This window comes from Saccharothrix sp. NPDC042600, assembly GCF_040647305.1.
Lineage (GTDB): Bacteria > Actinomycetota > Actinomycetes > Mycobacteriales > Pseudonocardiaceae > Actinosynnema > Actinosynnema mutabilis.
This window is the reverse complement of the sequence record NZ_JBEZBW010000012.1, coordinates 1-55682: the sequence shown is the minus strand read 5'-3', so window position 1 is coordinate 55682 and position 55682 is coordinate 1. Positions and strand designations below refer to the sequence as shown.

Sequence of the window (55682 nt, the reverse complement as noted above, 5' to 3'; positions counted from 1 at the left end):
GCCGGTGCCCTGCTCGCGGACCTGGGTGGTCTCGCACTGCGACTGGAGACCCTGCCCGCACATGAAGCACGAGCCGCAGGAGACGTTGAACGGGACCACCACCCGGTCGCCCGGTTTTACCGCGGTGACCTGCGCGCCGACCTCCTCGACCACACCCATCGGCTCGTGGCCGAGGATGTCGCCTTCGTCGATGAACGGACCCATCACCTCGTAGAGGTGCAGGTCAGAGCCGCAGATCCCGCTGGACGTGACGCGGACGATGACGTCGGTGGGCTCTTTGAGGATGGGATCGGGGACTTCGTCCACGCGCACGTCCCGCTTGCCGTGCCAGGTGACGGCCTTCATGGTGGGGTTCTCCCTTCGACCTGCCTTGTCCCCTGCTGCGTTCCCGTCACGGTGTGTCGCAAACCCGGGCACGGGTACCCGCCGGACATGGGCACACCACTCCCGCAGGACCGCAGGGGCGCGCCGCTGCGCGCCATCGTCACCGGCTCGGACTCGGGTATCGGCGAGGCGATCGCCGTGGCCCTGGCCGGCGGCGGCGCCGACGTGGGCATCACCTGGCACACCGACGAGCAGGGCGCCTCCGACACCGCCGCGAAGGTCCGCGACCTGGGCGTCCGGGCCGCCGTCCGGCGGCTGGACCTGTCCGACCTGCCGGCCGCCGCGTCGGTGGTGGACGAGCTGGCCGAGGAGCTGGGCGGCGTGGACGTGCTGGTGAACAACGCCGGCACCGGTTCCACGACCAAGGCGATGGACATGGACTTCGCCACCTGGCGGCACGTGCTGTCGGTGGACCTGGACGGCGCGTTCCTGTGCTCGCAGCGCGCGGCGCGGCACATGATCGAGGCCGGCAAGGGTGGGCGGATCATCAACATCACGTCGGTGCACGAGCACGCGCCACGGGTCGGTTCGGCCCCTTATTGCGCGGCGAAGGCCGGTTTGGGCGCGTTGACGAAGGTGCTGGCGATGGAGTTGGCCGAGCACGACATCACGGTGAACTCGGTGGCGCCGGGCGAGATCTCGACCCCGATGACGGGCCAGGAGGACGTGGACCCGCGCACCCAGCCGAGGCCGGGCGTGCCGCTGGGCCGTCCGGGGCACGCGAAGGAGGTCGCGGCGGTGGTGGCGTTCCTGGCGACCCCGGCGGCCTCGTACGTGACCGGGGCGTCGTTCGTGGTGGACGGCGGCATGCTCCTCATGGGCCCCCAGGCGTCGGGCATGCTCACCGACACCAAGTGGCGCGAACCCTGACCCGGCCGGGCCCCCAGGCGGCGGGGCCAGGCGGCGGGGCCAGGCAGCGGGGCCAGGCAGCGGGGCCAGGCGGCGGGGCCAGGCAGCGGGGCCGGGTCAGCGCCGACCCAGCTCCCGCCGACCCAGCTCCCGCCAGCCCAGCTCCCGCCGACCCAGCTCCCGCCAGCCCAGCTCCAGCCAGCCGGCCACCGCCGGCCCGGCCCTCGCTCTCGCCGGCTCCAGCCCTCCGACCGGCCCGGCCGGCCCAGCGCCGCGCCTACCCCGTTCCCGCCGCACCGCCCCCGTCCCGCGCCTCCTCCTCTACACGGGACGCGCGAGGGGGCGGAAAGTGCCGGATCCTGTATGTCACTCGATCGGGACACCCAGAACCCGGCCGGCCCACCGTCAGGAGCGGGCCTTCGCGGTCTTGCGGTTGTTCGCCTTCCGGATGGCTTCCACCAGTTCCTGCTTCGTCATGCTCGACCGGCCGGGCACGTCCAGGCGCTTGGCCACGTCGTACAGGTGCTGCTTGCTCGCGTTCGCGTCGACGCCGCCGGCCGTCTTGCCCTGCCGCGGCGTGCTGCGCGCGGCCTGCTTGTCCGACGGGCCCTTGTGGTCCTTGGGTTCCCAGTGGTCGCCCACCTTCTCGAAGGAGTGCTTCAGCGCCGAGAACGCGGTCCGGTGGGCGCGTTCGCCCTCGCCGTAGGTCTCCACCGCCGAGTCGTGCGCCTTGATCCACGTCCGCTGCGCCTTCTTCGGCGAACGGGCGACCGTGCTGGGCAGTTCCTTGCGTCCGGGCATGGGTCCTCCCTGGGTGTTTCCCCGTGGTCGGTCGGGTACCCGGTCGCCATGACGGACATGCGTGACCTCGACATCCGCAGCCCCCGCGACGGCCGGTCGATCGGCCACCTCCCCACCGCCACCGAGGACGAGGTCGCGGGCGCGGTCCTCACCGCCCGCCAGGCCCAGCCGGGCTGGGCCGCGACGCCGGCCGCCGAGCGCGGGGCCGCCCTGCGCCAGGGCGCGGGGATCCTGCGCACGCACGCGGACGAGCTGGCGAAGGTCCTGGAGCAGGAGACCGGCCGGCCGGTCGAGTCGGCGCGCGAGGGCGTGCTCGCCGGCGTGTCCACGCTGGAGCAGTACGCCGAACTCGGGCCGGTCCACCGTGGACGGTCGCTGCTCGGCTCCTGGGACGCCACCGACTTCATGGTGCCCGAACCGCGCGGCGTCGTCGTGGCGCTCACCCCGTGGAACGACCCGGTCGCCGTCGCCTGCGGACTGCTCGGCGCGGCGCTGGTCACCGGCAACGCCGTGGTCCACAAGCCCAGCGAACGCTGCCCCCACACCGGCCTGCTCATGGGCACCCTGATCGCCGAGGCCTTCCCGGACGGCGTCCTGCAGACCCTGACCGGCGACGGCGCGGTGGGCGCGCGCCTGGCCGCCGACCACCACGTGGACGTCGTCGCCCACGTCGGCGGCACCGCCACCGGCCGGTCGATCCTCGCCGCCACCGCCCGCACCGGCGCCAAGGCGCTGCTGGAGAACGGCGGCAACGACGCGCTCGTCGTGGACGCCGACGTGGACCCCGGGTGGGCGGCGGCGCAGGCCGCGCTCGGCGCGTTCACCAACGCCGGCCAGCTCTGCACGTCCGTCGAACGGATCTTCGTCCACCAGGCGATCGCCGAGGAGTTCCTCCGCGCCCTCGTGGCCGAGGCGCGCAGTTGGGTGGCGCAGCCGCTGGTGGACGTCGAGCACCGCGAGCTCGTGCACGCCCACGTCGCCGAAGCGGTCGCGGACGGGGCCGAGGTGCTGATCGGCGGCGAGGTGCCGGACGGGCCGGGCGCGTACTACCCGGCGACCGTCCTCACCCGCTGCACCCCGAACATGCGCGTCATGCGCCAGGAGACGTTCGGCCCGGTCGCCCCGGTGCGCGTCGTCGGGTCGTTCGAGGAGGGGCTGGCCGAAGCCGTCGTCGACGAGCACGGCCTGGCCGCGACCGTCCTCACCGGCTCGATGGCGCACGCCCAACAGGCCTGGCGGACGCTGCCCGTCGGCACGGTCAAGGTCAACGCGGTGTTCGGCGGCGCACCGGGCGGCGCCGCGCAGCCCCGGCGCATGTCGGGCACCGGCTTCGGTTACGGCCCGGAGCTGCTGGACGAGATGACGTCGATGAAGGTCGTGCACCTCGGCCAGTTCCAGCCCCGCCGCAAGGTGTCAACCGGCTCGTAAATCCGCGTGCGCACGGCCGCCGCGGTGGTGTGTGATCACCGCCGTGGCGATCGTGATGAGCACGCCGGACGTCAACGGCCTGGACGAGGCCGTGGACGCGCTGGGGGAGTGGCAGGTCGAGGGCGCGCCCATGCAGCTGCACCCGGGCGACCTGGGCTGGTACCGGCGGTTCGGCGCGGAGGCGACGGCCGCGGCGGTCCGGACGTGGCGCCGGGACGGGCGCGTCCTCGCCGTCGGCCTGCTCGACGGCCCCGACCTGCTGCGCGTCACCACCGCGCCGGACGTGCGGCGGGATCCGGAACTGGCCGACCGCCTGGTGGAAGACCTCACCGACCCGGGGCGCGGCGTGTTGCCGGACGGCCCGGTGAGCGTCGAAGCGCCGATGGACGCGCTGCTCCAGGACGTGCTGCCCGACCACGGCTGGGGCGCCGGCGAGCCGTGGACGCCCCTGCGCCGCGACCTCTCCGCGCCCGTCGAGGACCCTGGCGTGCGGATCGAGGTGGTCGGGCCCGAGCAGGCCCCGCGGTGGGCCGCCGTCATCCGGGCGTCGTTCGACCGCTCGACCTTCACCGACGAGCGCTGGCACGCGATGGCGCAAGGCTCGCCCTACCGCGATGCCCGGTGCCTGCTGGCCCACGACACCCGGGACAACGCGGTGGCGGCCGTGCTGGTGTGGTCGGCCGGACCCGGCAAACCCGGCCTGCTCGAACCGATGGGCACGCACCGGGACCACCGCGGGCACGGCCACGGGAGGGCGGTCAACCTCGCCGCCGCGGCCGCGCTCCAGCGGATGGGCTCGTCCAGCGCGCTCGTCTGCACCCCCAGCTCCAACGTCGGCGCGGTCGCCACCTACCGGTCGGCCGGCTTCCGACCCCGCCCGGAGGTGCGCGACCTGACCAGGCCCGCCTGACGGCCCGGCGCCGGCGAGCCGGCGCTAGCGGCCCAGCGCGACGAGCTGGAACCCGCTCTCGGTGACCTTGTCCGCGGGCAACAGGTTGCGCGTGTCCACGATGACCGGCCGCGACATGCCGGCGGCCAGCGCGGGCCAGTCCAGCTCGGCGAACTCCGGCCACTCGGTCAGCACCACCAGCGCGGCGGCGTCCCGGGCGGCCGAGAGCGGCGAGTCGGTGACGCGCACCGGCCCGGCGTCGTGGTCCACGCACGGGTCGTAGCCGGTCAGCACCGCGCCCTCCGCCGCGAGCAGCGCGGCCACGGCCAGCGCGGGGGAGTCCCGCAGGTCGTCGGTGCCGGCCTTGAACGTCAAGCCCAGCAACCCGATCCGCGCGCCCCGCAACGGGCCCGCCGCCGCGCGGACCTTCTCCACCACGCGGTGCGCCTGGCGCTCGTTGGTGTCGATCGTCGCGCGCAGCAACGAGAAGTCCACGTGCTTCTGGTCCGAAGTGGACAGCAACGCCTTGGTGTCCTTGGGGAAGCACGAGCCGCCCCACCCCGGTCCGGGTCGCAGGAACGCCGACCCGATCCGCTCGTCCAGCCGCATGCCCTCGGTGACGTCCTCGATGTCCGCGCCCGCCTGCTCGCACAGCTCGGCCAGGCTGTTGACGTAGGACAGCTTCATGGCCAGGAAGCAGTTGCTGGCGTACTTCACCAGCTCGGCGCTGGCCCGGTCGGTGACCAGGGCGGGCGCGTTGGGGTAGAGGGCGACGACGCGGCGCGCCGGTTCCTCCTCGCCGCCCACGACGATGCGTTGGGGGCGCAGGAAGTCGTCCACCGCGTGGCCCTCGCGCAGGAACTCCGGGTTGGACACCACGGGCACCCGCACGTCGGCGGCGATCCGGTCGGCCGTGCCGGGCGGCACGGTGGACTTCACCACCAGCACGCAGTCGCTCAGCTCGGTCTCGGCGAGCACCGCGTCCACCGCGCTCAGGTCGGCCGCGCCGTCCTCGCCGGTGGGCGTGGGCACGCACAGGAACACGAAGTCCACCCCGGTCAGCGCCGGGCCGTTGCCCAGCACGAAGTCCAGGGTCCCGTCCGCCACGCCGTCGGCGACCAGCTCCGCCAGGCGCGGTTCGTGCGCGGTCACCTCGGCGCGCCGCAGCGCCGCCACCTTGCCCGCGTCCACGTCCGCGCACACCACCTCGTGACCGAGGTGGGCGAAGCAGGCGGCGGTGGTCAGACCGACATAGCCCGCGCCGATGACACCGATCCGGGCCACGACACACCTCCCAACGCCGTCAGGACTTCCTCGACGGTGATCTCCAACAGGCCGGGGTCGGGCTCGTCGGCGAAGGTGTCGCCGGTCCGACCGCGCCACAGGACTTTGTGGGGCCCGGACCGCGGGCCCCAGTGCTCGGGCGACACCGGGCCGAACAGCAGGACCGACGGCGTGCCGTAGGCGGTGGCGACGTGCGCGACACCCGTGTCGCCGCACACCACCGCCCGCGCGCCCGCCACCAGGTCCAGCAGCTCGCCCAGCGAACCGATCTGGACGCGCCCCGCGCCGGCCGACGCCACGGCCCGCACCAGCCCGGCCTCGCCGGGGCTGCCGGTGACCACGACGTCGGACCCGATCGCCCGCACCACGGCGGCGAACCGCTCCACCGGCCACCGGCGCGCGCCGTGCGACGCCCCGGGGTGCACGACCACCGGCCCCTTCGCGGGCGCCTGTTCCGGCACGGTCCGCGGGGTCAGGTGCAGGTTCTCCGGGTCGGCGGGGATGCCGTAGCGGGCCAGCAGCCGGCACCAGCGGTCGACTTCGTGCTGGTCGTCGCGCCACGGCACGTGCGTCCCGTGCGTGATGAGCCGCTTGGGCCCGGTCACCCGCAGCAGGTCCACGCTGCGCGGCCCGCGGCCGTGCAGGTTCACCGCCAGGTCGGGCTCGCGGTAGTCGATCGGCACCAGGCCCTCGGTGGGCAGCAGCCGGTCCACCGCCTCGATGCGGTCCACCGCGTCGGACAGCCACGCCGGCGCGGCGAGCGTGATCTCCGCGTCCGGGTACGCCCGCCGCAGCCCGCGCAACGCGGGCACCGCGGTCAACAGGTCGCCCAACCCCAGCGCGCGCAACACCAACACCCTCATGGGCGCACCGCCCGGTGCCGCAGCTCGCCGCGCAACCGGTGGGCGCACGCGGCAGGGGGGATGGCGACGCTGGTCACCACCATGCGCACGACCTCGTCCGGCGTCTTCGGCCCGGGGGTGATGCGTTCCAAGGCGAACTTCGCGGTCAACCCGGCCCACACCGCACCTGTGACCAGCGCCAACCTCGACCGGAACAGTCCCAACAGGACGGTCACGCCGAACGCCGCCGTGGTCACCGCGTGCCGGCGCAACCGGCCGGGGTGCCCGCCGATCCGCGCCCGCCAGCCCTCGCCCAGCAACCGGCGCATCAACGCGTCGTCGGCGTTGCCCCGTTGCTGGCGGAGGCTGGCGAAGAAGTCCGACTCCCGCACCGGGTGGGTGGTCCGCCGCGACCCGCGCACGATCCGGTACCCGTGCTCCTGCACCCGCAGCGCCAGCTCCGCGTCCTCCCGGTACGCGCGGGGGAACCGCTCGTCGAACCCGCCCGCGTGCACCAGCGCCGCCCGCCGGTAGGCCATGTCCGCCGTGATCCACTTGGCGTCGGCCAGGCCCGCGGTGCCGCGTTCCCAGTCCGTCGGCGGCCGGTCCTGCGGCAGCGGCACGGTGATGCGGGCCTGCGAGGCGCCCACGTCAAGGTCCGCCGCCTCCAGGTCCGCGGCGAGCTGCTTCTTCCAGTCGTGCGGCGGGACGACGTCGTCGTCCAGGAACGCGACCCACTCGCAGCACGCCGCCCGCCAGCCGACGTTGCGCGCCGCCGCCGGGCCGCGCCCGCCGCTGCGCAGCACGCGCGCGCCGTGCGTGGGCGGCAGGGGACCGGGGTCGCGCCGGTCGTCCACGACGATCACCTCGCGCGGCGGCGGCCCGGAGCCGTGCTCCAGGGCGTCCAGCACCACGCTCAGGCTCGCCCGGCCGACGGTCGGGATCACCACGGCGTAATCGGGACTCATCGCCGCACCACGAACTTCCCGATCGCCAACAGGTCCACCGGCGAGGAGCCGAAGCACTCCAGCGCGTCGCGCGGGTCGTCCACCATCGGCCGCCCCGCGGTGTTCAGGCTGGTGTTGACGATCACCGGCACGCCCGTGCGCGCGGCGAAACCCTCCAGCACCCGGGCCACCAGCGGTTCGGTGGCCGGGTCCACGGTCTGCACGCGCGCGGTGCCGTCCACGTGGACGACCGCCGGGATGCGGTCCCTCCACTCCGGACGCACGTCGTGCACGAAGAGCATGTACGGACTGGGCAACGGGCCACGCGTGAACAGCTCGGACGCGCGGTCCGCGAGCACCATCGGCGCGATCGGCCGGAACTGCTCACGGCCCTTCACGTCGTTCATGCGCTCCAGGTTCTCGGCGTAGCACGGGTTCGCGAGCAGCGAGCGGCGGCCCAACGCGCGCGGGCCGTACTCGCTGCGGCCCTGGAACCACGCCACGACCCGGTTCTCCGCCAACGCCTGCGCGACCTCCTCGGCCACGTCCGCGGGCTCCTCGTAGGAGATCTTGGCCCGCTTCAGGTACTGCTCGACCTCGTCGTCGGACCAGCCGCGCCCGAGGTCCGCGCCCGGCATCGCGGCGGCGGGCTCGCCGGCCTCCGCCACCACGTGCAGCGCCGCGCCCAACGCGGTGCCCGAGTCACCGGCGGCCGGCTGCACCCACACCTCGTCGAACGGGCCCTCGGCGAAGATCCGCGTGTTCGCCACGCAGTTCAGCGCCACGCCGCCGGCCATCGTCAGCCGCCGCTGCCCGGTGCGGTCGTGCAGCCAGCGCACCAGGTCCAGCAGCACCTCCTCCAGCCGCACCTGCACGCTGGCGGCGAGTTCGGCGTGCTCGCGGGTCATCTCGTCGTCGGCCCCGCGCCGCTTGGCCAGCGTCGCCCAGTCCACCGGGGTGACGTGGAAACCGCCGTCCTCGGTGGCCTTGATGTGCTCGCGCATCAGGTCCAGGTGCACCGGCTTGGCGTAGGAGGCCAGCGCCATCACCTTGTACTCGTCGCTGGAGCGCAGGAATCCCAGGTGCTCGGTCAGGTCCTCGTAGAGCAGGCCCAGCGAGTGCGGCAGCTTCTGCGCGGCCAGCGTCTCCAGCCGGTGCCCGCGGTAGCTGCCCGCCAGGTGCGACCCGCACTCGCCGCGCCCGTCGGACACCAGCACCGCGCAGTCGCCGTCGAACGGCGCGGCCAGGCCCGTGGAACCGGCGTGCGCCGCGTGGTGCGGCACGAACCGCACGATGCCCGGGTCCAGGCCGGGCAGCGCGGTGGCCAGGAACTGGGGCGCGCGGCGGGCGTACTCCGTGCGCAGGTCCTCCCACGGCACGTCGTTCGGCTCGACCAGCGACGGGTCGTACGAGTACGCGACGGCGTCCAGGTCGCCCGGCGACAGGCCCGCGTGCGCGAGGCACCAGCGGGCCGCCTGCTCCGGCAGCTCCCACGCCGAGAACGGCACGGGTCGCTTGCCGTGTTTGCGCCGGGAGAACCGTTCCTCCTCGGCGGCGGCCACGATGCGTCCGTCCACGACGAGCGCCGCGGCGGGGTCGTGGAAGATCGCGTTGATCCCGAGCACGCGCACGGTCGTCCCCTTTCCTGTGGTTGGCTGGCGACTACCCGACGAGATGTCGGTCAAACGAGCGGCGGAGGCCCTCGGCGAGGTCGATCCGGGGTTCCCAGCCCAGGACCTCGCGCGCCAGGGAGATGTCCGGGCGGCGGCGGCGCGGGTCGTCCTCCATGGGCTCGACGTGCCGGATCTCCGACCCGCTGCCGCACACCTCGATCACCCGGCGCGCGACCTCCAGGACGGTGACCTCCTCGGGGTTGCCCAGGTTGACCGGGCCGGGGTGGTCGCTGTGGGCCATGGCGACCAGGCCGCGGACCAGGTCGTCCACGTGGCACAGCGACCTGGTCTGGCTCCCGTCGCCGTGGACGGTGAGCGGTTCGCCGGCCAGGGCCTGGCTGAAGAACGTGGGGATCATCCGACCGTCGTCGGTGCGCATGCGCGGGCCGTAGGTGTTGAAGATCCGCACGATGCCGGTGTCCGTGCCGTACTCCCGGCGGAACGCGCAGGTCAGGGCTTCACCGAAGCGCTTGGCCTCGTCGTAGACGCTGCGCGGGCCGGTGGGGTTGACGTTGCCCCAGTAGGTTTCCCGCTGCGGGTGTTCGAGGGGGTCGCCGTAGACCTCGCTGGTGGAGGCGACGACGATGCGCGCGTTCTTGCGCTTGGCCAGCTCCAGCGCGTGCAACGTGCCCAGGCCGCCGGCTTTCATGGTGCCGACGGGGTCGCGCAGGTAGTCGACGGGCGAGGCCGGGCAGGCCAGGTGCATCACCAGGTCGACCGGTCCGAGCAGGTCCAGCGGCTTCGAGACGTCCGACACCACCAGCCCGACGCCGTCGGGCACGTTGTCCGGCGACCCGGTGCGGAAGTCGTCCACGCAGGTGACCGCCGTGCCGCGCTTGAGCAGCGCCTCGCAGACGTGCGAACCCAGGAACCCGGCGCCACCGGTCACGACCGCTCGTTCGAAGCCCATGTCGAGGAGCTACCCGTGGATCGGGGGTGTAACCACTTGTCGCCCGGGTAGTACCCGGCGGTGGAGGGGACAACGGTGGTGATCGCCACGCGCGACCGCGTGGCGGACTTGACGCGCACCCTGGAGCGGTTGGCCGAGCTGGAGGTGCCGATCGTCGTCGTGGACAACGGCTCATCCGACGACACCGCGCGACAGGCGGCCCGGTTCCCCGGCGTGCGCGTTCTGCCATTGGGTCGCAATTTCGGCGCGATCGCCCGCAACCACGGCGTTCAGGCTGCCCGTACACCGTACGTGGCTTTCTGCGACGACGACTCGTGGTGGTCACCGGACGCTCTCCACGACGCGGAGGAGCTGTTCAAGGCACACCCGCGCCTGGGCTTGGTAGCGGCCCGAACCATCATCGAACCGGAAGGCCGCGAGGACCCCATCTGCTCCGAAATGGCGTCTTCGCCGTTGGGTCGCGCCCCCGACCTGCCCGGCCCCAGCGTGTTCGGCTTCCTGTGCTGCGCGGCGGTGGTCCGGCGCGAGGTTTTCCTGGAGGTGGGCGGCTTCCACCCCCTGCTGTTCTTCCGGGGTGAGGAACGGCTGTTCTCGTGGGACATGGCCGCGGCGGGGTGGGCCTGCGCCTACGTGGACTCGGTCACCGCCCACCACCAGCCGTCCCCGTCACGGGCGTCACCGGCGGCCGGCCGGACCCGGGAACTGCGCAACGACCTGCTGACCACCTGGCTGCGCCGCCCACCCGGCGTGGCCCTGCGGGCGACCCTGTCCCTGTGCCGCCAGGCCCTGACGACCCCGCCCGCCCGCCGGGCCGTCGCGGAAGCCCTGCACCGGCTTCCCGCGGCCCTCCGCGACCGACGCCGCCTGCCCCTCCAGGTGGAACGCCAAGTAGCCCGGATGTCGCAGTGACGGGCTCCCCGGACCGCTTGCCCAGTGCTGGGTCAGCCGGCCAGGGCGTCGTGTTCCACCGAGACCGCGAACGGGTCGTCCACGCGGTACCCGACGCCGCGGACCGTCGTGATCAGCGACGCCGCCTCGCCCAGCTTCCGCCGGATCCGGCGCACGTGCACGTCCACCGTTCGGGTGTCCACGAACGTCGTCGTCCCCCACACGCTGTTCATCAGCGCCGTCCGCCGGTGCACCTGCCGCGGGTGGGTGCACAGGTGGTGCAGCAGGTCGAACTCCAGCCTGGTCAGCTCCACGTCCCGGCCCCGGTGCAGCACCCGGCGCGAATCGGCCAGGATGCGCAGGTCCGCCCGCTGCACGGGCAGGTCCACCACCACCTTCGCGGCGGGCACGTCCAAGGCCTCGCGCAGCGTCTCGGCCAGGTGGGCGGCGGTGTCCACGAGCTGGTCGGGCGGCGCGGTCAGGCGGATGGAGACCGTCACCTCCACGGTCGTCACCTCGGTCACGGCACGATCGGACCAGACCGGCCACGACCGGGTCAACGCCGTCCAGGACGTGGGAGTCGTTGACAGCGGGCATCATGGTGAGAATGACGAACACCATCACCCTCAACAACGGCGTCGCCATGCCGCAACTCGGTTTCGGCGTCTTCCAGGTGTCCACAGAGGACACGGAGGCGGCCGTGCGGGAGGCGCTGCGCACCGGCTACCGCAGCATCGACACCGCCGCCATCTACGGCAACGAGGAACCCGTCGGACGGGCGATCGAGGACCACCCCCGCGACGAGCTGTTCATCACCACCAAGCTGTGGAACTCCGACCAGGGCTACGACGAGGCCCTCCGCGCGTTCGACGCGAGCCTCGCCCGCCTCGGCCTCGACCGGCTCGACCTCTACCTCATCCACTGGCCGGCCCCGGCCCGCGACCGCTACGTCGACAGCTGGCGCGCCCTGGGCAAGCTGCTCGCCGACGGCCGCGTGCGGGCGATCGGCGTCTCCAACTTCCAACCGGCCCACGTCGAACGGGTGGTCGACGCGACCGGCACCGTGCCCGCCGTCAACCAGGTCGAGCTGCACCCCCGCCTCCAGCAGGCCGAGCTGCGCGCCTTCCACGCCGAGCACGGCATCGCCACCGAGGCGTGGAGCCCGCTGGCCCAGGGCGGCGACCTCCTGCGCGACGACGTGGTCACCGCCGTCGCCGCCAAGCACGGCCGCACCCCGGCTCAGGTCGTGCTGCGCTGGCACCTCCAGCTCGGCAACGTCGTGATCCCCAAGTCGGTCACGCCCAGCCGCATCGCGGAGAACTTCGCCGTGTTCGACTTCGAGCTCGACCAGTCCGACCTGGACCGCATCGCCTCCCTCGACCGGGGCGAGCGCATCGGGCCCGACCCCGACCGGTTCAACTGACCTCGACCGGGCCGCCGGAGCGCCAGTACTCGCCGTCGGCCCGGTCCAGCAGGCCCTCGTCGACCAGGTAGCGCCGCACGGCCACGTGGTCGACCTCGCCGCCCTCGCACCGCTCGCGCAGCGTCTCGGTCACCTCGCGCTCGGCGTAGCGGCGACCCGGCTCGAACACCACGACGACCCGTTCCAGCACCTCGCGCCGGCGCCCGCGCTGTGCCGGCAGCTTGAGCAGCCGTCCGTCCCGCAGGAACGGATCCTCCCGCGGGCGCTCCACGCGGGCCGCGTGCGCGAAGACCTCCTCCCGCAGGACCAGCTCCTCGCCGTAGGCTGCCACCAATCCCGCGGTGCGGAGTTTGCGCAGCGCCCGGTCCACCACGCGGTTGTCCAAACGGGTCGCTTCGGTGATCTCCGTAACGTTGCGGGCACCCAGGACCAGTGCGGCCACCACGCGCAACCGGTCTGGACCGGCGAGGAGTCCGATCAGCGCATCAGGGGTCACGCTTAGAGCTAACCGAAGCCGGCGCTCTGGTGCACGCCGTTTTCGGGCGGACCTTAATACCCGTGCGCACTGATCACCTCTTCCCGATGGCGTCCGTGGAGCCGGTTTTCGGCATGCCCACCGAGAACGCCCGCAAGTTCCAGCAGGTGGCCGCGGAGCAGGACCTCGTCATCGACGTGCGGGCCACCAACCCGCACGCCGTGGCGTGGCTGCGCGACGGCGCGTTGCCCAAGCCCGAGGCCGTGAAGGCCAAGACCATCGACGACCTGGACGTCCGCCTGGGCGCCCGGCACCGCTACCGCGGCCTGGTCGGCTTCTTCCGGCCCCGGTTACCCCGCTACGGGGTCACCGACCGCTTGCTGAAGCGCTTCACCCAGCGCAGCGACGAGTTCGACCGCCTCGGCCCCAAGATGGCGTTGCTGGAACAGCTCGGTGAATACCTCGTGCGCGACGGCGTCGTGCACGGCTACGACCGGCGCGGGGTGCTGCGGCCCCTGACCGGCGACCACGACGTGTTCGACATCCACGCCTCCGGCGGCCTGCCGCTGACCGGACGCCGCTACGACCGGGCCGTGGCCACCATGATCGACCTCGACATGGGCGTCACCCACGGCGCCCACATGTACTGGCGGCCCACCACCGCGGCGGACCGCGTGATGTTCGAGTCGATCGCCCACAGCAGCAGCCCGAAGCTGCGCTTCCACCCCGACGGCACGATGACCGCGGGCGACTACCGCCGGGTCACCGCCGGGACCAGCGCGATCACCAGACCCGCCAGCGCGGACCGCCCGTTGGCGGCCGTCTCCAGCGTCGGCAGTTGAAGCCAGGTGGTGGAGGTGTCGACGCCGTCGAGGTAGAGCTTGCCGTAGACCAGGAGCAGGGCGACGCCGTACAGGCGGGCGTACTGGTGCTTCCACGCCAGCGCGATCCCGACCAGCCCCGTGCACACGTGCAGGGCCTGGTGGCCCGCGCTCATCGGCAGGACCGGCACCAGTGCGAACACGAGCTGGAGCGACCCCACCACCAGCGCGAGCAGCTGGGCGCGGGTCATCCACGGGCGCGTGGTGGTGTCGCCCTTCTCGACCTTGTCCTTCACCGGTGCCTCTTTCCGCATGCGACCCGGATACCCCGGTCGTCGCGGGGCGACGCCCGAGACCGGATACCTTGCCCTGCGCCACGCACGGATGTCCCCCCTTTCGGGGGTGTCGTCGGTGAACGGTGGCCGGGTTGGTGTGAACGGCTCGGGGGTCGCGGTTTTCGGCTCCACAGACCGGTTTGCTGCACATGATCTGCAATTTGCCGCTGTCGTCAGCGCAGCAGCGGGTCGAGGCGGGGCTTGGCGTCGGCCGCCGCGTCGGCCGGCGGGCGGCCCTCGTGCAGGACCGCGCGCACCATCGCGGACAGCTCCGCGGAGACCTCCGGGTGGCGCGGCGTGTAAGGGGAGCGGGCGGAGGCGAGCTGGGTGGTGAACGCGCCGAGGTTGGGGTCCCACTGCCACCCGGGGTCCGCGGCGGTGTCCGACCGGTTGGGCACCGCCTGCAGGGCCGCGCCGAACTCGGTGGCGTTGTCGGGCTGCTCGGCCAGCCACCGCAGCACCTCCCACGCCCGGTCGGCGTGGGGGCTGCCGGCGCCCACCACCCACGCCTCGCCGCCGACCAGCGACGCGGTGCCGGCCGGGCCCGCGGGCAGGGGCGCGGCGCCCCAGTCGAGACCGGCGGCGTTCAGCGCGGGCACGGCGCGCGGGCCGTTCACCGTCATGGCGCACCGCCCCTCGGTGAACGCCGTGGTCGCGTCGGTGCTGGACCAGCGCAGGGAATCGGGGTGGGCGCCGGCCATCAATGAGTCCACAAAGGACAGAGCTTCGACCGCCCCGGTGACGTCCCGGACGTCGCCGCCCGCCTGCCACAGGAACGGCAGGAACGTGCCGGTCAGGTCGTCGCCCGCCCCGGCGGCCAGGCACAGGCCCCACCGGCCCGCCCCGGTCAGCGACCGCGCGGTGACCCGCAGGTCCGCCCACGTCGCGGGCGGCCCGGCGACGCCGCCGGCGGCGAACAGGTCCCGGTTGTAGAGCAGGACCGGGGTGTCGGTGCGCAGCGGCACGCCGTAGTAGCGGCCGGCGGAGCGGACGCTGTCCCGCGCGGGCTCCACGAACGGCAGGTCCCACCCCTGGAACCGCCCGCTCAGGTCGGTCAGGGCGGAGGCGGCGGCCAGGCGGGGCAGGGCGGCCACGTCCACGGCGGCGATGTCGGGCCGGGGCCCGCGCGCCAGGCGCTCCTCCAGCTCCGCGCGCGGCACGGCGGTCCGCTTGATCTCCACGTGCGGGTGCGCCGCGTGGTGGCGGGCGATGAGCGCCTCGACGGCCTGGTCGGCGACGGGGGAGTGGTCGAGGTGGTCCCACCAGGTCAGGGTCACCCGCTCGGGAGGCGCGGTCGTGCACGCCGCCAGCAGGAAGACCGCCGTGAGCACCGCCCGCACGCGCATGCCGCTCCACCTTCCCCACAGGCGGCGGCCCTGGTCGCGTCACCAGTCGTACTACCCCCGCGCGCGGCGGGGTGTCAAGATCACGCCTTCGTGCGACCGCGGGGCTGCGGCTCGGCGGGTCCGGCGGGCTCGGGAGCGACGACGGGCTCGGGCCCGGGCCGGTCCAGGGCGCTGAGGTCGAGGTCGGCGAGGTACGTCGCCGCCAGCTCGTCGTAGATCGGTGTTCCGCTCACACCCGGGGATACTGACCGGCGGACCGCCCGCGCGCTGGACATCTCACCTGTGTGGGTTACCCATTTCCAGGTGAAACCCGCAGTTCTGCGGTAACGATCCCCGTCATGCGGGATGCCACGACCCCCGGACGAAGTGGACGGTCGCCGTGTGGTGCGATACGGCGGTCGCGCGTCCCCATTGCCATTCCGAATGGTCCCATGGGGAATTCCCCGGCACCGCGCGTAACGGGGGTGCCGGCGCGCGACGATGATGGCGTAGGCGGCCACAGCCCCCCTGGGCCGCCTGCAAGTCCCGGTCAGGGCTCCCCTCCCCCCGAGGAGCCCTGACCGGGCGTCTTCACCGCTTCAACGGGTCGTGGCCCCAGTTCATCAACGAGTACCGCCACGCCGAGTCCTCGACGTCCTTGGGCCGTTGCGCGAGGTGCCGGTGCACGTACCCGACCACCTTGCGCATGTGGGCGTAGTCGTCCTCGCTGAGGTCGTCGTTCTTGGTGCGCAGCAGCCGCACGATGCGGCGCCCGGAGGCGTGCCCGGTGGACTCGCCGCCGCCGTCCTTCTGCCCCACGGCCCGGGACTCGTCGGTGCCCAGCCAGTCCTCCAGCTCCGCCGCGGTGAGGTTGACCGCCTCGGAGAACTCGTCCCTGATCCGCTTGTGCTCGTCCATGACCCCTCCGTTGGTTCCCCTGGTGGTGCGGGTACCCGTGGGCCACCGGAAGATTCGGCAGAGGAGAAGTCATGGGCGAAACGTTCCGCAAGGGCGACGAAGTCGAGTGGAAGTCGCACGGCAGCACCACCCACGGCAAGGTCGAGGAGAAGATCACCGAGGACACCGAGGCCGCCGGCCGGAAGGTGAAGGCCTCCAAGGACGACCCGCAGTACCGCGTGCGCAGCGCCAAGAGCGGCCGGGACGCGGTGCACAAGCCCTCGGCGCTGCGCCCCCACAAGGGCGACTAGGGCCTGTCCGGTCGCGGTGCGCACGTGGTCCGGGCGGCCGCGCACCCGCTCGGACCGGGCCCGACCGGCGACCGGACAGGCCCTAGGGCCTCGGCTCCCGGCGCACCGGTTCGCGGCCGTGCGGCTGGCTCACCTCCGGCGGCGTGGGCGGCTCGGGGATCGGGAGGGTGAGCGGCGTGCCGGGTTCCACCACGATCGGCTTGCCGTGGTGCTCGGTGCGCAGCGCGCCGCCCGACACGATCCGGTACGTCGCCTCCTCGCGGCCGACCGTCACGCACAACCGCGTGCCCTGGTAGGACATGCGGAACGCCATCCGCGCCAGGCTCGGTGGCAGGCGGGGCGCGAAGGTCAGCCCCGAGTGGTCGCGCATGCCGCCGAACCCGGCGACCACCGCGATCCAGGCGCCCGCCAGCGACGCCATGTGCAGTCCGTTGTGGACGTTGTGGTGCAGGTCGTGCAGGTCGGTGAACGCCGCCTCGGCCAGGTAGTCCCAGGCCAGCTCCAGCGCGCCGACCTCGGCCGCCAGCACCGACTGCGTGCCCGCCGACAGCGACGAGTCCCGCACGGTCCGGGCCTCGTAGTAGGCGAAGTTCGCGGCCTTCTGCTCGGGGGTGAACACGTCGCCGCGCACGTGCATGGCCAGGACCAGGTCCGCCTGCTTGACCACCTGCTTGCGGTACAGGTCGAAGTACGGCTTGGACAGCAGCAGCGGGTACTCGTCCTCGGCGGTGCGCGCGAAGTCCCACTCGGCGTGGGCGGTGAACCCCTCGGCCTGCTCGTGCACGCCCAGCAGCTCGTCGAAGGGCACCAGCGTCTTGTCCGCGGCCAGCCGCCAGGCCCGCACCTCCTCGGGCTTGACGCCCAGGTCACCGGCCTTCTGGGGGTGCCGTTCGGCGGCCAGCGCGGCCTCCCGCAGGTTCTTCTGGGCGATCAGGTTGGTGTAGACGTTGTTGTCCACGATCGCCGAGTACTCGTCCGGGCCGGTCACGCCGTCGATGCGGAACCCGTCGTGCTGGTCGTGGTGGCCCAGCGACATCCACAGCCGCGCGGTCTCCACCAGCAGCTCGGTGCCGCACTCGCGGTCGAACTCGACGTCGCCGGTGGCCGCGGTGTACTGGGCGACCGCGTGGGCCACGTCGCCGGAGACGTGGAACGCCGCCGTGCCCGCGGGCCAGTACGCCGAGCACTCCGCCCCGTTGATGGACCGCCACGGGAACGCCGCCCCGTGCTGGCCCAGCACCACGGCCCGCTCGCGTGCCTTGGGCAGCGTGGAGTGCCGCCAGCGCAGGGCGTCCCGGGCGGCGTCGGGGACCGTGTAGGTCAGCACCGGCAGCACGAACATCTCGGTGTCCCAGAACGCGTGCCCGTCGTAGCCGGGGCCGGTCAGGCCCTTGCCCGCGATCGCCCGGGTCTCGCCGCGGGCGCCGGCCTGGAGGATGTGGAACAGCGCGAACCGCAACGCCTGTTGGATCTCGTCGTCGCCGTCCACCTCGATGTCGGCGACCTCCCAGAAGTCGTCCAGGAACGCGCGCTGCTCGCGCAGCAGGCCCGCCCAGCCGGTCTGCCGCGCGCCCGCCAGCGCCGCGTCGACCTGCGCCCGCAGCGCGGGCACCGACCGCTGCGCGGACCAGCCGTAACCCAGGTACTTGGTCAGCCGCAGCGCGCCGCCCGCCGGGACGTCCACGGCGGCGGTGAACCGGGCCAGGTCGCCCTCGGCGTGGATGCCGGTGCGCACGCCGTCGCTGACGTCCAGCTCGTGGTCCATCGCGGCGGCCATGCGCAGGCCCGAGCGCCGCGTGTGGTGGGCCAGCACGGCCCGCGTGCCCTCGGCCCACGCGAAGTCGGCCACCAGCGGCGCGTCCAGCGCGGCGGCCACGCGCGGGTCGCCGCCCCGGTGCTCGACGGGCTCGTTGGCCAGCAGGTCGGACTGCACCACCAGTTGCAGGTCGTCGTGCGGTTCGACGACGTAGTGGATCGCGGCCACGGCGCGCTGGGTGAACGACACCAGCCGCTCGCTGCGCACGGTGATCCGGCGGCCGGTCGGCGACTCCCACTCGGTGCGCCGGCGCAGCGTGCCGGACCGGAAGTCCAGGACCCGCTCGTGGTCCAGCGCGCGGCCGTAGCGCATGTCCAGCGGCTCGTCCTCGACCAGCAGCCGGACGACCTTGCCGTCGGTGACGTTGACGACGGTCTGCCCGGCCTCGGGGTAGCCGTAGCCGCCCTCGCCGTAGGGCAGCGAGTGCTCCTCGTAGAAGCCGTTGAGGTAGGTGCCGGGCAGGCCGCGCGGCTCGCCCTCGTCCAACGTGCCGCGCATGCCGATGTGCCCGTTGGACAGGGCGAACGTCGACTCCGTCCGCCGCAGGTCGGGCACCGACAGGCCGTGCCAGCGCAACGCCCACGGCTGGATCTCGTAACCGGTCACAGCAGCTCCGCCAAGTCCTCGACCACCACGTCCGCCCCGTTCTCCAGCAGCGCCGGGCGCTGCCCCGCGCGGTCCACGCCCACCACGTACCCGAACCCGCCCGCGCGTCCCGCCGCGACCCCGGCCAACGCGTCCTCGAACACCGCCGCCTGCGCCGGCGCCACGCCGAGCGCCTCGGCGCCGGCCAGGAAGGAGTCCGGCGCGGGCTTGCCGCGCAGCCCGTCCCGGCTGATCACCACGCCGTCCACCAGCGCCTGCACGTACTTCGACAGGCCGGCGGCGTCGAGGACCCGGGTCGCGTTCGCCGAGGACGTCACGACGCCGATCTTCAGGTCGCCGTGGACGGCGTCGAGGTAGCGGACGGTGCCCGGGTAGGGGGTGACGCCCTCCTGGCGGATGATCGCGTCGATCAGCTCGTTCTTGCGGTTGCCGACGCCGTGGACGGTGTCGCGGTCGGGCGGGTCGTCCGGCGACCCCTCGGGCAGCGTGATGCCTCGGGAGGTCAGGAAGGTGCGCACGCCGTCGTAGCGGGGCCGGCCGTCCACGTACTCGACGTAGTCCGATTCGGCGAACGGCGGCTCGCCGCGGGGGCGCAGGAAGTCGTCGAACGTGCGCCGCCACGCGCGGCGGTGCAGCACGGCGGTGCTGGTCAGCACCCCATCGAGGTCGAAGAGGCAGGCGGTGATCCCGTCGGGCAGCCCGATGCTCATGTCCTCGTGTCTACCCCTTCCGGGCGCTGGGTACCCGGCGGGGGAGGGAGGTGGTCGGATCATGGCCAAGCCACGGGTGCTGGTCGTCGGGACGGGGTTCGCGGGCTACCACTGCCTGCGCGCGTTGGAACGGGCGCTGCCGCCGGACGCGGCCGAGCTGGTGGCGGTCAACCCGACCGACTACATGCTGTACGTGCCGCTGCTGCCGGAGGTGGCGGGCGGGACGCTGGACCCGCGCCGGGTGGCCGTGCCGCTGCGGCCCAAGCTGCCGCGGACCCGGCTGGTGCAGGCGCACGCGACCAAGGTGGACCTGGCCGCGCGGACGTGCACGGCGGTGGACGTCGAGGGGCGCGAGCAGGTCCTGGAGTGGGACCGGATCGTGCTGACGTCGGGCAGCGTGACCAGGCTGATGTCCATCCCGGGCGTCGCCGAGCACGCCTACGGGTTCAAGTCGGTGGCCGAGGCGGTGTTCCTGCGCGACCACGTCCTGCGCCAGGTGGAGCTGGCCGAACAGGCCACCGACCCGGCCGAACGCGCCGCCCGCGCCACGATCGTGGTGGTCGGCGCGGGCTACACCGGCACCGAGCTGGTGGCCCAGGGCCAACAACTCACGGCGGCGGCGCTGAAGGGCCGCCCCGCCGCGCCACCCGTGCGCTGGGTCCTGGTGGACATGGCTCCGCGCGTCCTGCCGGGCCTGGACGAACGCCTGTCCGGGCCGGCCCTGGAGGTGCTGCGCTCGCGCGGGGTCGATGTGCGCTTGAAGACCAGCGTGGCCGAGGTGACGGCGTCGTGCGCGAAGCTCACCGACGGCAGCGAGATCCCGTCCAAGACGGTGGTGTGGTGCGTGGGCGTCCGCCCCGATCCCCTGGTCGAATCGGTGGCCCTGCCCACGGAGAAGGGCCGCTTGGTGGTCCAGGAAGACCTGACCGTGCCGGACCACCCGCACGTGTTCGCGGCAGGCGACGTCGCCGCCGTGCCGGATGTCCACAACGACGGCAAACCCACCCCCATGACGGCCCAGCACGCGCAACGCCAGGGCAAACTGGCCGGCCGCAACGTGGCGGCGTCCCTGGGCCACGGCACCCCGGCCCGCTACCGCCACCGGGACCTGGGCTTCGTGGTGGACCTGTCCGGCGGCCAGGCGGTGGCCAACCCGCTGCACGTGCCGCTGACCGGCTGGCCCGCGAAGGTCGTTGCCCGGGGCTACCACCTGCTGGCGATGCCGGGCAACCGCCTGCGCGTGGCGACCGACTGGCTGACCGAACTGCTGACCCGCCGCCAGGTGGTGCAGTTCGGCCTGGTCCCGGCGTCGGGCGTGCGCCTGGGCGACGCGGACCGGGTGGACGCCGGCCCGGTGCTGCACTAGCGAGACGGATTTCCTGTCGGTACCCCGTGCGATCATGGAGACGGGGGCCGGAGGCCGCATCCGGATCAGCATGAGCTTCGGCAACTGGGCGCGCAGGGCGCGCGACGAGACGCTGCCGCTGTCCCACCGCGCCTCCGCGCTGCGCTCCTGCGTCAACCTCTACGCCCCGATCGGGTTCCGCGAGACGCTGAGCCTCCTGCGCGCCCGCGCCGGCCTGTTCGAACACGACGGGACCGCCCTGCTCCGCGCCCTGGACGAACTGGAGACCAGCCGAAACGCGTGGCTGGTCGAATTGGACGCCTACGCGGACCGGCGGCGGGCGGAGAAGCGCCGCGGCAAGCGGGTCCCGAGTGACGGGCGGCCACGGGCCCGGTGGCACGTCGCGCGCCGCGAAGCCGCCCTGCACGCGCTGCGCCTCGCGGTGGCGGGCAGGTGGCCGGACGGTCCCGAGACCGACCACGTCCGGCGGTGTGTCGAAGCCTGCGTCGAGGGCCGGCTTGAAGCGGAGGAGCGACGGCTCCTGGAAGACAGCGCCGCGCGCTTGAAGGAGTGCCGGTACCCGCGCGTCGGCCTCACCGCCTGGGAGGCAGCGGCGCGCCTGCTCTTCTTGGTCGACATGATCGGCGAGGTCGATCCCCCGCGGGAGTAGCCCTGCCCGGAGCCGACCCGGGCAGGACCGCACGACGACGTCTCAGGCCGGCTTGAGCGGGTCGTGGCCGATGGACATCAGGCGGTGGCGCCAGTGGGCCTCGCCGGCGGTCGGTTCCAGGTCCTCGCGGCGCTGTTCGTGGACGCGTTCCACGACCTTGCGCATCACGCGCACGTCTTCGGTGGTCAGGTCGGTGCGCCGCTTGCGCAGCACCCTCAGCACCTCCTGGCCGGTCGGGGTGCCCGCCTGGTCGGGCAGTGCCTCGGAGTTCTCGTCCGCCGAGCGGGTGCGCAGCCAGTCCTCCAGTTCGAGCGAGGTCATGTTCACCACGCGATGGAACTCGTCCCACAGGGTGTCGGTCATGGCGCGGAGGGTTGCCGTTCCGGGTCCGGCTCAAACCCCGTTCTTTGCACAACCCGAACATCCGCCGCACCGGGCGCTCACCGCGTCCCGCGATCGTGGACGCATGAACACATGGATCCGTCGCATCGCCGTCGCGGCCCTCGTCGCCGGGGCCGGCCTGGCCACGACCGGTGTCGCGTCCGCGCAGGACAAGACCTACGCCCCCGTCACGCTCAGCCCGGAGCAGGTGAAGAAGATCTGCGAGCAGCGCCTGCCCCGCGTCGAGGACCGGGTGACGCGCCTCACCACCCGCATCAACGGGGGCGCGGACGTCATCGGCTCCACGGCGTGGCTCAAGGCGCAGGCCCAGAAGGCCCGGGACGCCGGGGACACCGCCCGCGCCGAGCGCCTGGAGAAGCGTGCCGAGCGGCGTGGGGAGCAGCTCACCCGGCTGGGCAAGGTGCAGGAGCGGGTGGACAAGTTCCAGGCCGACCACTGCGGTGTCAAGTGAGGGCCGCGCTGGTCCTGGCGGCCCTCCTCACCGCCCTGGTGGCGTGCCGGGGCGAGGCCGTCCCCGATCCCGGCCTGGACGAGGTCGAGGCGACCTTGAGCAGCATCGAGGCCGAGGTCGACGAGCCGTGACCCCCGGGCGCGGCGGCGTGCTCCAGCGCCGCCGCGCTCCTCCTCCCCGAAGTCCTTCAAAACGCTCTGACCTGCGCATTTACCCTCTATTCCAGGAGAGTCAAGGCTTGGCCCCCCGGAATTGTCGTACCCCTCTGGCACTATCTCGAACAGGTGTTCGGTACGCGTTCGGAAGGGAGCTAGGGATGCGCGTACAACTCGATCCCCGGCAGTGGCCCGGCCGTGTCATCCCCGAGACCGACGACGAGATCGACACGGCCGTCGAGGCGCTGTGCCTGAGAGCGAGCTGGGGTGACGCGGACCGCGCGCTGCTGCGCGAGGTCGTGGAGCCGTGGTTCGCCGAGGGGTGGAGCGTCGACGCCCTGCTGGCGGCCGTGGACTCCAGGCCCGACGGGACCAGGCAGGGCAGACCCAGGAGCCGCGACCAGGCCGCGCACGACTTCCTCCGCGTGCGGCTCTGGTCGTGGTGGCAGGGGGGCGCGCGGCGTGCGCGCCCCCCGGTCGCCGGCATGACGCTGGGGCAGTGGTGGCGGGTCAACCGCCGCAACGCCCGGCTCACCGCGCCACGACCCCGGCGGCCGTTGGGCGAGTCGGGGGAGCAGGCCCGGGAGGAGGTGCGGTCGCGGGCCCGGCTGCGGGACCCGGTGGAGCGGTCGCGGGCCCGGGCGAAGCGGTGGCAGGAGGTGCTCGACTCGTTACTGGTGCCCGGTCAGCGCCCGCCGACGTTCGAGGACTCGCGTCGGTTGCTGGCCGAGGTGGTGGTGCGGGCGCCCGCCCACCCGGTGTGCAGCAAGTGCGGCTGTCGGACGGGGGTGCTGCCTTACGCCGCTTGAAGGTGATGGTCGCGGGTCGGGCTTCGGCTTGACGCGGTGAGGACGGTTCACGCCGGGGCTTGCGGGGCGTGGGCGTGATGACGCATGCCTTGAGGGCGTGCGGAGGTCGAGCGACTCGGCGGTCCGGTTCGAACGGACCCGGTCGAGGCGTCACTCCGTCGTGCCCGACTTCGGTGCGCTCGCGGGGACTTCGCGTCGCGCCGGGACTTCGTGTCGCGCGCCGGCCGGTCTCGCCGCCGAAGATCGGTGCGACTGGGGAACCCTACCCCGTCCGATCCGGACGGTCGCGGCGGGGGTCCCGCGTGTCGCGCCGCCGCCGGATTCCTTGTGCACGCGAATGATCGTCACCTGGACAGGTGAAATGCCGGGCGGTGTCCTGGGCGTACGCCCCGCGCTGGTGGCATCGGCACGGGCACTTCCGGTACGAACGCCCGGTGCTGAAGTCCCCAGCGTGGCGAGCGTGGCTCGTCGGTGCCGTGCTGGTGCCCGCTCTCCTTGCGGCATCAGGGGTTTTCGCCCGAGCGCGGATCGCCGAGCGGGAGGCCGCCGGACGCCTCGCGGTCACCGTGTCCGCGGCCGGGGTGCTGCTGGCCGGTGCCGTCGCCGACGCGGACGAGCGGCGCGCGCTGCTCGACGCGGTCGGGGCCGCAGCCGACTCCCGCCAGGCGGCAGACCCGCGAGCGACGGATCTCCGGCCGACCGATCTCCCGGCACACCTCGCCGTGACTTCCCCGGCGGACCTGGCGGTGACGGACTTCCTGTCGGAGACCGGCATCCGGTCGCCGCTGAGCGCGTCCGCCGCCGCCGACGTGGTCACCGCCGCCTTCGCCGCGTCCGCGCACGACCTCACCGCGGTCGCGACCGGCGACACGCTCGACGTCCGGGCGACCGTGCCCGACGAGCCGCGGGCGGCGGCCCTGCGCGAGGCGCTCACCGCGCTGGGCGCGCGGGACCCGCGGGTGGACGTCGTCGGCGGGGACCTCGACCTCGCCGCGCTGCGGCGGTCGGTGACGGCGATGATCAACGGCAACGGCGGGTTCCGGTTCGAGCCGTCGTCCACGGCGTGGCAGGGCCACGGCCCGGTCCTGGTGGACCGCGTGGGCCGGCTGTTGCTGGTGGCGCCGAAGGCGACCGTCACGCTGACCGGCCACGCCTCCTCGACCGGCCACCCGGACCCGCGCGCGCTCGCGCAGCAGCGGGCGGACGCGGTGCGGGCGTTGTTCGTCGCGCAGGGGGTGCGGCCGGAGCGGATCCGGACGGCGGTCGTCCTCGACGCCGCGCCGGAGAACACGGACCCGGCCACGCGCCAGGTCGACGTCCTGATGAGCTAGGAGCAGCGGTGTTCTGGTTGTTCGCCCAGATGTTCGTCCTGTGCGGGTTCGCGTTCCTGGCGGGCGCGGTCCTGACGTGGCTGCCGCTGCGCGCCACGATCCGCGGCCTGCGCGCCGAACTCACCCACCCGACCACCCCACCGCGCCCGGCCCTGCCCGCGGGCACGCTGACCCTCCCGACCCAACCGAAGCCCGCACCGGAGAACGCGGACGAGCCGGAACCCGCACCGGAAGCCGAGCCCGAACCCGAGCCCGACCACCCGACCGCCGCACTCGCCGCACTCGCCGCACAGCCCACGCCCGAACCCGCCCCGGTGCCCGATGCCGAGCCCGCTCCGGCGGCATCCGCTACGGCGGGAGTCACCTCGGCGAAAGTCGCCCCGGCGGGAGTAACCCCGGCCGCGGTGGTCGAGGTCAAGGGCAGTTCCAAGTCGATGATCTTCCACACGCCCGACTCGCCCTACTTCAAGCGCATGAAGGGCGATGTCACCTTCCGCTCGATCGCCGAGGCCGAGGAAGCGGGCTACACCCAGTGGCGGCCGAGGAGCGCCGCCCAGGTTCGCTGACGGCCGCGAGCCGCGCCCAGGTGGCGCGCCCTGGGGTCTGCCGCGCCCAGGATTCGCCGCGCCTAGGACTCGCCGCGCGCCTAGGACTCGCCGCGGGCAGGTCTGGCGCGCCCGGGGTCTGGCGCGCCCGGAGGCGGCCGGGTCAGTCGCGCTTCGGGGTCGGGGTGGCGTGGCGCTTGCGGTGGTTGCGGGCGATCAGGCGGCGGAGTTCGCTTTCGCCCAGGCCGCCCCACACGCCGTACGTCTCCTCCACCGCCAGCGCGTGCGCCCGGCACTCCGCCACCACCGGGCACCGCGCGCACACCGCCTTCGCCTGCGCCTCCCGGTGCTCCCGCGCGGCACCGCGTTCGTTGTGGGTGTGGAAGAACAGGGCACTGTCCATGCCCCGGCACAGACCTTGGAGTTGCCAGTCCCACGACTCGGCGACCGGCTGGGGAAGACGGGACAGCTCGGGCATGCGGCTCACGTCCTGAGGTCGGAGGGACCTCTCAGAGCCTAAATTCGTTTCAAAATCGGTTCAACTCAAGCACGGCCTCGACGGCCTCGCCCAACGACCCGAGCCGGCGCGCCCCGGGCGGCACGACGGTCCACCCGGGACCCGCGACCAGCACCTCGCAACCGCGTTCCAGCAGGTCGGGGACGGGCGCGAGGGACGCGTACCCGGACGCGTGGGCCCACAGGACCACGACCCGGGGCTCCAACAACTTCACCGCATCGAGTAGTGCCGCGGCGGGCACGCGGGCGCCGAGGTGGCGGGACGCGCAGCCCCGTTCGGCCAGCGCCGCGCCGAGGACGTGCAGCGGCAGGCTGTGCTGCTCGTCGGGCGCGCACGCGAGCAGCGCCGGCAGCCGCCCGGACACCGGCAGCACCGCGCCGCGCACCGCGTCGAGGACGGCCGTGGTCGCGAGGTGCTCGACCTCCACCCCGGACCCCTGCGCGGACACCTTCTCGCCCAACGCCACCAGGAACGGCACCAGCACGCTCTCCCACGCGACCACGACCCCGTGCCGCGCCACCAGCCCGCCGGCCAGGTCGGTCATCAACGGGAGGTCCAGCCGGTACGCCGCACGAGCGAAGCCACGCACCTCCGGAGCCCACCCGTCCCGCTCGACGGGCACCACCCGCGGCCCACCACCCGCCCGCGACCCACGCGCCCCCGACCCACCCGCCCCCGACCCACCCGCCCGCGACCCACCCGCCCGCGACCCACGCACCCCCGAGCCACCCGCCCCCGAGCCACCGTCCCGCGAGCCGCCGTCCCGCGAGCCGCCGTCCCGCGAGCCGCCGTCCTGCGAACCGCCGGCCCGCGACTCGTCGTCGGTGTGCGAGGTGTCGTCGAGCGGCGGGTCGCCGCCGTCCTCGACGGACAGGGTGCGGCCCATCGCGATCGCCGCCGCGGCGGCCGGTGCCACGCCCCGCCCGGTCAGGGCCAGCATGTGCCGCAGCCGGGAGACGTCCTCCTCGCTGTACCGGCGGTGCCTGCCCTCCTCGCGCGTGCTCGGCCCCAACCCGTACCTGCGGTCCCACGTGCGCAGGGTCGTGGGGGAGACGCCCAGCATGCGCGCCACCGCGCCGGCACTCCAGAGCACCACCCCACCGCCGTCCCGTGTCGGACCACCGAAGCGTCCGTGTCGGACCCCGAAGGACCGAATCGTAACGAGTACCCTCCGAACCAGCGGGGTATCCACGACCCGAGGTGCACCCCATGCCATCGAGGGACCTGATAGTCGTCGGCGCGTCCGCGGGGGGCGTCGAGGCGCTCCGGGCGTTCGTCGCCGGCCTGCCCGAAGACCTGGACGCGGCGGTCGCGGTCGTGCTGCACATCCCCGCCCGCGGCACCAGCGCGCTGTCCACCATCCTCGACCGCAGCGGTCCGCTGCCCGCGGCGCCCGCGCGGGCCGGGATGGCGTTGCGCCGGGGCCGCATCCACGTCGCGCCGCCCGACCACCACCTCCTCGTGGTCGACGGCGTGGTCCACCTGTCGCGCGGGCCCACCGAGAACGGTCACCGGCCCTCCGTGGACGCCCTGTTCCGCTCGGCCGCCCTGGCCCGTGGTCCCGGCGTCGTCGGGGTCGTGCTGTCGGGCACGCTGGACGACGGCGCGGCGGGCATGGTCGCGATCTCCGCGCGCGGCGGGCTGACGGTGGTGCAGGATCCCGAGGAGGCCCTGTTCCCGGGCATGGTGAACGCGGTCCTGCGGCACGTCGAGGTGGACCACGTGCTGCCGGCGGGCAAGATGGGCGAACTCCTGCGCGGCGAGGTCGGCGGCCCCGTCGAGGACGCGGGCGACCCGTCCGAGCTGCTGCGCCGGGAGGCCGCGTGGGCCGCGAACGGGTCGGGCGCCGGCCCCGGTGAGGTGGAGTCGATGGGGACGCCGTCGAGCTTCTCGTGCCCCGACTGCGGCGGCGCGCTGCTGGCGCTGGACGCCGAGCACAACCGGTTCCGCTGCCACGTCGGCCACGCCTGGACCGCCGAAGCCCTGCTGGAAGCCCAGGACGCCGCCCTGGAGAGGGCCCTGTGGGCGGCGCTGCGCGCGTTGGAGGAGCAGGTGTCGCTGTCGCGGCGGATGCGGCTGTCCGCCGAGGCGCGCGGCAGCCACTCGATCGTCGAGCGGTGCCGGCGGGCGGAGGCGGAGGCCGCCGGCGCGGCGGACGTGCTGCGCGCGCACCTGCTCGACGGCACGTTCACCAGACCGAACCCACCGGAGCACGCCTCATGACCTTGACGCTCGACGTCGGCACCGAGGCCGGCGCGACGATCGTCCGACCCTCGGGCCGGCTGGACCTCAGCACCTACGCGCACCTGCGCGACAGCCTCCTCAAATGCGCCCTGGAGGGACCGACCGCCGTGGTCGTGGTGCTCGACGACGGCTTCGAGGTCGCCACACCGGCGGTGATGTCGGTGTTCACGACGGTGTGGATGCGGGTGTCGGAGTGGCCCGGCGTCCCCGTCCTGCTGGTCGGCGCGGGCGCGGCGCACCAGCGCGCGCTGGCCGCCGGCGGCGCGGGGCGGTTCGTCCGCCACTACCCGTCCGTCCACGACGCCGTGGTCGCCGCGGAGCAGCGCCCCGACCGGCGGCGCGACGAGACCTGGCTGCCCGAGTCCTCGGTGAGCGCGCTCATGGCGCGGCAGTTCGTGCGCGAGACGTGCGTGCGGTGGGACGTGCGCGACGTGCTGGACGACGCCCTGCTCGTGGTCACCGAACTCGTGCAGAACGCGGTCGAGCACGCCCGCAGCGCCCCGCACCTGCGCTTGGAGCTGCGCGGCCCGACGCTGACCATCGCCGTCCACGACGGCGCGACCGACCCGCCGCGGCGGGGGGACGGCGGCACCACGCCGGGGGGTCGCGGGGTCCGGCTGGTGGAGCGGGTCAGCCGCGTGTGGGGGCACACGTCGTGGCCGGACGGCGGCAAGGTGGTCTGGGCGGTCCTGGACACCGCGCGGTGACGGCGTGGCTCGACCGGGCGCCCCACCGGACGGCGAGTAGCGTTCTCCGGTGTGAGTGACGGCCAGGACCCCGACCGCGACTTCGAGGAAGTCCTCCGCTACCTCAAGGAGTCGCGCGGGTTCGACTTCACCGGGTACAAGCGGACCAGCCTCATGCGCCGCGTCCGGCACCGCATGAACGAGGTCGGCATCGACAACCACGTCGACTACATCGACCACCTCCAGGTCAACGCCGACGAGTTCAACGCGCTGTTCAACACGATCCTGATCAACGTCACCGGCTTCTTCCGGGACGCCGACGCGTGGGGCTTCCTGCGCGACGAGATCATCCCGACGCTGCTGGCCGAACGCGGCCCCGACGACCCGGTGCGGGTGTGGAGCGCCGGCTGCGCGTCCGGCGAGGAGGCCTACAGCCTCGCGATGGCGCTCACCGAGGCGCTGGGCGTCGAGCGGTTCCGCCAGCGGGTCAAGATCTACGCCACCGACGTGGACGAGGACGCCCTCACCCACGCCCGTCACGCCACCTACGGCGAACGCGAACTGCAAGGGGTGCCGCCGGAGCTGGTCGCCAAGTACTTCGAACCGCTCAACGGCCGCCACGCCTTCCGCAAGGACCTGCGCCGCTCGGTCATCTTCGGCCGCAACGACCTGGTGCAGGACGCGCCGATCTCCCGCATCGACCTGCTGGTGTGCCGCAACACCCTGATGTACTTCAACCAGGAGACGCAGGCCAAGATCCTCAACCGGTTCCACTTCGCGCTGGTGCCGCGCGGCGTGCTGTTCCTGGGCAAGGCGGAGATGCTGCTCTCGCACGGCCGGATCTTCGACCCGATCGACCTCAAGCGGCGCGTCTTCCGCAAGACCGCGGGCAGCATCGTCAGCGGCGGGCACTTCGTCACGCACGCGCTGGTGCAGGACCGGCGGATCGACGTCGGCGGCCTGGACCAGATCCGCGAGCTGGCGTTCTCCGCGAGCCCGGTGGCGCAGGTCGTCGTCACCGGCGACGACGTGCTGGCGCTGGCCAACCAGCAGGCCGAGACGCTGTTCGGCCTGGGGCCCAAGGACGTCGGCCGCCCGCTGCGCGACCTGGACCTGTCCTACCGCCCGGTGGAGCTGCGCGGGTACGTCGAGCAGGTCCGCGCCGAACGCCGGGCGCTGCGCGTCAAGGAAGTCGAGTGGCTGCGCTCGCCCGGCGCGTCGCTGTGGCTCGAAGTGCACCTGAACCCGTTGATCGCCTCGGACAACACGGTCCTGGGCGTGTCCATCGTCTTCCACGACGTGACCACGGCGCGCCGGTTGCTCGACGACCTGGAGTACGCCAACCGCCAGCTGGAGTCCGCCTACGAGGAACTCCAGTCGACCAACGAGGAGCTGGAGACCACGAACGAGGAACTCCAGTCCACTGTGGAGGAACTGGAGACGACCAACGAGGAACTCCAGTCCACCAACGAGGAACTGGAGACGATGAACGAGGAGCTCCAGTCCACCAACGACGAGTTGCAGGTCATCAACGACACGCTGCGCGAGCGCAGCCTGGAGCTGGACCAGGTCAACGAGTTCCTGGAGTCCATCCTGACCTCGCTGCGCGCCGGCGTGATCGTGCTCGACACGGGGATGCGCGTCCTCGCGTGGAATCGCGGCGCCGAGGAGCTGTGGGGCGTGCGCCGCGACGAGGCCGAGGGCGAGCACCTGCTCAACCTGGACATCGGCCTGCCGGTGGCCGACCTGCGCCCGGTCGTGCGGCAGGCGTTGACCGACGCGTCGTTCCTGACCGAGGTGAAGCTCGACGCGATCAACCGCAAGGGGCGCGAGGTGGTGGTGCGGGTGGTGTGCAGCTCGCTGCGGTCCAACTCGGGCGAGCCGAACGGGGCGATCCTGGTGATGGAGCCCAACGGCTAGCGCCGGCCGCGCGCTAGCCGATCTCCTCCAGGCCGGAGGTGATCGCGAAGTGCTCGCGCAGCCCCGCGACCTCCAGCGGGTGCAGGACGGCCGGGGTGGTGGCCACGACGCGCAGCGACTTGCCGACCGCCTGGCACGCCGAGCGCATGGTCAGCAGCAGGGTGATGCCGTCGGAGGCGAAGAAGGTCACGCCGCTCAGGTCGAGCACGAGTTCGCGCCGGGTGCGTCCCAGGTGGGCGTGGGCGAACGCGGTCGCGGCGGGGACGGTCGCCATGTCCAGCTCACCCGCGATCCGCAGGACCAGGGTGTCCGGCGACGACTCCACCACCGACAGCTCGACGGGGCTGTCCTCCATGCTCACCTCGGGTGCGCGGGCCGCGCCGACCGGTTCGGCCCGTCCGCGCCCACCAGCCTATGCCCGCGCACCCGGGTGACGCACGTCATCACGACGAGTGGAGCGCCTCTTCGAGCTGGCCCTTGCTCATCGAGGACGCGCCGCTCACGCCCTTGTTCATCGCCTGGGCCATCAGCTCCTCCTTGGTGGCCTGGCCCGGCAGCTCGCCCAGGTGCTTGGCGCGGCTGGCGGCGAACGCCTCGCCCAGCTCCTCGCGCCGCGAGTCCTCCAGCGCGCGGCGCATGCCCGGCAGCACCGTGGACTCCTCTTCCTCCACGTGGTGCGTCACGCCCTCGATCAGCTTCTCCAGCACCGTGTCGTACTCCGCCGAGGTGGGGTCGCACGCGATGAGCTTCGCCAGCAGCGTCTCCGCCTCGACGTGCTCCTCCTGGCTGTGCTGGATCTCCTCCTGCTCGCCGGCCTCGTCCCGCGCCACCGGGTACACCGAGTCCTCCTCCGCCCGGCTGTGGGCGGTCAGCACCGCCGACAGGACGGGCGTGAGCAGTGGTCGCTTCTCGGGGTTGTTCTTCAGCTCGTCGAACAGGCGCTCCACCTCGCGGTGGTCCTGCATGATGAGGTCGACGACATCGGGCACGGGTGCCTCCTCGACTCGACGGTCACGGGTCGAGAGGGGAGTACCCGCGTTTCAGCCGATCACGCGCCGGATCGTGCTGATCGGCCCGATCGACTCGATGTCCTGGATCTTGACCGGCACGCCCTCGGTCGAGGCGTGCACCGCGCGGATGCCGTCGATCGCCATCGACACGTGGGTCTGTCCCGAGTAGTAGATGATCAGGTCGCCGGCCTTCACCTCGTTGAGCGACACCGGTCGCCCGATCGTGGCCTGGCCGTAGGTGGTGCGCGGGATCGCGATGCCCACCGACCGGTACGCGGCCTGCATGAGGCTGGAGCAGTCCCACGTGTTGGGGCCGTTGGAGCCGAACACGTACTGCTTGCCGCGCTGGGTCAGCGCCCACTGCACCGCGTCGCCGGCCTTGCCCGGCGGGGTGTCCACGGGACCGGTGTAGCCCTCGCCCGCGAGGCGGTCGCGCTCGTGCTCGGGCAGCGCCCGGTAGACCGCGCGGACCTCGTTGATCTGCTCGTCCAGCGCGACCTTGCGCTGGTCGATGTCGGCGATGGCCTTGTTGGCGGCGTCGACCGCCTCGTTGGCGCGGCGGGTGGCCTCGTTGGCCTGGTCGACCGCGGCGCTCAGGCTCGCCACCGCCTCGGCGTTCTCGCCCGCGAGCACGCCCAGCGCGGTCATCCGGTTGAGGAAGTCCTGCTGCGAGTCGCTGACCAGCAACGCCGAGAGCTGGGAGAACCGGGCGCCCTCGAAGGAGGCCTCGGTGAGCAGGTCCACCTGGCCCTGCAACTGGCCCTGCGCCTGCTGGGCGGCGGCGAGGTCGCGCTTGGCCTGCTCGATCGTGCCGTTGGCCTTCTCCAGCTCCTCCTCGGCGCGCAGGTGCTGCTCGTTGAGCTGCTCGGCCTCGTGGGCGAGTTCGAAGTACCGCTTGAGGGCCTCGGAGCCGTCGGTGGGCACCGGGTCGGCCACGGCGTGCGGCACGGACACTCCACCGGCCAGCGCGAGGACGGCGGTGGCCGCCAGAGCCGCGCGGACGGTGCGCTGAACGGGGTACGACGCCACGATCGCGCGGTCCTCCTTGAACACCGGATCCCCCGGACGAGTGAGGCCCGTCGAGGTCTCGGACAGGTTACGGAACCCGTCCGCGCGCGTCCATCACCGGGTCCGCCTTCGGCCGGTCACCGCCGCGCGGCGCGCAGCCCGCCCAGGTCGGTCCGCCCGCCGGCGTGGTCCACCGCGCGGCCCGCGGCGGCCACGGCCAGCCGCCCCGCCGCCTCCGGCCCGTCGCCCCGGACCAGGGCGACGGTCAGCGCCGCGACGAACGCGTCACCGCCGCCGGTCGTGTCCACCACGTCCACCTCGGTCAGCGGCACGACGGCCGAGCCCGACGGCCAGACCAGCACGTTCGCCTCGCCCCCGACCTCCAGCGCGACCAGCGACGGCCCGCGCTCCAGCAACGCGCGGCCGGCGTCGAGGGCGTCGTCGGGGGAGGAGATCGACCGGCCGGTCAGCTCCTCGCACTCGTGCTGGTCGGCCCGCAGGACGTCCGCCTCGGCGAGCACGTCCGGCGCGGCGACGCCGTCGAGCACGACGAGACCGCTCGCCCGGCGCGCGGCGGCCAGCGCGGTGTCGTGCGGCTGCTGGAGCTGCACCACGACGGCGTCCGCCTCGGCCACGCACGGCCCGAGGTCGGTCGGCGCGACCAGGGACGTGTCCGGGATGTCCTGCAGGTAGCGCCACCGGCCGTCGCACACGACGTCCACGATCAGCGCCGACCGGCCCCGGCGGGCCACCGGAGTCGTGTCCACGCCGTCCGATCGCAGGTGGTCGACCAGGCGGTCGCCGATGTCGTCGTCCCCGGCGACGCCGACCAGCGCCGCCGACGCGCCCAACTGGACGACGTTCACGGCGATGTTCGCGCCCTTGCCGCCGAGCACTTCGCGGCGCTCCAGCACCGGTGACGTGCCGCCCGCGTCGGGGACTTCGGGGACGACCAGGACGAGGTCTCGGGCGATCTGCCCGACCACGGCGATCCGCATGCCCCGAGCGGTACCCGGGCGCGACCAAATGAAACGAGTCGTTGACGCAAGGTCACCGGACTGCCACAGTGTTCTGGGAGCGCTCCCAGAACACTGTGCTGTTTCACCCCCTGCCAGATCACCGTCGATCTGAAGGAGACATTCCTTTGCGACTCAAGCGCTTCGGGGCGTTGGCCCTCGCCGCCGTCGGGATCGCCGGCGTGACCACCGTGCTCGCGCAGACCGGCGTCGCGGTGGCGCACGGCTCGATGACCTTCCCGGCCAGCCGGACCTACGCGTGCTACGAGGACGGCCGGATCGGCGGTGGTGGTGGCGACCTCAACCCCACCAACCCGGCGTGCCAGGCGGCCGTGGCCATCGGCGGCAAGCAGCCGCTGTGGGACTGGTACGGCAACCTGATCTCCAACGCCGCCGGCCGCCACCGCGAGATCATCGCCGACGGCGACCTGTGCGGCCCGACCACCAAGTACGACGCCTACAACCTGGGGCGCGACGACTGGCCGACCACCACGCTGCGGGCCGGCTCGCAGATCACCATCCACTACAACGCGTGGGCCCCGCACCCGGGCACGTGGGACCAGTACGTCACCCGCGACGGGTACGACCCGCGGCAGCCGCTGCGGTGGTCGGACCTGGAGCCCGCGCCGTTCAACTCGATCACCAACCCGGTGGCCGTGGGCGGCGAGTACAAGTGGAACGCCACGCTGCCCAACAAGTCCGGCCGGCACGTGATCTACTCGATCTGGCAGCGCAACGACAGCCCCGAGGCGTTCTACAGCTGCTCGGACGTGGTCTTCGAGGGTGGCGGCGGCGGCGACACGCAGGCGCCCACCGCGCCCGGCACGCCCACCGCGACGGCCGGCTCGAACTCCGTGGCGCTGTCGTGGGCCGCGTCCTCGGACAACGTCGGGGTCACGAGCTACCAGGTGTTCCGCGAGGCGGGCGCGACCGACGTGCCGGTCGCGTCGGGCAGCGGCACCACGGCCACGGTCACCGGCCTGACGCCCGCGACCGCGTACCAGTTCTACGTGGTGGCGCGGGACGCGGTGGGCAACACGTCCCCGCCGTCGGCGGCGGTCAGCGTGACCACCGGCCCGGGCGGCGGTGAGCCGGGGGCGTGCACGGTGACGTTCGCGACGCCCAGCGTGTGGTCCGGCGGGTTCACCGCGAACGTGACGGTGAAGAACACCGGGACCGCGCCGGCCAACGGCTGGCAGCTGGCCTGGGACGTGCCCGCGGGGCAGGGGGTCGGCCAGGCGTGGTCGGCGACCGTGACCGTGGCGGACGGCAAGGCGACGGCCAAGGGCGCGAGCTGGAACCAGAACCTCGCGGCCGGCGCGTCCACGTCGTTCGGCTTCAACGGCACGGGCCCGGCGACGGCGCCGACGGCGTTCACCCTCAACGGCGCGCGGTGCGGGTGATGTTCGCCCGCCGCGCGGTCCTGGTCGCGCTGCTGGTGGGGTCGGTCGCGTGCGGCGCGCCCGACTCCACCGGCCTGGGCTCGGGTGCGCTGGGCCCGCCGCTGGGCAGCCCCGCGGAGGTCGCCGCGTGGGTGGAGGAGAAGACCGGCGAGTGCGAGGAGCCGACCGACCGGACCATCGAGGAGTTCGCCGAGTTCGTCGGTCCGCTGCGGGCGACGCTGTACGCCCCGTACGTGGACCGGTGGGCGACGTGCAAGGCCGGTCCGTACGAGCGGCTGGGCCTGGTGGTGTTCCGGCGTGACCGGTTGGCGGAGTTCCAGAAGGCGTGGCAGGAGGCGATGAAGACCGGGCAGATCAGCGACAACCCGGACTTCGGCTTCGGCAACGGCTTCGCCCTCAGCGGCACGATCGGCCTGGAACTGCTCGGCCTGCACCGCCTGACCTGCGCCCCGACCACCCCGCCCGCCGCGGGCCACACCCTGCCCGCGGAGGCGCCGGGCTGCCAGTACGTCCAGTTCGAGGGCCATCACCACCACTGACGGCTCGTCCCACCGACCTCCACGGCGAACCGACTCGGCGGTGTCCGGCTTCGCCCTCGCGACGGTGGCAGACGAGACGGGAACCCGCCCCCGACCGCACTCCGCAAGCGGTTGCCGGAGCCCGCGGTCCGGGGGCGGGTCCACCACGGGCCCTCGGCTCAGACGATCTCCGACCGGTAGGCGTCCAAGGCGGCTGTGGCGAGTGCCGCGTCCACCGCCAGGTGGTTGCGGGCGTCGGCCAGGTGGCGCACCGGGTTCCAGGCGTCGCCCGTGGCGGACAGCCGGTCGAGGATCTCGCGCTCTTGGAACGACCGCAGCACGATCGCCGCGTAGGACAGGTACGCCTGGAAACGCTCGCGCACCGCCCACAGCTCCGGCGGCCACGCCTTCAAAGCCACACCGGCGGAAGGCGCGTCGTCGCGGTGGCCGATCAACGCGTCGTGGTCCACCGGCACGCGCGGCGTCTTCGCCAGCCAGCCCAGCAACGCCCCGCTGACCGCGTCCGAACCGGAGTTCACCCGCAGCACCTGCCCGTACGTCACCGTCTCCAGGTCCTGCCGCACCAGGTCCGCCGCCAACGCCCCCAGCTCGGCCACCCCGGTCGCCAGGCGGATGTCGTAAAGCTGCCGCACGGTCCGGTTGAGGTCGCGCGGCAGCCCGCCGGACAGCGCGTGGCACAGCCACACGTACGGCTCGGGCAGCCGCAGCACCCGCTGCACCAGCAACCGCCGCGTCTGCGCCAGCGACAGCCGGCTCACCTGGATCACGTTGTCGAACGCCGAGTCGAACGCCGTGCGCACGGTCAGCGCCCGCCGCGAGAACGCCGCCAGCGCGTCCTCCGACACCGCCACCAGGAAGAAGCACCCCGGCACCCCGAACACCGTCTTCACGTCGTTGATGAACTGCTCCGCCGCCTCCGCCGTGGCGATCTTGTCCACCTCGTCGATGCACACGACGATCCGCGGCGCCCGCCGGTCCGGCCGGGTCGGCAGGTGCGCCACCAGGAACGCCAGGAAGTCCCGGAACTCCCCGACCAGCTCGGGGTAGGTCTTCACCTGCTCGGCTCGCTGCCGCGCGTGCGAACCGCCCAGTTCGACCCCGGACTTGACCCCGGCGGTCGCGGTGCGGGTCGTCGTCTCCAGGTAGCGCAGCGCGCGCAGGTGTCCCCGGGCCACGTCCGCCACCGACGTGTCGTCCCGCCGGGAACGGCGTCGCGCCACCGCCTCCACGGCCAACGCCACCAGCAGCAGCGCCCCGGCCCCGGCCGCGACCACCCGCACGTTCCGCCACGCCCACCGCCCGGCCTCGACCGCCGCCGGCCACAGCGCCGCCCCGGCGACCAGCAGCACCCCGACCACCGCCGTCACCACCCACCGCACGCGCCCCCGCCGCGCGGTCACCGCCGCCGCGCGCGTGTCCGCCGGCAGCACGGCCAGGCACATCCGGCTGAACAGGTGCACCAGGAAGTCCCGGCTGTCGTAGTCGGTCGGCGCGGGCACGACCACGGTCAGGTCGTCGGGGTTCCCGCCGAACCGCCGGTCGCCGAAGATGCCCAGCACGGTGCTCTTGCCGATGCCGCGCGGACCGCTCAGCCCGATCGCGCCGCCCGCCATCGCGTCGAGCATCCGGTTCAACCGCGCGCTGGTGTCGGTCGGCACGAACTGCGCGCTCTCCGTCAGGTCGCCGAGCCGCTTGACCGACGCGTCGGGCAGCCGCGTGTCGAAGGACCGCTCGGCCAGCACCTCCACGCGGGCCGCCACCATCGGCAGCACCCCGTTCTCGACCAACGATTCCACGAGCGCTTCCCACGCCCGCACCGCGTCCCGTCGGGCCTGCGCCGCGCGGCGCGGCAACGCGGTCTCCGCCGGCCACCGCCCGGGGTCGTCCACGGACAACGCGTCCCACCGCTTCTTCAACGGCCGCGACCACAGCCACAACACCCCGAACACCACAGCCGCGCCGCCCACCACGTACACCGACACGGGGTGAACCGATCGCATGAAGTCGACGTACCCTGGAGGCGCGACCGCCGTCGCGATCAGCACCCCGCAGGACGCGATCACGCCCCAGAACACGCTGAAGTGCGCCCGGTGCAGCGGGGCGAGCCGCACGGCCACCGCCCGGTGCCAGTTCAGCAGCCGCTCCACGACCCGCGACCGCTCGTCCTCCTCCCCGGCCGGCAGCCCCGGCTCCCAGAACCCGGGTTGCAGCACCATGACCACCGCCGCGACCACCCCGGCCGTCCACCCGACCGCGAGGACGACCGGCGGCGCCGCCGTCGTGGCCAGCGCGGCCCCGCCGGCCAACGCCGCCAACGGCCCGCCGGCGTGCCCGAAGGACCGCGCGGCCAACGCCAACCGCGGCACCCCGGCCGAGGCGAGCAACCGCTCCTTCACCGCCACGTAACGCTCCCGAGCCGCGGCGGTGGCCAGGACCAGGTCCTCCTCGGAGTCGGCGATCTCGGCGGCGACCTCCTTCGTCAACCGCTCGATCGCCGGCGCCTCCACCACCGCCCGCACGTCGGCCCGCGCACACGCCCGTTCCACCAGGTCGGCGCGCAGCAGGCGGATCATCCGCACGGCGTCGGGGTCCACCGGCGGCCGACCGGACCCGTACTCGGCGGCCAGGTGGTCCCGCAGTCGGCGGTGGTGGAACTGGTACACGCCCCCGGAGTGCCGCAACAACCCCAACCGCCGCTCGGCCTCCAGGAACGTCATCAACCGCCACGGCACCCGCCCGAGCAATGCCAACCACACCCGACTCACCGAGTACCGCCCGTAGGCGCTGAAACAGACACCCACCAGCCCGGCGGCGACCCCCAACCCGACCACCAGCGCGACACCCCGCTCGAACGCACTGGCCAACCCGACCGCCAACACCACGGTCACCCCGACGACCACCCCCTGCACGAGCGCCATCCGCCGGTCCCGCGACAACGACTCCTGCGGGTGCCGCGCGGCCGACGGCGCCGACGACAGGCTCCACCCCAACCCGAAGGCGGCGGCGATCTCCGCGCCGACCCCCGTCACCACCCCGACCCACAGCCCGAACAACAGGCCGCCGAACACCCCGACCAGCGCGCCGACCAGCACCGCGACCCCGACGAACACCGCCCGCGGCACGTCCCGCCCGAGCCGCCACCAGGCCAGGTCGGCGGTGTCGAGCCGGCCGAGGTGCGCCGCCAGGAACCCGAGCCACTCGGCGGCGCGGTCACCGGGGCGGTAGCCGTCGGTGTCGGTCCCGGACGCGGCACGGACCAGTGCCGACTCCAACAGGTGGCGCTCGATGGCGTCGGGGGTGGCGAACCGGGTCGTGTCGAGCAGTTCGGCGGGAGTGGTGTCCGGGGCGGCGTAGGCGCGCAGGACCAGGCCCAGGGCACGCGGGGTGGACAGCGCGACGGCCAGCGGACCTTCCGGCTCGGCGGCGATCGCGCGGACCAGCGGCGTCCACCGCTCACCCCGGTCCGGCAACTGTCCGACGACGTCCGAGACGGAGAGCGGCTCCAGCACCGCCACCGTGACGCGTTCCCGCTCCAGCCCGTGGTACTCGTCCGTGCGGCAGGTCAGGACGTACGGTAGGCCCGAGCGGTCCAGAGCGTCCAGGAACGCGGCCCGCCGGCCGGGCGCGACGTCGTCCAGCCCGTCGAGGATCGGCAGGACCCGCCCAGCCTCGACCAGTCGGTCGAGGTCGGTCCTCGGCCTCGGGTACCGGTGCTCTCGGGCCGGCACGTCGACCAGCCACTCCCGCAAGGACCGGCCCTCGCGCCAGGACCCGGGGGAGACCACCACGGGCACCTGATCGTTCGAAGGCGGCGTGTCGCGCAGGAGGTCCAGGGCCAACCGCTGCGCGGCGGCGGTCTTGCCGGACCCCGGACCGCCGAGGATCACCAGCCGCCGGTCGGGCAAGGCCCGAAAAGCCCGGGCGAGCGCGGTCGTGTCGCCCTCGTCCGTCCGGAGATCCGACCAGCTCAGCGTGACCCTCAAGCGGTCGTCGGTGGCGGGCAGTCGGCCGCGCTCGGACCTCGCCAGCGCCTGGGCCGCCAGGTCGAGCGGGTAGGTGTGCTCGGGTCGCCGGAGGACGAGGTTCTGGATCGCGGCGATGCCCAGGACGATCAGGACGACCGCACCCCACGCCAGGACGCGGCTCGGGTCCCCGGGAGGAGCGGACCTGGTGACCAGGTGGGCCACAACGCCGAGAGCGGTGGCCGGCAGGACGAGGACACCGAAGGCCACCAGCGCACGCCGCATGCCGGGTTATCGGCACGCGGCGCGGTGGCGTTAACGATCTAGCGCGGGGGAGCGGTGCTCTGGCGGACCACCAGTGTGGTCGCCAGTTCGATGCGGCGGTGTTCCGGCTCGTCGCCGCGGGCCAGGGTGATCGCCAGGCGGGTGCCCGCCGCCGCCATGTCCTGCAGCGGTTGGCGGACCGTGGTCAGCGGGGGGCCGACCCACTGGGCCACCGGCAGGTCGTCGAAGCCGACCACCGACAGGTCCTCCGGCACCCGCAGGCCCGCCGCCCGCGCCGCCTCGTACACGCCCAGCGCCTGCAGGTCGCTGCCCGCGAACACCGCGGTCGGCGGGTCCGCGAGGTCCAGCAGCGGCTCGAACTGGCGGCGGCCCGACTCGACGTGGAAGTCGCCGTAGCGGACCAGGGCCGGGTCGAAGGCCAGGCCGGCCGTCTCCAGCGCCGCGCGGTAGCCGTCCACCCGGGCCCGGCTGCACAGGACCCGTTCCGGGCCGCCGATCATGGCGATGCGCCGGTGGCCCAGCTCGATCAGGTGCCGCGTGGCGGTCAGGCCGCCGTTCCAGTTCGTCGCGCCGATCGACGGCGTCGAGTCCTGCGGCTCGCCGATCGGGTCGACCACCACGACCGGGATGTCCCGGGCCCGCAGCTTGGCCAGCTGTTGCGCGGTGAGGTCGGAGAAGACCGAGATGACGCCCAGCGGCCGGCGCGCGATCACCCCTTCGAGCCACCCGTGGCCGGGCGTCAGCCTGCCCTGCGACTCCGACAGCACCAGGGCCAGGCCCTGCTCGGCGGCGACCTGCTCGGCCCCGCGGATGATCTCCAGCGCCCACGCGCTCTCCAGCTCGTGGAACATCAGCTCCACCAGGTTGGACCGCCGGGACCGCTCGTCGGAGCGCCGCTGGTAGCCGTGCCGCCGGATGATCGCCTCAACCCGCTCGCGGGTGTGCGGGGCGACGTCGGCACGCCCGTTCATCACCTTCGAAACTGTCGGCACCGATACGCCGGCCTCGGCCGCGATGTCGGCAATGGTGATCTTGCCGGAGGTGGTGCCATCCGGCGAAGACTGCTCGGCTTTGGTCGGCATGCGGGCAGCATACGTCACCGAAACTATCGGAAGGAGTCTCATTACGGCGACTTCGCGGGTGACGCCGCTCTCAGGCACGGGAAGGGGGCCCGCCGCCCGGCGGGCCCCCTGGTCCGGCGTCCTACTTGCCGAAGCCCGCGGTCAGACCGCTGAGCAGGAAGCGCCGCGCGAACAGGTACACGGCGAAGATCGGCAGCACCGACAGCAGCACCGCCGCCATCAGCGCCGGCACGTTCGTCCCGAACTGGCCCTGGAAGTTCCACAGGCCCAGCGTCAGCACCCGGCTCGACTCCGACTGGGTCAGCACCAACGGGAACAGGAAGCCGTTCCACGCGTTCAACGCCGTGTAGACCACCACGGTCATGATCGCGGGCCTGGCCAGCGGCAGCACCAGGCTCATCAGCACCCGGAACGGCCCCGCCCCGTCGATCGCCTGCGCCTCGTACAGCTCGGGCGGCACCTCGCGCAGGCTGTTGGTCAGCACCAGCGTCGCCACCGGCAGCGCGAACGCCGCCGTGGGCAGGATGATCGCGGTCAGGCTGTCGTAGAGCTGCATCCTCGTGATGAGCAGGTACACCGGGATGATGGTCGCCTGCGCGGGGATCGCCAGGCCCATCAACAACAGGGTGAACCCGCGCTGCACGAACCGACCGGTGCCGCGCACCACCGCGTAGGCGCAGGGCACGCCCACCAGGAGCACGATGGCGACGGTCGCGACCGTGACGATGATGTTGTTCACCAGGTACTGGCCGAACCCGCCCTCCAACACGGACACGTAGTTGTCCAAAGTGGGCTTGGTCGGGAACTCCAGCGGGTGCGAACCCAGGTACTCCTGACGCGTGCGCAGGCTCGCCGTCACCACGTAGTACAGCGGTCCGACGACGATCACCAGCCACACCAGGGCGAAGAGCCCGGCGGGCCAGTTCGGACGTGACTTCACGAGCCCTCCTGCTGGCTGCTCATCGCGCGGAAGCCGCTCCAGCGCATGACCGCCACCGACAGCGCGGTGCCCAGCACCACCAGGACCACCGCGATCGTGCTCGCGTAGCCCATCTCGAACCCGCTGAAGCCGGTGATGTACATGTGCAGCGGCAGGATCCGGGTGGCCGTGCCGGGGCCGCCGCCGGTGAGGATCAGGACGGTGTCGAAGGTCGTCAGCGAACCGACGAGCATCAGCACCGACGACGTCACCAGCGTGTACCGCAGCTGCGGCAACGTGATGTGCAGGAACTTGCCCACCCGCGACGCGCCGTCGATGGTCGCCGCCTCGTACAGCGACGCCGGGATGGCGCGGGCCGCGCCCTGGTACATCAGCGTGTGGAACGGGATGTACTGCCAGGAGATCACGAACACCACCGTGTAGATGGCGATGTCGGGATCGCCCAGGAACTGCGTGCCGCCCGCCGCGATGCCGAAGTTCGGGTCCAGCAACGCCTGCCAGAGCAGCGCGATGGCCGCCGTGGACAGCAGCAGGGGCAGGAAGAAGATCGAGCTGAGCACCGCGCGGGACCGCTGCGGCCCGGCCGCCCAGACCCCGATCAACATCGCGATCGGGGTCTGGACCAGCCAGGACACGACCATCAGCAGCACGGTCCGCCCCACGGCGGCATGCGCCTCACCGTCGTCGACCAGGCGGGACCAGTTGGCGGTCCCGTTGAGCACGGGCGTGCCCAGGCCCTGCCACGACGTGAAGCTCAGGTACACCACGAGCACCATGGGCAGCACCGCGAACAGCGCGAAGAACCCGTAGGCGGGGACGGCGTACCAGCCGGACGGTCGCTGCGTTCGCATCAGCGCGCGGCCACCGCGTCGACGAACTGCTGCGGCGAGACCTTGCCCAGGAAGAACTCCTGGAGCTGGGTCAGCATGAACGTGGCCTTCTCGGCGGGCAGGTCCTGGTCCCAGGACAGCTGGAAGTTCTTCGCGTCCTTGACCTGGCCGTAGATCCACGTCGTGTACTCGGAGTTGGGCGCCTTGGCGAGCTTCTCCTCGACCCCGACGACGGCCGGCACGTCACCGGCGTCGATCAGCGCCTGCACGTAGGAGTCCTCGTGCAGCGCGGTGGAGACGAACTTCTTCGCCGCCTCGACCTGGGAGGAGCCCGAGGTCACCGAGTAGTAGTTGCTCGCGTTGCCGACCACGTTGCCAGGATCGCCCTTGCCGCCGGCGATCGACGGGAACGCCACCCAGCCGAGGGACCCCTTCTTGACGAAGTCGGGGCTCTGGCCGAGCTGGTTGACGTACTCCCACGAACCCATGAGGTGCATGGCGGCCTTGCCCTGCGCCAGGATGGTCGACGCGCCGCCGACGTCGTAGCCGACGGAGGCGAAGTTGGTGCCGAAGCCGCCCCGGTCGATCAGCTCCTTGAGCTTGGTCAGCGACTCCAGCACGGCCGGGTCCTTCCAGCCCTGGCCCTTGCCGTCGCGGATGTTGCGGAACACCTCCGGGCCGCCGACGCGGTCCAGGACGTACTCGATCCACATCAGCTCGGTCCACGCCTGCGAGCCGGCCAGCGAGATCGGCTGCACGCCCTTGGCCTTGAACGTGTCCACCAGGGACAGCAGGTCGTCCCACGTCTTCGGCGGCTGCGCCCCCGCGGCGGCGAAGACCTCCTTGTTGAAGAACAGCAGGACCGGCTGCATACCCCGCATCGGGATGCCGTAGTACTTGCCGTCGATCTTGGCGCCGTCCAGCACGCTGGGCAGGAACGCGTTCTTGAGCGCGCTGTTCTGGTCGAGCACCGGGGTCAGGTCGGCGATCTTGCCGGCGTCGACGTACTCCTTGAGGTTGCCGCCGCCCCAGTTGAAGAACACGTCCGGCGCGTTCGGCGAGCCGATCGCGACCCGCAGCTTCTGCTTGTACGGGTCGTTGCCGAACGTCTCCAGCGACGCGTTGCCGCCGCCGGACTTGAAGAAGTCGATCGACTTCTGCTCGATCGGGTTGAGGACGGGGTCCTGGAGCGCCCACACCTTCACCCCGCCCGCGCCGGGTTCGGCCGGACCGGCCGTGCCACACGCGGAGACCACTGCTGCCACGGCGACGAGCCCTGTGGAAATCAGGGTTCGCATCCATGATCGGCGGGACATGCGACCGCCACCCTTCTGCCACGCTGCGGATTGTTCGCGGCGTCGAAACATTTCGAAACATCCACGACTTGCGGGAACCCTAGGCAGGTGAACAACCCGTGTCAAGGGTCACCTCGGGGTGTCGTATTGAGACGTTTCCGCTGGTTTCCGCAGGTCGTCACGACGCTATTGAGTTTCGATCCGGTTTCGATACTATCGGCCGCATGCGTCGAGCCACATTGGCCACGATCGCCGCGGCAGCCGGGGTGTCGCTCCCGACGGTGTCCAAGGTCCTCAACGGCAAGGACGACGTCGGACCCGAGACCAGGGCCCGCGTGCGGCGCCTGCTGGCCGAATACGACTACGTGCCGGTGGGCGCGCGCCGGGCCTCCGGCCAGCTCCTGGTGGACCTCGTGTTCACGGCCCTGGACAGCCCGTGGGCGGTCGAGATCATCCGCGGGGTGGTGGACAGCGGCCTGCACGTGGTCGTGTCCTCCGCCGCCGGCCAGCGCGGCCACTCCTCCTGGGCCGCGTCGCTGGTCGACGCCAAGCGCGCGGGCGCGCTGCTGGTGACCTCCCAGCTCACCGCCGCCGACCGGCGGGTGCTGGCCGGGTCGCGCATCCCCGTCGTCGTCATCGACCCGGTCGACCTGCCCAACCCGGACGTGCCCAGCGTCGGCGCGACCAACTGGGCGGGCGGCCTGGCCGCGACCGAGCACCTGATCCGGCTGGGCCACCAGCGGGTCGCGGTCATCGGCGGACCGGCCGGGATGCTGTGCAGCCGGGCCCGGGTGGACGGCTACCGCGCCGCGCTGGACCGCGCCGGCCTGCCGTTCGACCCCGCCCTGGTGCGCCACGGCGACTTCAAGCACGAGGGCGGCTTCCGGTGCGCGTCGGAGCTGCTGCGCCTGCCGGACCGGCCCACGGCCGTGTTCGCGGGCAACGACGAGCAGGCGCTGGGCGTGATCGAGGCCGCCCGCGTCGCGGGCCTGTCCGTCCCGAACGACCTCAGCGTCGTCGGGTTCGACGACTTACCCGTCGCGGTCTGGTCGTCGCCGGCCCTGACCACCGTCCGCCAGCCGCTCACCGAGATGGGGCGGCACGCGGGGCGGATGCTGGCGGACCTGATCGCGGGTCGCCCGGTGGAGACCGAACGGGTGGAACTGGCCACCGAACTCGTCGTCCGATCGTCAACGAAGGAGCCTCCGTGCACGTGAACACCTGGGCCGACCCGGGCCGACCGACCGGCGAGCGCGTCGCCGCGCTGCTGGCCGAGATGACCCTGGAGGAGAAGCTGGCCCAGCTGGTGGGCGTGTGGGTGGGGGTGACGGAGGACGACGAGGAGGTGGCGCCGGCGCAGCACGAGTTCGCCGAGCCGCTGCCGCCGTGGGACGAGCTGACCAAGCCCGGCCTCGGGCAGCTCACCCGCGTGTTCGGGACCCGGCCGGTGGACCCGCTGGTCGGCGCGCGGGTGCTGGCCGAGACGCAGCGCCGGCTGGTGGCCAACAACCGGTTCGGCATCCCGGCGATGGCGCACGAGGAGTGCCTGTCGGGGTTCACCGCGTGGCGGGCCACCGTGTTCCCCACGCCGCTGGCCTGGGGCGCGTCGTTCGACCCGGTGCTGGTGGAGCGGATGGCCCGCGAGGTCGGGCTGTCGATGCGCGAGGTCGGCATCCACCAGGGCCTCGCGCCGGTGCTGGACGTGACCCGCGACCCGCGGTGGGGGCGCACCGAGGAGACCATCGGCGAGGACCCGTACCTGGTGGGGCTGCTCGGCGCGGCCTACACGCGCGGCCTGGAGTCCACCGGGATCGTCGCGACCCTCAAGCACTTCGCCGGGTACTCGGCCTCGCGCGGCGGGCGCAACCACGCGCCGGTGCACATGGGGCGGCGCGAGTTCGCCGACGTGGTGCTGCCGCCGTTCGAGATGGCGTTGCGGGAGGGCGGGGCCCGGTCGGTCATGCACTCCTACGCCGAGGTGGACGGGGTGCCGCCGGCGTCGGACACCTCGCTGCTGACCGGGCTGCTGCGCGAGGAGTGGGGCTTCACCGGGGTGGTCGTCGCGGACTACTTCGGGGTGTCGTTCCTGGAGACCGCGCACGGGGTCGCCGGGTCGCCGGGCGAGGCGGCGGCGCTGGCGCTGGCCGCGGGCGTGGACGTGGAACTGCCCTCGGTGCGCTGCTACGGGCACCCGCTGGCGGACCTGGTGCGCTCCGGGGCCGTGCCGGAGTCCTTGGTGGACCGCGCGGTGGTGCGGGTGCTGACCCAGAAGTGCGAGCTGGGGCTGCTGGACCCGGACTGGTCCCCGGACTCGCCCGCGGTGGTGCGCGGCGAGCCGGTGGACCTGGACCCGCCGGCGCTGCGCGAGCTGGCGCGGGACATGGCGGAGCGGTCGGTCGTGCTGCTGGACAACTCCAGCGGGGTGCTGCCGTTGAACGCCAAGAAGGTCGCGGTGGTCGGGCCGTGCGCGGACGACGTGCTGTCGCTGATGGGCTGCTACGCGTTCCCGAACCACGTGGGCGTGCAGCACCCCGAGGTGGCGCTGGGGATCGGGATCGCCACGTTCGTGGAGGCGTTCCGGGCGGAGTTCCCGGCGGTGGACGTGGTGACCGCGCAGGGCTGCGAGGTCTCCGGCGACGACCGCTCGGGGATCGCCGCGGCGGTGGAGGCCGCGGCCGACGCCGACGTGGTGGTCGCCGTGCTGGGCGACCGGGCGGGGCTGTTCGGGCGGGGGACGTCGGGCGAGGGGTGCGACGCGGAGGACCTGTCCCTGCCCGGTGTCCAGGGCGAGCTGCTGGAGGCGCTGCTGGCCTCCGGGAAGCCGGTGGTGCTGGTGCTGCTGGCCGGGCGGCCCTACGCGCTGGGCGGGTACTCGCCGGCGGCGGTGGTGCAGGCGTTCTTCCCCGGCGAGGAGGGCGCGGGCGCGGTCGCCGGGGTGCTCAGCGGGCGGGTCAACCCGTCGGGCAAGCTGCCGGTGAGCGTGCCGCGCGGGTCCGGCGGGCAGCCGACCACCTACCTGCGGCCGATCCTGGGCGGGCCGGGCGGCATCAGCTCGGTGGACCCGTCGCCGCTGTACGCGTTCGGGCACGGCCTGTCCTACACCTCCTTCGAGCTGTCCGGGTTCGAGGCCGGGGACTCGCTGCCCTCCGACGGCGAGGTCGTCGTCTCGACGGTGGTGCGCAACACCGGGTCCCGGGACGGGGCCGAGGTGGTGCAGCTGTACCTGAACGACCCGGTCGCCAGCGTGACGCGGCCGGTGCGCCAGTTGGTCGGGTTCGCGCGGGTGCCGTTGGCGGCGGGCGAGGCGGCGCGGGTGTCCTTCCGGCTGCACGCCGACCGGACCTCGTTCACCGGCCGCGACGGGCGACGGGTGGTCGAACCGGGCGAGCTGCGGCTGCTGGTCGGGACGTCGAGCGAGGACATCCGCTGGGAGAAGTCGGTTCAGCTCACCGGTGAGCCCAGGGTCGTGGGGCACGACCGCGTGCTGGTGACCCCGGTCGACACCACGCCACACGGAGGCGGCCGATGAAGGTGTTGTCCCTGTTGTTGCCGTTGGCGTTATTAGTGCCCGCGGTGCCGACGGCGGAGGCCGAGCCGGTCGCGCAGTCGCGGACCGAGGGGTACGTGGTCGACGTCGGCGGGCCGAGCCGGTTCCCCTTGGCGTCCAAGGGGAGGGTCGCGCCGCTGGTCGTGAGCCCGGACGACTTCCCCGGTGTGGTGCGGGTCGTCGGGGACCTGCGCGACGACGTCGAGCGCGTCACCGGCGTGCGGCCGGTCGTGCGCGACGACGTCGTGGACGGCGCGGTCATCGTCGGCACGGTCGGCCGCAGCCCGCTGGTGGACGACCTGGTGCGGCGCGGCAAGCTCGACGTGTCGGGGTTGCGGGGCAAGTGGGAGACCTCGGTCCAACAGGTCGTGCAGAACCCGTCGCCGGGTGTGCGGCGCGCCTTGGTGATCGCCGGCAGCGACCAGCGGGGCACGATCTACGGCGCGTACGACGTCTCCCGGGAGATCGGGGTGTCGCCCTGGTACTTCTGGGACGACGTCCAGCCGCGCAAGCGCACCGAGCTGCACGTGCTGCCCGGACGGCACAGCCAGGGCACGCCGGCGGTGAAGTACCGCGGCTTCTTCATCAACGACGAGAACCCGCAGCTGGGCCGGTGGGCGCCGAAGTTCTTCGGCAACGGGCACGCGCCCGGGTTCCCGAACGGCTTCAACCGCCACTTCTACGCCAAGGTCTTCGAGACCATGCTGCGCCTCAAGGCCAACTACCTGTGGCCGGCGGTGTGGGGACGGGCGTTCGCCGAGGACGACCCGTTGAACCACCGGACGGCCAAGGAGTACGGCGTCGTCATGGGCACCTCGCACGAAGCGCCCATGATGCGCGGCATCGAGGAGTGGAACCGGCACGCGCGGCCCGGCGTGTCCGACCCCTACGGCGGCAACGGCGACTGGAGCTTCCGCCGCAACCAGGACGCCATCAAGCAGTACTGGACCGATGGCGTCAAGCGCATGAAGGAGCAGGACTTCGAGGGCGTCGTCACCCTCGGCATGCGCGGCAACGGCGACGTCAGCCTGCCCGACGGCGACGGCATCGAGCTGATGCAGGAGATCCTGACGTCCCAGCGGGAGATCCTCGCCCGCGAGGGCATGACGGACGTGCCGCAGGTGCAGACGCTCTACAAGGAGGTCCAGCGGTACTGGGACCAGGGGCTGCGCCCGCCGGACGACGTGACCGTGGTGTTCTGCGACGACAACTGGGGCAACATGCGCAAGCTGCCCGCGCGGGACCTGCCGCCCCGGTCCGGCGGCTACGGGCTGTACTACCACTTCGACTACGTCGGCGGTGGCCGCAACTACAAGTGGGTGGACACCAACCTGCTGCCCAACATCTGGGACCAGCTCAACCAGTCCTACCAGTACGGCGTCGACCGGCTCTGGGTGGTCAACGTCGGCGACCTGAAGAACAACGAGCTGCCGCTGCAGTTCTTCCTGGACTACGCCTGGAACCCGAACCGGTGGCCGCTGGAGAAGCTGGGCGAGTGGGAGCGGCGGTACGCGGCGCAGAACTTCGGCGCGGCGCGCGCGGCCGGTATCGCGTCGGTGCTGCGCGACTACTCCAAGCTCCAGTCCGACCGCAAGCCCGAGCTGCTCAACCGCAGGATCAGCGGCGAGGGCACGACCGTGGTCTACGACGACCAGGCCACGCCGTTCAGCCTGACCGACTACCAGGAGATCGAGCGGGTCACGGCACAGTGGCAGGAGCTGGCCGAGCGGGCGGAGCGCATCAAGCGGTCGCTGCCGGCGTACCTCCAGGACGGCTACCACCAACTGGTCTACTACCAGGTGAAGGCGTCGGCGAACCTGTACGCGCTGCGGTTGGCGGAGTTCAAGAACCTGCTCTACGTCGCGCAGGGGCGGGCGTCGGCCAACGCGTTGGCGGCGGAGACCGAGGCCCGGTTCGCCGACGACCAGGCCATGTCGGACTACTACAACACCGTGCTCGCCGGCGGGAAGTGGCAGGGTTTCCAGACCCAGCCCAAGATCGGGTACGGCGACGTCGCCCGGTACGGGCCCAACGCGCCCTGGCAGCAGCCCGAGCTGAACCACGAGGCGTTGCCGGACGAGGTCTTCCCGGCGGTGAAGCGGATCGAGCTGCCGGCGGTGGCCGAGATGGGTGTCGCGGTGGACGGGTCCGACCAGTGGTGGCCCGCGTCCTCGGCGACTGCCGTGCTGCCGGAGTTCAGCCGGTGGCAGTCGCAGCCGGGGCAGTTCGTGGACGTGTTCAACCGCGGGTCGGTGCCGTTCGACTACTCGGTGACCACCGAGCCGTGGGTCCGGGTGGACCGTCCGAAGGGGACCGTCACCGAGCAGACCCGCTTGCAGGTCCGCGTCGACTGGTCGAAGGCCCCGGCCGGTCGCACGACGACCCCGATCACGATCACCGGCGCCGGCCGGACCGTGCGGGTGGACGCGGTGGTGGACAACACCCCGTTGCGGCCACGGGGTTTCGTGGAGGCCAACGGGTACGTGTCGATGGAGGCCGCGCACGCCACCCGGATGGTCGGCGGTGACGGCGTGCGGTGGCAGGTGATCCACGACCTGGGCCGCACGGGCGACGGCGTCGAGCCGTTCCCGGTCACCGCGCCGAGCCGCGACCCCGACGGGCCGCGGCTGGAGTACGAGCTGACGCTCAGGACCGGCGGACCGGTGACCGTGTGGGCCCACCTGTCCCCGCGCAACCCGGTGCTGTCCGGCGGCGGCCTGCGGTACGCGGTGTCGTTCGACGGCCAGGCGCCGCAGGTCGTGGACATCACGGCGGCCACCGGGGCCAACGACACCACGATGAACAAGCAGTGGGAGCGCAACACGTCCGACAACGTCAACCGGACCGCCACCCGCCACGAGTTGGGTGCCGGCGTCCACACCCTGAAGTTCTGGATGGTGGACCCGACCGTGGTGGTGCAGAAGCTGGTCGTGGACACCGGCGGGCTCAAGGCCAGCTACCTGGGGCCGCCGGAGAGCAAGATCGTCCACTGACCGGGCAGGGCCGTGAGGGGGCTATGGCGGTGGTCCCCTCGCGGCCCGTCCTTCGCGCTCAGAGGTGCGCGTGCAGGTGACGCAGTTTCGTCTCGTCGTGCGTCCTCGGGGTCTGGTGGCCGCTGAACGGGAAGACCGCGATGTCCTTCGGGGCGCGGATCTCGTTGTAGGCCGCGTAGACAGTGGACGGCGGGCACACCTCGTCCATCAGGCCCACGCTCATCAGCGTGGTCGCGGTGACGCGGCGGGCGAGCAGGGCCGCGTCCACGTAGCGCAGGGTGTCCAGGGCGGCGGGGATCAGGGTCGTCTGGTGGGCCAGGAACTGCGAGATCTCCGCGTACGGGTCGGCCGCCGTGATGGTGACGGCCCGCTGGAAGTCGCACAGGAACGGCACGTCCGCGTGGCACACCTTGACGGCGTCGCCCTGGAGAGCCGCCGCGGCCAGCGCCAAGCCGCCGCCCTGGCTGCCGCCGGAGACGGCGACGCGGCTCGGGTCCACGCCGGCCAGAGAGGCCGCCGCCTCCACGGCCAGCGCGGCGTCGGTCATCAGGCGGGTGTAGTAGTAGGTCTCCGGGTCGGCGATGCCCCTGGTCATGACGCCCGGGAACTCCGGGCCGGCCGGGCCGGAGTCGGCGGTCTGGCCCGTGGACCAGCGGCCTCCCTGGCCCCGCGTGTCCATCACGAACACCGCGTAGCCGGCGGACGGCAGGAGCACGTGGTCCGCCGGGAGGCCTCGCCCGCCGCCGTAACCGATGTACGTCACCACCGTGGGCAGGTCGGCGTCGGTCGGCGGGCGCAGGTACCAGGCCTTGACCCGGTCGCCGTTCGCGCCGGAGAACTCCGCGTCCCACACCCGCAGCGGGCCGTAGACGTCCTCGCCGTACCGGGTCAGCGTCGGGGGCCGCGACAGGGCGCGGGCCGCGTCGAGGCGTTCGCGCCACCAGGCGTCCAGGCCCGCCGGCTCCTCGGTGGCGGTCCGGTAGGTCTTCAGCTCGGCTTCCGGCAGGTCGAACCAGGGCACCTCGATCTCCCTTCGGGAGCTGTTAAGCGGTTAATCACAGTAGTGGAGCATCCGGGGGTGGCGCCGGTCTAGACTCGGCGATCACCCTGGCAAGGAGGCGCGGGTGGGAGCTAAGCGTCCGACCATCTCGGACATCGCCAAGGCCGCCGGCGTGTCGACCGGAGCGGTGTCGTACGCGCTGAACAACCGGCCCGGGGTGTCCGAACCGACCCGGCGGCGGATCATGGACATCGCCGACCGGCTCGGGTGGGTGCCCAGCAGCGCGGCGCGGTCGCTGAGCGACGGGCGGGCCAACGCCATCGGGCTCGTGGTGGACCGGCCGGCCCGGGTGATCGGCGTCGAGCCGTACTTCATGCAGTTGATCGCGGGCATCCAGGGCGCGTTGGCGGGCGGTCCCACGGCGTTGTTGTTGCAGGTCACCGACAACGCGCAAGCCGAGCTGGCGGCGTACCGGCGCTGGTGGGGCGAGCGGCGGGTGGACGGGGTGCTGCTGGTCGACCTGGTCGAGGACGACCCGCGGGTGGAGCTGGTCCGCGAGCTGCGGCTGCCGGCGGTGGTGCTGGGCGAGCCCGTGGTGGCCGACGTGCCGTGCGTGTGGACCGACGACGAGGCCGCGGTGGCGGAGGTGCTGGAGTACCTGGTCGCCCTGGGGCACCGGCGCGTCGTGCGGGTGGCCGGGCCGACCCGGTTCGTGCACACCCGGACCCGGTCCCGGGCGTTCACCTCGGCGGCGGCCCGGCTGGGGCTGGGCGAGGCGCGGATCGTGCACACCGACTACTCCGACGAGGCGGCGGCGCGGGTGACGCGGCGGGTGCTGACCGGCGGCGACCCGCCCACGGCGCTGGTGTTCGACAACGACGTGATGGCGGTGTCCGCGCTGGGCGTGGCGCACGAGCTGGGGTTGTCGGTGCCCGAACAGCTCTCGCTGGTGGCGTGGGACGACTCGGCGCTGTGCCGGCTGGTGCGCCCGGCGCTGTCGGCGGTGCGGCGGCCGATCGCGGAGCGCGGCGCGGCGGCGGTCCGGCTGTTGCTCGACGTGATCGCGGGGGAGGCCGTGGACCACGTCAAGACCTCCGACCCCGAGCTGGTGCCGAGGTCGAGCACGGGGCCCGCGGCCTGATCCGAGCAATCTTCGCGTTAGCCCGCCCGTTGACACTTAAGCGGTTAATTGCTTTGGTGTGGGAGCGCTGCCCTGCGCTCGCCCGTGTCAGTGTCGACGACTACGCGAGGAACACCCATGCGCAAGCGATTCACCACGGTCGGCGCCGCCATCGCCGCCTTGGTCCTCTCCCTGCTCACCGCGGCGCCGCCCGCGTCGGCGGCCACCGGGTTCTACGTCAGCGGCGGCAAGCTGTACGAGGCCAACGGCAACGAGTTCGTCATGCGCGGCGTCAACCACGCCCACACCTGGTACACCGGCCGCACCGCCCAGGCCCTCAAGGACGTCAAGGCGCTGGGCGCGAACACCGTCCGCGTCGTGCTCTCCAGCGGCGACCGCTGGACCCGCAACGACGCCGCCGACGTGGCCAACGTCGTCAGCCAGTGCAAGGCGAACAGGCTGATCTGCGTGCTGGAGGTGCACGACACCACCGGCTACGGCGAGCAGAGCGGCGCGGTCAGCCTGGCCAGGGCGGTCGACTACTGGATCGGCATCAAGAGCGCGTTGGCCGGCCAGGAGCAGTACGTCATCCTCAACATCGGCAACGAGCCGTACGGCAACCAGGGCTACTCCACCTGGGCCGCCGACAACAAGGACGCCATCGCCCGGCTGCGCGCGGCCGGCTTCCAGCACACGATCATGGTGGACGCCCCGAACTGGGGCCAGGACTGGTCGTTCACCATGCGCGACAACGCCGCCTCGGTGTTCGCCGCCGACCCGGCCAAGAACGTCGTGTTCTCCATCCACATGTACGGCGTGTTCGACACCGCCGCCGAGGTCGACGACTACCTGGGCCGGTTCGTCAGCGCCGGCCTGCCGATCGTGGTGGGCGAGTTCGGCCACGACCACTCCGACGGCAACCCCGACGAGGACACCATCTTCGCCACCACCCGGCAGCGCGGCCTGGGCTACCTGGCCTGGTCGTGGTCGGGCAACGGCGGTGGCGTCGAGTACCTCGACCTGGCCGTGAACTGGGACCCGGTGAACCTGTCGCCGTGGGGCCAGCGGGCGTTCAACGGGGCCAACGGCATCAAGGCCACCTCCAGGGAAGCCACGGTCTACGGCGGCGGTGGCGGCGACGACCGGGCCCCGACCGCTCCCGGCACGCCCACGGCGTCCGGCGTGACCTCGAACTCCGTGACGCTGTCGTGGGCCGCCTCGACCGACAACGTCGGCGTGACCGGCTACGACGTGGTGCGGGTCAGCGGCGCCACCGAGTCCCCGGCGGCCTCCGCCACGACCACGTCGGCCACGGTGACCGGGTTGTCGGCCTCGACGGCCTACACCTTCGCGGTCTACGCGCGTGACGCCGCCGGCAACCGGTCCACCCGGTCCGGCACGGTCGCGGTGACCACGCAGCCCGGTGGCGGCGGCGGGTCGTGCGCGGTGGCGTACAAGGTCGCGGGCCAGTGGCAGGGCGGCTTCCAGGGCGACGTGAAGATCACCAACACCGGGTCCGCCGCGGTCAACGGCTGGACCCTGAAGTGGACCTACGCCAACGGTCAGACGGTCACGCAGAGCTGGGGCGCGTCCCACGCGCAGTCGGGCGGCAGCGTGACCATGACCAACGCCTCCTACACGGCGAACATCCCGCCGGCGGGCTCGGTCAGCCTCGGGTTCATCGGCACGTGGAACGGCACCAACTCCGTGCCCACGTCGTTCACCCTCAACGGCGCGACCTGCGCGACGGCGTGACGGCGATGCGGAAGAACGGTGCTGTAGCGGCGTTGTTGGGGGTGTTGGCCGCCGTCGTCGCGTTGGTGGTGGCCGCACCCGGTCAGGCCGCACCGGTCGTCGCCCCGGCGGCGGACCCCGTGCGGATCATGGCGTTGGGCGACTCGATCACCGGCTCGCCCGGGTGCTGGCGGGCCTTGCTCGACCGGGACCTGCGGGCGGCGGGGCACACGGGCATCGACTTCGTGGGCACGTTGCCGGGGCAGGGTTGCGGGTTCCCCTACGACGGTGAGAACGAAGGGCACGGCGGGTTCCTGGCGACCAACGTCGCCGACCAGAACCAGCTCGTCGGGTGGCTCGCGCAGACCCACCCGGACGTCGTGCTGATGCACTTCGGCACCAACGACGTCTGGAACAACCGGTCACCGGCGACGATCCTGGCCGCGTTCGGCAAGCTCGTCGACCAGATGCGGGCCGACAACCCGGACATGAAGGTGCTCGTCGCGCAGATCATCCCGATGAACCCGGCCAACTGCGCCGAGTGCGCGCAGCGGGTGGTCAACCTCAACGCGGCGATCCCGGGCTGGGCGGCGGCGAAGTCCACCGCCCGGTCGCCGGTCACCGTGGTCGACCAGTGGACCGGGTTCTCGACCTCCGCCGACACCGGGGACGGCGTGCACCCCAACGCCTCCGGCGACCGGAAGATCGCCGGCCGGTGGTTCCCGGCCGTGGTGAACGCACTCGGTTCGGCACCGCCGACCAGCACGACCACCAGCACGACCACCACCACCACCACCACCACCACGCCGCCGGGTTCGACGTGCGACGCCGTGGTGAAGGTGGTCAACAAGTGGCAGGGCGCGTTCCAGGCCGAGGTCACCTTCACCAACCGGGGCACGACGCCGGTGTCCGCCTGGTGGGTCCGGTTCACGCTGGCCCAGGGCATGTCGGTGGCGCAGGTGTGGAACGGGACGGTGAGCCGGACCGGGAACGACGTCACCGTCCGGCACGCCGGCTGGAACTCGCAGGTCGGGCCCGGCGGCTCGGCCACCGCCGGGATGATCGTCAACGGCGACCCGACCGGCTGGACCCCGGCGCCGGTCTGCGGGTCCTGAGTGGACGCTGCCGGTCGCGGGTGTCGTGGCCGCGCCAGTACGCCTCGACGACGGTGCCGAAGTCGTAGCCGCCGACCAGTTCGGACAGCTCGGCCATGCGCTGCCGGATGATGT

The 55682-nt window shown here is 72.9% G+C and carries 54 protein-coding genes (1 of these 54 running past the window's edge); 25 read left to right on the top strand and 29 right to left on the bottom strand.

Annotated features, from left to right (window positions below; genetic code table 11):
• Nucleotides 1-345: the 5' end (the start) of a zinc-dependent alcohol dehydrogenase gene (locus AB0A74_RS11380; RefSeq protein WP_358248719.1), read on the bottom strand. Its footprint begins 834 nt before the window's first position; 345 of the gene's 1179 nt are visible here — the first part of the coding sequence; its start codon is at nucleotides 343-345; its stop codon lies off the left edge, out of view.
• Nucleotides 346-432: 87 nt separating this feature from the next.
• Here AB0A74_RS11380 and AB0A74_RS11375 point away from each other — a divergent pair, with 87 nt between their 5' ends.
• On the top strand, nucleotides 433-1254 hold the full coding sequence (locus AB0A74_RS11375; protein ID WP_358248718.1) for an SDR family oxidoreductase: 822 nt from the start codon (nucleotides 433-435) through the stop codon (nucleotides 1252-1254).
• A gap of 384 nt (nucleotides 1255-1638) precedes the next feature.
• On the opposite strand, the gene AB0A74_RS11370 is transcribed toward AB0A74_RS11375, so the two are convergent.
• Nucleotides 1639-2034, bottom strand: coding sequence for a ChaB family protein (locus AB0A74_RS11370; protein WP_343931511.1), 396 nt, complete (start codon nucleotides 2032-2034; stop codon nucleotides 1639-1641).
• A 48-nt stretch (nucleotides 2035-2082) separates the two neighbouring features.
• Here AB0A74_RS11370 and AB0A74_RS11365 point away from each other — a divergent pair, with 48 nt between their 5' ends.
• Together AB0A74_RS11365 and AB0A74_RS11360 are read left to right on the top strand one after the other, a co-directional pair.
• Nucleotides 2083-3462, top strand: a complete 1380-nt coding sequence (locus AB0A74_RS11365) for an aldehyde dehydrogenase family protein (protein ID WP_358248717.1) — start codon at nucleotides 2083-2085, stop codon at nucleotides 3460-3462.
• A 31-nt stretch (nucleotides 3463-3493) separates the two neighbouring features.
• Nucleotides 3494-4372 (top strand): GNAT family N-acetyltransferase, encoded by an 879-nt coding sequence (locus AB0A74_RS11360; protein ID WP_358248716.1) that lies wholly within the window; start codon nucleotides 3494-3496, stop codon nucleotides 4370-4372.
• 24 nt (nucleotides 4373-4396) lie between these two features.
• Here the strand turns inward: AB0A74_RS11360 and AB0A74_RS11355 are convergent, their stop codons facing one another.
• Genes AB0A74_RS11355 through AB0A74_RS11335 form a run of 5 tightly spaced genes read right to left on the bottom strand, consistent with a single transcriptional unit; the run spans nucleotide 4397 to nucleotide 10007 of the window.
• A complete protein-coding gene (locus AB0A74_RS11355; protein ID WP_358248715.1) occupies nucleotides 4397-5635 on the bottom strand; it encodes a UDP-glucose/GDP-mannose dehydrogenase family protein in 1239 nt (412 codons plus the stop codon).
• A complete protein-coding gene (locus AB0A74_RS11350) occupies nucleotides 5593-6498 on the bottom strand; it encodes a glycosyltransferase family 9 protein (protein WP_358248714.1) in 906 nt (301 codons plus the stop codon). The genes AB0A74_RS11355 and AB0A74_RS11350 overlap by 43 nt, the downstream gene beginning before the upstream one ends.
• The gene (locus AB0A74_RS11345; protein WP_358248713.1) at nucleotides 6495-7445 is read right to left on the bottom strand and encodes a glycosyltransferase; all 951 of its coding nucleotides are present in this window, start codon (nucleotides 7443-7445) and stop codon (nucleotides 6495-6497) included. The genes AB0A74_RS11350 and AB0A74_RS11345 overlap by 4 nt, the downstream gene beginning before the upstream one ends.
• Nucleotides 7442-9055, bottom strand: a complete 1614-nt coding sequence (locus AB0A74_RS11340) for a carbamoyltransferase C-terminal domain-containing protein (RefSeq protein WP_358248712.1) — start codon at nucleotides 9053-9055, stop codon at nucleotides 7442-7444. The genes AB0A74_RS11345 and AB0A74_RS11340 overlap by 4 nt, the downstream gene beginning before the upstream one ends.
• A 31-nt stretch (nucleotides 9056-9086) precedes the next feature.
• Nucleotides 9087-10007 carry a UDP-glucuronic acid decarboxylase family protein gene (locus AB0A74_RS11335; RefSeq protein ID WP_358248711.1) on the bottom strand — a complete coding sequence of 307 codons (921 nt, stop codon included), beginning with the start codon at nucleotides 10005-10007 and terminating at the stop codon, nucleotides 9087-9089.
• A gap of 75 nt (nucleotides 10008-10082) precedes the next feature.
• Here AB0A74_RS11335 and AB0A74_RS11330 point away from each other — a divergent pair, with 75 nt between their 5' ends.
• Nucleotides 10083-10916 (top strand): glycosyltransferase, encoded by an 834-nt coding sequence (locus AB0A74_RS11330; protein ID WP_358248710.1) that lies wholly within the window; start codon nucleotides 10083-10085, stop codon nucleotides 10914-10916.
• Between the two features lie 32 nt (nucleotides 10917-10948).
• On the opposite strand, the gene AB0A74_RS11325 is transcribed toward AB0A74_RS11330, so the two are convergent.
• Entirely contained in the window at nucleotides 10949-11419 is a 471-nt protein-coding gene (locus AB0A74_RS11325) for a winged helix-turn-helix domain-containing protein (protein WP_358248709.1), read from the bottom strand.
• A gap of 83 nt (nucleotides 11420-11502) precedes the next feature.
• Between AB0A74_RS11325 and AB0A74_RS11320 the strand changes: the two genes are divergently transcribed.
• Nucleotides 11503-12318, top strand: a complete 816-nt coding sequence (locus tag AB0A74_RS11320) for an aldo/keto reductase (RefSeq protein WP_358248708.1) — start codon at nucleotides 11503-11505, stop codon at nucleotides 12316-12318.
• Here AB0A74_RS11320 and AB0A74_RS11315 read toward each other — a convergent pair.
• Nucleotides 12311-12814 (bottom strand): DUF2087 domain-containing protein, encoded by a 504-nt coding sequence (locus AB0A74_RS11315; protein ID WP_358248707.1) that lies wholly within the window; start codon nucleotides 12812-12814, stop codon nucleotides 12311-12313. The two genes, AB0A74_RS11320 and AB0A74_RS11315, sit on opposite strands and share 8 nt — an antisense overlap.
• Before the next feature lie 62 nt (nucleotides 12815-12876).
• Between AB0A74_RS11315 and AB0A74_RS11310 the strand changes: the two genes are divergently transcribed.
• Nucleotides 12877-13635, top strand: a complete 759-nt coding sequence (locus AB0A74_RS11310) for a hypothetical protein (RefSeq protein WP_358248706.1) — start codon at nucleotides 12877-12879, stop codon at nucleotides 13633-13635.
• Here AB0A74_RS11310 and AB0A74_RS11305 read toward each other — a convergent pair.
• From AB0A74_RS11305 to AB0A74_RS11290, 4 genes are all read right to left on the bottom strand, one after another.
• Nucleotides 13545-13928, bottom strand: coding sequence for a hypothetical protein (locus AB0A74_RS11305; protein ID WP_358248705.1), 384 nt, complete (start codon nucleotides 13926-13928; stop codon nucleotides 13545-13547). The genes AB0A74_RS11310 and AB0A74_RS11305 overlap by 91 nt on opposite strands.
• A gap of 194 nt (nucleotides 13929-14122) precedes the next feature.
• Nucleotides 14123-15295: a sugar ABC transporter substrate-binding protein gene (locus tag AB0A74_RS11300; protein ID WP_358248704.1), complete on the bottom strand. Its 1173-nt coding sequence runs from the start codon at nucleotides 15293-15295 to the stop codon at nucleotides 14123-14125.
• Nucleotides 15296-15375: 80 nt separating this feature from the next.
• Nucleotides 15376-15528, bottom strand: a complete 153-nt coding sequence (locus tag AB0A74_RS11295) for a hypothetical protein (RefSeq protein ID WP_358248703.1) — start codon at nucleotides 15526-15528, stop codon at nucleotides 15376-15378.
• A gap of 337 nt (nucleotides 15529-15865) precedes the next feature.
• Entirely contained in the window at nucleotides 15866-16192 is a 327-nt protein-coding gene (locus AB0A74_RS11290; protein ID WP_358248702.1) for a DUF3140 domain-containing protein, read from the bottom strand.
• 71 nt (nucleotides 16193-16263) lie between these two features.
• Here AB0A74_RS11290 and AB0A74_RS11285 point away from each other — a divergent pair, with 71 nt between their 5' ends.
• Complete coding sequence (locus AB0A74_RS11285; protein ID WP_343931528.1) at nucleotides 16264-16482, top strand: DUF2945 domain-containing protein; 219 nt, start codon at nucleotides 16264-16266, stop codon at nucleotides 16480-16482.
• An 82-nt stretch (nucleotides 16483-16564) separates the two neighbouring features.
• Here the strand turns inward: AB0A74_RS11285 and AB0A74_RS11280 are convergent, their stop codons facing one another.
• A complete protein-coding gene (locus AB0A74_RS11280) occupies nucleotides 16565-18904 on the bottom strand; it encodes a glycosyl hydrolase family 65 protein (protein ID WP_358248701.1) in 2340 nt (779 codons plus the stop codon).
• Nucleotides 18901-19614 (bottom strand): beta-phosphoglucomutase family hydrolase, encoded by a 714-nt coding sequence (locus AB0A74_RS11275; RefSeq protein WP_358248700.1) that lies wholly within the window; start codon nucleotides 19612-19614, stop codon nucleotides 18901-18903. The genes AB0A74_RS11280 and AB0A74_RS11275 overlap by 4 nt, the downstream gene beginning before the upstream one ends.
• A gap of 61 nt (nucleotides 19615-19675) precedes the next feature.
• On the opposite strand from AB0A74_RS11275, the gene AB0A74_RS11270 reads away from it, so the two are divergent.
• A complete protein-coding gene (locus AB0A74_RS11270; protein ID WP_358248699.1) occupies nucleotides 19676-20980 on the top strand; it encodes an NAD(P)/FAD-dependent oxidoreductase in 1305 nt (434 codons plus the stop codon).
• Between the two features lie 34 nt (nucleotides 20981-21014).
• Nucleotides 21015-21629 (top strand): hypothetical protein, encoded by a 615-nt coding sequence (locus tag AB0A74_RS11265; protein ID WP_358248698.1) that lies wholly within the window; start codon nucleotides 21015-21017, stop codon nucleotides 21627-21629.
• A 42-nt stretch (nucleotides 21630-21671) separates the two neighbouring features.
• Here AB0A74_RS11265 and AB0A74_RS11260 read toward each other — a convergent pair whose 3' ends face one another.
• On the bottom strand, nucleotides 21672-21992 hold the full coding sequence (locus AB0A74_RS11260; RefSeq protein ID WP_343931532.1) for a DUF3140 domain-containing protein: 321 nt from the start codon (nucleotides 21990-21992) through the stop codon (nucleotides 21672-21674).
• A gap of 103 nt (nucleotides 21993-22095) precedes the next feature.
• On the opposite strand from AB0A74_RS11260, the gene AB0A74_RS11255 reads away from it, so the two are divergent.
• From AB0A74_RS11255 to AB0A74_RS11235, 5 genes are all read left to right on the top strand, one after another.
• The gene (locus AB0A74_RS11255; RefSeq protein ID WP_358248697.1) at nucleotides 22096-22482 is read left to right on the top strand and encodes a hypothetical protein; all 387 of its coding nucleotides are present in this window, start codon (nucleotides 22096-22098) and stop codon (nucleotides 22480-22482) included.
• Nucleotides 22479-22613, top strand: a complete 135-nt coding sequence (locus AB0A74_RS11250) for a hypothetical protein (protein ID WP_358248696.1) — start codon at nucleotides 22479-22481, stop codon at nucleotides 22611-22613. Before AB0A74_RS11255 ends, AB0A74_RS11250 begins: the two co-directional genes overlap by 4 nt.
• A 185-nt stretch (nucleotides 22614-22798) precedes the next feature.
• On the top strand, nucleotides 22799-23446 hold the full coding sequence (locus AB0A74_RS11245; protein ID WP_358248695.1) for a hypothetical protein: 648 nt from the start codon (nucleotides 22799-22801) through the stop codon (nucleotides 23444-23446).
• Nucleotides 23447-23880: 434 nt separating this feature from the next.
• Nucleotides 23881-24777, top strand: a complete 897-nt coding sequence (locus AB0A74_RS11240; protein WP_358248694.1) for an OmpA family protein — start codon at nucleotides 23881-23883, stop codon at nucleotides 24775-24777.
• Between the two features lie 8 nt (nucleotides 24778-24785).
• On the top strand, nucleotides 24786-25343 hold the full coding sequence (locus AB0A74_RS11235; RefSeq protein ID WP_358248693.1) for a hypothetical protein: 558 nt from the start codon (nucleotides 24786-24788) through the stop codon (nucleotides 25341-25343).
• Nucleotides 25344-25485: 142 nt separating this feature from the next.
• Here the strand turns inward: AB0A74_RS11235 and AB0A74_RS11230 are convergent, their stop codons facing one another.
• Nucleotides 25486-25800: a WhiB family transcriptional regulator gene (locus AB0A74_RS11230; RefSeq protein WP_358248788.1), complete on the bottom strand. Its 315-nt coding sequence runs from the start codon at nucleotides 25798-25800 to the stop codon at nucleotides 25486-25488.
• A 49-nt stretch (nucleotides 25801-25849) separates the two neighbouring features.
• Nucleotides 25850-26932 (bottom strand): MerR family transcriptional regulator, encoded by a 1083-nt coding sequence (locus AB0A74_RS11225; protein ID WP_358248692.1) that lies wholly within the window; start codon nucleotides 26930-26932, stop codon nucleotides 25850-25852.
• A gap of 116 nt (nucleotides 26933-27048) precedes the next feature.
• Between AB0A74_RS11225 and AB0A74_RS11220 the strand changes: the two genes are divergently transcribed.
• The 3 genes from AB0A74_RS11220 to AB0A74_RS11210 are packed head-to-tail and all read left to right on the top strand — an operon-like array spanning nucleotide 27049 to nucleotide 30689.
• A complete protein-coding gene (locus AB0A74_RS11220; RefSeq protein WP_358248691.1) occupies nucleotides 27049-28062 on the top strand; it encodes a chemotaxis protein CheB in 1014 nt (337 codons plus the stop codon).
• Nucleotides 28059-28790 (top strand): ATP-binding protein, encoded by a 732-nt coding sequence (locus tag AB0A74_RS11215; protein ID WP_358248690.1) that lies wholly within the window; start codon nucleotides 28059-28061, stop codon nucleotides 28788-28790. The genes AB0A74_RS11220 and AB0A74_RS11215 overlap by 4 nt, the downstream gene beginning before the upstream one ends.
• 51 nt (nucleotides 28791-28841) lie before the next feature.
• Entirely contained in the window at nucleotides 28842-30689 is a 1848-nt protein-coding gene (locus AB0A74_RS11210) for a CheR family methyltransferase (RefSeq protein ID WP_358248689.1), read from the top strand.
• Nucleotides 30690-30702: 13 nt separating this feature from the next.
• Here the strand turns inward: AB0A74_RS11210 and AB0A74_RS11205 are convergent, their stop codons facing one another.
• The 4 genes from AB0A74_RS11205 to AB0A74_RS11190 all read right to left on the bottom strand — a co-directional run bounded on the left by AB0A74_RS11205 (nucleotide 30703) and on the right by AB0A74_RS11190 (nucleotide 33705).
• Nucleotides 30703-31044: an STAS domain-containing protein gene (locus AB0A74_RS11205; protein WP_358248688.1), complete on the bottom strand. Its 342-nt coding sequence runs from the start codon at nucleotides 31042-31044 to the stop codon at nucleotides 30703-30705.
• Between the two features lie 88 nt (nucleotides 31045-31132).
• Nucleotides 31133-31678, bottom strand: coding sequence for a hemerythrin domain-containing protein (locus AB0A74_RS11200; RefSeq protein ID WP_358248687.1), 546 nt, complete (start codon nucleotides 31676-31678; stop codon nucleotides 31133-31135).
• Nucleotides 31679-31729: 51 nt separating this feature from the next.
• On the bottom strand, nucleotides 31730-32752 hold the full coding sequence (locus AB0A74_RS11195; RefSeq protein ID WP_358248686.1) for an NlpC/P60 family protein: 1023 nt from the start codon (nucleotides 32750-32752) through the stop codon (nucleotides 31730-31732).
• A gap of 92 nt (nucleotides 32753-32844) precedes the next feature.
• Nucleotides 32845-33705 (bottom strand): PfkB family carbohydrate kinase, encoded by an 861-nt coding sequence (locus AB0A74_RS11190; RefSeq protein WP_358248685.1) that lies wholly within the window; start codon nucleotides 33703-33705, stop codon nucleotides 32845-32847.
• 146 nt (nucleotides 33706-33851) lie between these two features.
• On the opposite strand from AB0A74_RS11190, the gene AB0A74_RS11185 reads away from it, so the two are divergent.
• Nucleotides 33852-35126 (top strand): lytic polysaccharide monooxygenase, encoded by a 1275-nt coding sequence (locus AB0A74_RS11185; RefSeq protein ID WP_358248684.1) that lies wholly within the window; start codon nucleotides 33852-33854, stop codon nucleotides 35124-35126.
• Entirely contained in the window at nucleotides 35126-35665 is a 540-nt protein-coding gene (locus AB0A74_RS11180) for a hypothetical protein (protein WP_358248683.1), read from the top strand. Before AB0A74_RS11185 ends, AB0A74_RS11180 begins: the two co-directional genes overlap by 1 nt.
• 158 nt (nucleotides 35666-35823) lie before the next feature.
• On the opposite strand, the gene AB0A74_RS11175 is transcribed toward AB0A74_RS11180, so the two are convergent.
• The 5 genes from AB0A74_RS11175 to AB0A74_RS11155 all read right to left on the bottom strand — a co-directional run bounded on the left by AB0A74_RS11175 (nucleotide 35824) and on the right by AB0A74_RS11155 (nucleotide 44029).
• Complete coding sequence (locus AB0A74_RS11175; protein ID WP_358248682.1) at nucleotides 35824-39912, bottom strand: NACHT domain-containing protein; 4089 nt, start codon at nucleotides 39910-39912, stop codon at nucleotides 35824-35826.
• Between the two features lie 38 nt (nucleotides 39913-39950).
• Nucleotides 39951-40994: a LacI family DNA-binding transcriptional regulator gene (locus AB0A74_RS11170; protein WP_343931551.1), complete on the bottom strand. Its 1044-nt coding sequence runs from the start codon at nucleotides 40992-40994 to the stop codon at nucleotides 39951-39953.
• A gap of 121 nt (nucleotides 40995-41115) precedes the next feature.
• Nucleotides 41116-41934: a carbohydrate ABC transporter permease gene (locus AB0A74_RS11165; RefSeq protein WP_358248681.1), complete on the bottom strand. Its 819-nt coding sequence runs from the start codon at nucleotides 41932-41934 to the stop codon at nucleotides 41116-41118.
• Nucleotides 41931-42785: a sugar ABC transporter permease gene (locus AB0A74_RS11160; RefSeq protein ID WP_358248680.1), complete on the bottom strand. Its 855-nt coding sequence runs from the start codon at nucleotides 42783-42785 to the stop codon at nucleotides 41931-41933. Before AB0A74_RS11160 ends, AB0A74_RS11165 begins: the two co-directional genes overlap by 4 nt.
• Nucleotides 42785-44029 (bottom strand): extracellular solute-binding protein, encoded by a 1245-nt coding sequence (locus tag AB0A74_RS11155; protein ID WP_358248679.1) that lies wholly within the window; start codon nucleotides 44027-44029, stop codon nucleotides 42785-42787. Before AB0A74_RS11155 ends, AB0A74_RS11160 begins: the two co-directional genes overlap by 1 nt.
• A gap of 254 nt (nucleotides 44030-44283) precedes the next feature.
• Between AB0A74_RS11155 and AB0A74_RS11150 the strand changes: the two genes are divergently transcribed.
• Genes AB0A74_RS11150 through AB0A74_RS11140 form a run of 3 tightly spaced genes read left to right on the top strand, consistent with a single transcriptional unit; the run spans nucleotide 44284 to nucleotide 50599 of the window.
• Nucleotides 44284-45276 (top strand): LacI family DNA-binding transcriptional regulator, encoded by a 993-nt coding sequence (locus tag AB0A74_RS11150; RefSeq protein WP_343931556.1) that lies wholly within the window; start codon nucleotides 44284-44286, stop codon nucleotides 45274-45276.
• Nucleotides 45267-47588: a glycoside hydrolase family 3 N-terminal domain-containing protein gene (locus AB0A74_RS11145; protein WP_358248678.1), complete on the top strand. Its 2322-nt coding sequence runs from the start codon at nucleotides 45267-45269 to the stop codon at nucleotides 47586-47588. The genes AB0A74_RS11150 and AB0A74_RS11145 overlap by 10 nt, the downstream gene beginning before the upstream one ends.
• Complete coding sequence (locus tag AB0A74_RS11140) at nucleotides 47585-50599, top strand: glycosyl hydrolase 115 family protein (protein WP_358248677.1); 3015 nt, start codon at nucleotides 47585-47587, stop codon at nucleotides 50597-50599. The genes AB0A74_RS11145 and AB0A74_RS11140 overlap by 4 nt, the downstream gene beginning before the upstream one ends.
• Nucleotides 50600-50657: 58 nt before the next feature.
• Here AB0A74_RS11140 and AB0A74_RS11135 read toward each other — a convergent pair whose 3' ends face one another.
• On the bottom strand, nucleotides 50658-51620 hold the full coding sequence (locus tag AB0A74_RS11135) for an alpha/beta fold hydrolase (RefSeq protein ID WP_358248676.1): 963 nt from the start codon (nucleotides 51618-51620) through the stop codon (nucleotides 50658-50660).
• Between the two features lie 103 nt (nucleotides 51621-51723).
• On the opposite strand from AB0A74_RS11135, the gene AB0A74_RS11130 reads away from it, so the two are divergent.
• From AB0A74_RS11130 to AB0A74_RS11120, 3 genes are all read left to right on the top strand, one after another.
• A complete protein-coding gene (locus AB0A74_RS11130) occupies nucleotides 51724-52740 on the top strand; it encodes a LacI family DNA-binding transcriptional regulator (protein WP_358248675.1) in 1017 nt (338 codons plus the stop codon).
• Nucleotides 52741-52857: 117 nt separating this feature from the next.
• Entirely contained in the window at nucleotides 52858-54474 is a 1617-nt protein-coding gene (locus AB0A74_RS11125; RefSeq protein ID WP_358248674.1) for a cellulase family glycosylhydrolase, read from the top strand.
• Nucleotides 54475-54479: 5 nt separating this feature from the next.
• Nucleotides 54480-55568 carry a GDSL-type esterase/lipase family protein gene (locus tag AB0A74_RS11120; RefSeq protein ID WP_358248673.1) on the top strand — a complete coding sequence of 363 codons (1089 nt, stop codon included), beginning with the start codon at nucleotides 54480-54482 and terminating at the stop codon, nucleotides 55566-55568.
• Here the strand turns inward: AB0A74_RS11120 and AB0A74_RS11115 are convergent.
• Nucleotides 55519-55665 carry a hypothetical protein gene (locus AB0A74_RS11115; RefSeq protein WP_358248787.1) on the bottom strand — a complete coding sequence of 49 codons (147 nt, stop codon included), beginning with the start codon at nucleotides 55663-55665 and terminating at the stop codon, nucleotides 55519-55521. The genes AB0A74_RS11120 and AB0A74_RS11115 overlap by 50 nt on opposite strands.
• Nucleotides 55666-55682: the final 17 nt, after the last annotated feature.

What these genes read in the sequence shown, in the direction of transcription:
- AB0A74_RS11375 (WP_358248718.1), top strand. Translation starts at nt 433, where the DNA reads ATGGGCACACCACTCCCGCAGGACCGCAGGGGCGCGCCGCTGCGCGCC.
- AB0A74_RS11370 (WP_343931511.1), bottom strand. Translation starts at nt 2,034, where the DNA reads ATGCCCGGACGCAAGGAACTGCCCAGCACGGTCGCCCGTTCGCCGAAG.
- AB0A74_RS11365 (WP_358248717.1), top strand. Translation starts at nt 2,083, where the DNA reads ATGACGGACATGCGTGACCTCGACATCCGCAGCCCCCGCGACGGCCGG.
- AB0A74_RS11350 (WP_358248714.1), bottom strand. Translation starts at nt 6,498, where the DNA reads ATGAGGGTGTTGGTGTTGCGCGCGCTGGGGTTGGGCGACCTGTTGACC.
- AB0A74_RS11345 (WP_358248713.1), bottom strand. Translation starts at nt 7,445, where the DNA reads ATGAGTCCCGATTACGCCGTGGTGATCCCGACCGTCGGCCGGGCGAGC.
- AB0A74_RS11335 (WP_358248711.1), bottom strand. Translation starts at nt 10,007, where the DNA reads ATGGGCTTCGAACGAGCGGTCGTGACCGGTGGCGCCGGGTTCCTGGGT.
- AB0A74_RS11320 (WP_358248708.1), top strand. Translation starts at nt 11,503, where the DNA reads ATGACGAACACCATCACCCTCAACAACGGCGTCGCCATGCCGCAACTC.
- AB0A74_RS11305 (WP_358248705.1), bottom strand. Translation starts at nt 13,928, where the DNA reads ATGCGGAAAGAGGCACCGGTGAAGGACAAGGTCGAGAAGGGCGACACC.
- AB0A74_RS11300 (WP_358248704.1), bottom strand. Translation starts at nt 15,295, where the DNA reads ATGCGCGTGCGGGCGGTGCTCACGGCGGTCTTCCTGCTGGCGGCGTGC.
- AB0A74_RS11290 (WP_358248702.1), bottom strand. Translation starts at nt 16,192, where the DNA reads ATGGACGAGCACAAGCGGATCAGGGACGAGTTCTCCGAGGCGGTCAAC.
- AB0A74_RS11285 (WP_343931528.1), top strand. Translation starts at nt 16,264, where the DNA reads ATGGGCGAAACGTTCCGCAAGGGCGACGAAGTCGAGTGGAAGTCGCAC.
- AB0A74_RS11275 (WP_358248700.1), bottom strand. Translation starts at nt 19,614, where the DNA reads ATGAGCATCGGGCTGCCCGACGGGATCACCGCCTGCCTCTTCGACCTC.
- AB0A74_RS11270 (WP_358248699.1), top strand. Translation starts at nt 19,676, where the DNA reads ATGGCCAAGCCACGGGTGCTGGTCGTCGGGACGGGGTTCGCGGGCTAC.
- AB0A74_RS11265 (WP_358248698.1), top strand. Translation starts at nt 21,015, where the DNA reads ATGGAGACGGGGGCCGGAGGCCGCATCCGGATCAGCATGAGCTTCGGC.
- AB0A74_RS11260 (WP_343931532.1), bottom strand. Translation starts at nt 21,992, where the DNA reads ATGACCGACACCCTGTGGGACGAGTTCCATCGCGTGGTGAACATGACC.
- AB0A74_RS11255 (WP_358248697.1), top strand. Translation starts at nt 22,096, where the DNA reads ATGAACACATGGATCCGTCGCATCGCCGTCGCGGCCCTCGTCGCCGGG.
- AB0A74_RS11245 (WP_358248695.1), top strand. Translation starts at nt 22,799, where the DNA reads ATGCGCGTACAACTCGATCCCCGGCAGTGGCCCGGCCGTGTCATCCCC.
- AB0A74_RS11230 (WP_358248788.1), bottom strand. Translation starts at nt 25,800, where the DNA reads ATGCCCGAGCTGTCCCGTCTTCCCCAGCCGGTCGCCGAGTCGTGGGAC.
- AB0A74_RS11220 (WP_358248691.1), top strand. Translation starts at nt 27,049, where the DNA reads ATGCCATCGAGGGACCTGATAGTCGTCGGCGCGTCCGCGGGGGGCGTC.
- AB0A74_RS11215 (WP_358248690.1), top strand. Translation starts at nt 28,059, where the DNA reads ATGACCTTGACGCTCGACGTCGGCACCGAGGCCGGCGCGACGATCGTC.
- AB0A74_RS11205 (WP_358248688.1), bottom strand. Translation starts at nt 31,044, where the DNA reads ATGGAGGACAGCCCCGTCGAGCTGTCGGTGGTGGAGTCGTCGCCGGAC.
- AB0A74_RS11190 (WP_358248685.1), bottom strand. Translation starts at nt 33,705, where the DNA reads ATGCGGATCGCCGTGGTCGGGCAGATCGCCCGAGACCTCGTCCTGGTC.
- AB0A74_RS11180 (WP_358248683.1), top strand. Translation starts at nt 35,126, where the DNA reads ATGTTCGCCCGCCGCGCGGTCCTGGTCGCGCTGCTGGTGGGGTCGGTC.
- AB0A74_RS11175 (WP_358248682.1), bottom strand. Translation starts at nt 39,912, where the DNA reads ATGCGGCGTGCGCTGGTGGCCTTCGGTGTCCTCGTCCTGCCGGCCACC.
- AB0A74_RS11170 (WP_343931551.1), bottom strand. Translation starts at nt 40,994, where the DNA reads ATGCCGACCAAAGCCGAGCAGTCTTCGCCGGATGGCACCACCTCCGGC.
- AB0A74_RS11160 (WP_358248680.1), bottom strand. Translation starts at nt 42,785, where the DNA reads ATGCGAACGCAGCGACCGTCCGGCTGGTACGCCGTCCCCGCCTACGGG.
- AB0A74_RS11150 (WP_343931556.1), top strand. Translation starts at nt 44,284, where the DNA reads ATGCGTCGAGCCACATTGGCCACGATCGCCGCGGCAGCCGGGGTGTCG.
- AB0A74_RS11140 (WP_358248677.1), top strand. Translation starts at nt 47,585, where the DNA reads ATGAAGGTGTTGTCCCTGTTGTTGCCGTTGGCGTTATTAGTGCCCGCG.
- AB0A74_RS11125 (WP_358248674.1), top strand. Translation starts at nt 52,858, where the DNA reads ATGCGCAAGCGATTCACCACGGTCGGCGCCGCCATCGCCGCCTTGGTC.
- AB0A74_RS11120 (WP_358248673.1), top strand. Translation starts at nt 54,480, where the DNA reads ATGCGGAAGAACGGTGCTGTAGCGGCGTTGTTGGGGGTGTTGGCCGCC.
- AB0A74_RS11115 (WP_358248787.1), bottom strand. Translation starts at nt 55,665, where the DNA reads ATGGCCGAGCTGTCCGAACTGGTCGGCGGCTACGACTTCGGCACCGTC.